This window comes from Candidatus Zixiibacteriota bacterium, assembly GCA_016933955.1.
Lineage (GTDB): Bacteria > Zixibacteria > MSB-5A5 > GN15 > PGXB01 > JAFGTT01.
Window position 1 is genome coordinate 1 of the sequence record JAFGTT010000012.1, and the last position, 57,671, is coordinate 57,671.

Consider the following 57,671-nt stretch of genomic DNA (forward strand, 5'->3'; position numbering starts at 1 on the left):
AGGATGTGGAAAATTAAAAGATGAAAATGAGGGCCCCAAAAACTGCCAAAAATTAAGACTTGCGGCATTATTGCATGACGTTGGACACTATCCATTGTCCCACCCGGGTGAACAGGTATTCCAATGGGTGGATTTTGATCAAAATGTCCCTGACGTAACCAAAAACCGCGGTAGTAATGATTTTAAAAAAAACCTTCTTTTAAATGCGGAAAAAAAGCATGAAAGTCCAACAGCAGAACATGAACGGCTGAGTAAACTTATAATAACCCATGAAAATTCCGAAATAAGAAAAATACTCGAACATGAAAAATATGATCCAGAGGAAATTGCCAGGATTTTTAATGCTGAAGATACTCAAAATCCATTTCATGTTCAGTTGATGAGCAGTACATTGGACTGTGATAGACTTGACTATATGCTTCGCGATGCCAAATCCACAGGCACATCATATGGTATCGTTGATTTAGATTACATTTTGCGCAATTTAAAGTGGGATAAAAAGAATGAATTAATTTGTTTCACACCTAAGGCCATAACCGCAATTGAGCATTTTATAACCAATCGTTATTTTTCATACAATATAATATATCACAAAACAACTGTAGGTTTTGAATTAATGGCGAAAGCACTGTTCTATTGCATGGTTATGGATAAAGATTTTAAAGATGGGGGTAAATATCCCGAAATAGTACATTCTTTTGCCGATATTGAGGAAAAAATTAAAAATGACTGTGATTTCCTCATGAATTTCAATGATGAATACTTTTGGTATTATTTGGATATTTACAAGAAAAGAAACGACAATAAATTAATTCAAAAACTCATTGAAAATTTATATAAAAGAAAACCATTAAGACCGATATATGAAATCAAAACGGTCGAGACAAAGACAGAGGGATACTATGATGAGAAATATACTATTTTAACGAAATGTCTGATTAATAACAGCGATTTTTTAAAAAAATTGGACGAATTGGGATTAGATTTAGGTTATATCTCAATAGCAGAAAGAAAGATTAAATTTGAGGAAATGAGCCATTCTATTGAATTGGAGGATACCCAAAAAACAGAATCCCCAGACTATTTGAAACTTGTCAAGATTCTGCAAAAGGATGAAATAAGGGAATTAGTCACTCTTAGCGGATCAATAGTGAAAACACTCAGTCAGTACAAACCTTGCATATCCCGATTATACGCTTTGGTAGATAAAAATTCAGATGAAGAAAAAGAATTAAAATCAATTGTTGGTGAAATACTTACTCAATAAAATACAAAAAATATCTGCCAAATTTCAGTAAATTTAATCAAATTCATAATTTGTATACTCAATTTAGACTCCAAATCACATAAATCGGGCTTCTTTTACAAAGGCCTTGATTTTCGGCGGGAATTTTGTTTATTACGTAGCCTGTATGAGGGCCGATTCGTATACCTAATCAGCCCGGCAAAATGACAACAATGGGCCAGTAGCTCAGCTGGGAGAGCACCACGTTCGCAACGTGGGGGTCGGCGGTTCGATCCCGCTCTGGTCCATTTAACTTTGCATAGAGGACAAAGGTGTGCTAGACGGGGAGTTAGCGGTGCCCTGTAACCCGGAATCCGCTACACCGGGGTTGAATTCCCACCGGAGGCTTTAACCGTTTATCGCGCGGAAACGGTAAGTGGTGTTGAGGGCCGGGTCCTGTACAATAGCAACACACTGAACCCCGCCAGGACCGGAAGGTAGCAACGGTAGGTGATCGTTGGTATGTGTTGCGGGGCAACCTGACCGGAGCCGGCTGCCGCGGAAGCCTTTAGGCGGCGGGTCAAGGGTGGGTGCACACCATAAATTAAAATCCGGCAAATAAAAAAATGTCGTACCAGGTTCTGGCCAGGAAATACCGGCCCAAGCAGTTCGACCAGGTGGTGGCTCAGCAACATGTCACCCGAACCCTGCAGAACGCCCTGAAAGCGGGGCGAATCAGTTCCGGTTACCTGTTCACCGGGCCGCGCGGAACCGGTAAAACGACCACCGCCAGAATTCTGGCCAAAGCCCTGAACTGTGTCAACGGCCCGACCCCGACGCCATGCGATAACTGCCCGGCCTGCAACGAAATAACGGCAGGATCGGCGCTCGATGTGTTGGAGATCGACGCCGCCTCGAATACCGGGGTGGATGATATCCGGACCCTGCGCGAGAATGTCCGCTATTTGCCCACTTCGGGGAAAAAGCGCATTTATATTATCGACGAGGTTCACCGGCTGTCCGGGTCGGCGTTCGACGCCCTTCTGAAAACTCTCGAGGAGCCGCCGCCGCATGTGGTGTTCATTTTCGCCACGACCGAGCCGCACAAAGTCCCCGAGACGATTCGGTCGCGGACCCAGCGGTATGATTTTCACCGGGTGGCGGTCGGCGATCTGATCTTGCATCTGCGGAAAATCGCCGATGCCGAGGGAATCAAAATCGATGATGAAGCGCTGTTCGTGATTGCGCGCAAGGCCGACGGTTCGGTGCGGGACGGGATGTCGCTTCTGGACCAGATGTCGGCTTTTACCGGGGAGGAGATCACCGGAGCGCAGGTCAATGAGGCCCTGGGGCTGATCGACCGCCAGTTTTATTTCGATTATGTCGAGGCGGTGGCTTCCAAAGATGCCGCGGCGGGGCTGGATCTGGTCAAAAAGCTGATCGACTCCGGGGTGGAGATTCCCGAATTCTGTTACGGGCTGGCGGATCATTTCCGAACCCTGCTGATCATGCAGAATGCCGCCGAGCCGGCGAAACTTCTGGAGCTGTCCGATTCGGAGATGGAGACCTTCAAAAAGCAGGGTGATTATTTTTCCTCGGGCGACCTGCTTCGTATGATCAAAACCATGACCGATATGGCCCTCGATATCAAGAGCGGAATCGACCCGCGGTTATTGATCGAAACCAATACCATCAAGCTGGTCAGTTTGGAAGCAACGGTGCGATTCGAGGATATTATCGCTCAATTGTCCGATGACAGCGCAGTCGAAACCATGGAACCAAACGGCGAGACAGATTTATTCGGAGCGGTAAGTCCAAAGAAACCGGTGATGGAAACCAGCCCGAAGGTGATCGAGGAACTGCCTCTCCCCTCACCCGAGCCGATCGGGACCGGGGTCACCCGGGCGGTCAACCGGCCGATGGTTCAGACCGGCTGGCCGAAATATATCGAGTATTTAAAGCAGTCCAACCCGATGCTTTCGGCCTTGTTGTCGATGGCGGAAATAAAGGAAGTCAAGGATAATGTGATTACGGCTGTGTTCCATAACGCCGGGGGAACATCGAAACAGGTGGTCGAGAAACCAACCTACCGGGAGACCATTGACAGAACCCTCCGCGATTTTTTCCAGGCCGGGTTGAAAATCAGGTTCGAGGCGGATCTCAACAATAAACCGCCCCAGGCGAAAAAACCGGGAGCGGTTCCGGAGGCGATCGATACTGAAAAATTATTGCAGGAAGATGAAAATTTGAAAAACATCGTCGAACGTTTCGACGGTGATATTATCGGTAAAAAAAAAGTCGATGATTGAGCGGAAGGAGAAATAATATGAGCAAGGGCGGTTTGGGAAATATGATGAAGCAGTTCCAGAAGATGCAACAGAAGATGGAAGAAATGCAGGCCGAGCTGGAAGAAGCCAGGGTCGAGGGAACCTCAGGCGGCGGGATGGTGAAAGTGGTGGCCAACGGCAAACAGGAAATTCTTGAAGTTATCATTGATAAGGAAGTGGTCGATCCCGATGATGTCGAGATGCTGCAGGATTTAATCGTGGCGGCGGTCAACCAGGCCCGCCAGAAAGCCCAGGATCTCCAGACCGAGCAGATGTCGTCCCTGACGGGCGGCATGAATATTCCGGGACTCAATTTACCGTTTTAAGAGATTATGTTTAAATCCGCAGAATCTGTCGAACGATTGATCAATCTTCTCTCCCGCTTGCCGGGTATCGGCCGGAAATCGGCCGGTCGGCTGGCCTTTCATATTTTGAAAATGTCACGGGAGGAGGCCATCGAGCTGTCCGATTCTATCCGCGAGGTCAAGGATAAGGTCGGGTTCTGCACGACCTGTTTCAATATTTCCGAACACAGCCCGTGCCATATCTGTTCCGATCCCGGCCGCAGACAGGATATGATCTGCGTTGTCGAAGAAGTTTCCGATCTCTCGGCGCTGGAGAAGGCGGAGGGGTATGACGGACAGTATCATGTTTTGGGCGGGCGGATTTCGCCGCTCGACGGGATCGGTCCCGACGATCTGAAAATAAAAGAGCTGCTGGCGCGGATTAACGATTCGACCCGGGAGATAATCATCGCCACCAATCCCAATGTCGAGGGTGAAGCGACCGCGCTGTACCTGGCGAAGCTGATCAAACCGCTGAATATCAAAATCACCCGGATTGCCCGCGGTTTGCCGGTCGGCAGTGATCTGGAGTATGCCGACGGAATAACGATTTCAAGGGCGCTTGAAGGGCGTCAAGAGATTTAGGGCGGACCGGTCATGAATAAATTTCTGTCATACAATTCCGAGGCGCTGGGATCATGGCCCAATATTATCACCCTGGTTCTGGCGGTCCTGATTCTGGCCATGCCGGTTATCGCGCACCATTACCTGGTGGTCAACTGGGGATTCGACAATGCCTCTTTCCTGCTGACGGGATTGTACTATCTATGGATCGGTTTCGGGTTGATACTGATCGCTTTCTTATTTATTTCGCCCAGCCGGCACTTTATTTCGGTGATGCTGACCAGGTATCTCTGGGGTGATCGTAAAATCGCGGGCCGCCTGATTATTTTGGTCATCGCGCTAATAATTTTCTTCATTTTCCGATTCGAGGCCCATCTGTACGGCAACGGATATATCCGAATTGCCAATTTCGCCCAGAGAACCAAGCCGATCGTGCAGTGGTACGAGGCCGGCGCAACCTATCTGGCCGGACTGCTTTACTGGATAATTTCACTGTTCGAGGTGAATCAGGTGACGGCGGCGGCCTGGGCGTACCGCCTGATCTCATTTTTATCCGGGCTTGGTTTTATTTATCTTACTTTCCGGATCGCCAATCTGGCCGGGGATAATATCGATGAGATGACGGCGTACCTTTTCCTTGTTAATTTCACCGGATTCAGTTTGTTCTTTTTCGGTTTTGTCGAAAACAACCCAATCCTCCTGCCGCTGGCGGCCGCCTTTGTTTTGCTGGTTATTATGTTCAGCCAGCGGAAAAGCAGTAAATATCTGGGTTACCTGTGGCTGATCCAGATGATCGGTTTGTTTTTCAGTTTTCAGTTTATCACCACTATTCCGGCCATCATCTATCTCAGTTTCCGGTATCTGATCGGAAACCGGCAGATCGGCCGTTTCCTGGGGACTTTAACGGCTTTTATTATTATTCTCTGCGGGCCGATTATTCTCTATTTGAAAGCTGTCGGCAATATCGGGCTGGAGAACCTGCTCCTGTTCTGGAATGGCAAACCACCGGAAACGATCTATACCATATTCGGATTTCGGCATCTGATGGACCTGTTGAATCTGTTCTACCTTCTGATACCCGCTTTTATTATTTTCCTCGGCGCGATTGCGGCTGGTTTGTTGATTATCAGGAAGGACCGGATATTCGTGGCGCTGAGCTTTGTATTTCTGGCCCAGGTTATTTATATATTCGTTATCGATCCCAAAAACGGCATGGCCCGGGACATCCATCTGTATGGTTTTCTCCTGACCGGTCTGCTTTTTCTGGGAGTTTACGCCCTGATAAAAGTGCGCCCGGTAATCGGCCTTTCTAAAGATATCTTGATGATGCTTTGCCCGATATCGCTATTGGCGGTTATGCCGATCTATTATGTTCATCTGGATCCGGAGACAGCGGTGGCCCGCCTGGATAAATACCTGGCCTATAACGACACCAAATATGAGGCGGCTCTTCTGGCGATGCGGGATTATTACGCAGTCAGCACTCAACCGGCTCTGGCCATTCAGCGAGAGCAGGCGATCAAGGCCAAGGCGCCGGGCGCCCTGGAATCACAGATAATCAACGATCTCTATGCTCACGAACGTTATGATGATGCCTTCGAATATGCCCTGCAACTGGTCGAAAGAAATCCCTACAACGCCATTTACCGGATGCAGAAGGGCAATATCCTGAAATTTTATAAACGCTTCGGCGATGCCGAGAAAGAATACCTGACCGGCCTGAAGCTTGACCCCTACAATCTCGATCTGTACCATTTTCTGTCAGAATTGTACCGGGAAACCCGGCAACATGAAAAATCCTATGCGGTCTTGAAAAAGGCGCTGTCGATCGATCCGCGTAATCCCGTCATCCTGGTTGATATGGCCGGGTATTATTACAACACTAAACAGCCGGCCGGGGTGGACAGCCTGACCGGGCTTATCTTCAAAATCGACTCCACTGAACCGTACGCCTATATGTACCGGGGATTATCGCTGGAACGAGCCGGTCGCAAGGAGGCGGCGCTTAAATATCTCGAGAAATTCGTGGCCCTCAATGACAGACTGCCGGAAGTTCCGGTTATCCGTAAGAAAATAAACGATATCTTTCTTGAGCTGAACGACACCACCAAAACTACTCCGCAACCCTGATCCTATTTTATGATCTGATAATTATCTTTCTGCGGCAGGGCACCGTCCAGCAAATCCAATCCAAAATAGGCCGTGACCCGGTTTTTATCGGGATCATAATATATACCCGATGATTCCGGATCGGCGATATATTTGGCCTTGATCTGGTTGGCGGCATAGTCATAGAGACCGATTTCGTTTCGGTCCAGACGAATACCATAACGGAATCCGGGAAATTTCCGGCTCCCCCGGAATTGCTCCTCAAACAGCATCGATTTCAGGCTGTCCAGTTCCGGGCAGCGGTCGAAAAGAAAGGTGATATCGCCGACAGTACTGTCGGCATCCTGATAAACCACCTGAAGCCATTTGTCGGACGTCGAAATCCGCAACCCGCTGTTTTCCAGGACAGGCTGATCGGCCTCGATTTGCCCGGGGATTATCAGGCCGGCCCGGCGGCCGCGTTCTTCGAGGAAAGACTGAAACCCGGCATTAAACTGCTCCCAATCCATATTCACGGCGTCGGTGATAATGCTTCTCACCGTATCGGCCGTCATGGTCATAATCGTTTCTCGGTCGCCCGCGAGACGGCCATAGAGAGCCAGGAAGTTTTCAAGTCCGAGTTGCTCATAGAGGTATTCAACCAGGCAACTGCTGACCGGATAAGAAACATCGCCGCCCTCAAGATTATGGAAATCATTGAAGGTCAGGATCGAGTCGATATCGATAATTTTGTATTTGAGAATGTACTCCCCGAAATCGAAGACTACCGCCGGGGAACGCTGCCAGCGTCCCCCCAGATAAGTGGCAAAACCATATTGAATAAAGGGTTGAGTCGCGGGCGGAAGATGCTGTAATCGAAAATTCACCAGGAGCAGGGCGATTTCATGAAAATGCGGGAGGAAGGTGGTAACGACGGCATCATAGGCCGGATCGTACACTCCCCGATCACGGATTCCCGTAATTTTTTCGACCTCAAGATCGGTATTGCACAGATAGTAATCGATTTTCGTTTCTTCGAGAAGTTTCCTCCGCTCCGGTACGATTCCCAGGGTCGCGGCGGTTCGCGTGACGAACTCATCAAGGGAATTGAGGGCAATTGAGTTCAATTCCGATTCGCGTTTGGGATCGGCATAAATACGAAAATAACGGGTGGTCGTAAGAGACCAGCCGGCGGTATAATAATCGGCCGGTGCAATAATCCAGGGATAGCCGTCTTTAACGACGGTAAAATAGAAATGATCGCGGGTGAAGGTACTATCTTCGGCGCGAAATTTCCAGCGAACGACATTGCTGTCGAAAATCGCCTTGGAAATGACACCATCCGGCAGATACGATTTGACCAGCTTGAACTCCTGCATGACCGGCGAGTTGAAATCCGGCTTGATCGGGATATTATTGTACTGGATACCGAGTCGGATCGACCGGGCATACGAAGCCGGTTCCCAGAGTCCGCAGGCCGATTCGTAGTTGCCGGATTTGACCAGATCAAGATAATAGGTCAGCAGTTCGCGCGAGGCTCTGGTATCATCGGCCCGGACCGGACCATTCCAGACCGGGAGAATTACCAAAAGAGCCGCCAGCGATCGATAAAGAAAATTAAAAAGAGGCATCATTTATCTCCGTGAGCTTATTTGCGATATTATGATAATATACACCGTGAAAGGCCGAAAGTCCATTGGTTAAAGCGGTATAAAAAAGGCCCCCGCACCGGCGGGGGCCCAAGCAGGTCAGAACAATAATCACTAAAACGAAAGGCTCGCAGAGAATCTGTGAACGGATTCCAGGCGTCCGACATCGACCCAGGCATAATCAAGAGCCAGGGTGGTGTACTGGGAAAGGCCGGTTCGGAAACCGGCTCCCAATCCAAGCCCTTCCTCCTCGTAATTCAACTTGTACCCGGCTCTCAGGAAATATTTCCCCTGCCAGTCATATTCGGCCCCGATGGCACCCTGCTGTTCATTATCATTGGGGTGTTTAGTCTCGATCGCGACCATCAGACGGCTGTCCTCGGTATCGACAAAATCATAGGCCAGACCGACCCGGAAAGTCAGGGGCAAATCATACGGGTCCACTTTAAGGCGGCTGGAGAAAGGTTCCTGGTTCGGATTACCTTCATCGGCATCATACTCGACATCCAGATCGGGGCCATCGAACTTCATTTCCGGCCCCATATTGGAAATATTCATCCCCATCCGGAGCGACTTGAAGCCGGTGTAAAGCATGGTTCCGAAATCGACCGCAAAGCCGGCGGCTTTTTCACGGTAGATTTCCTCGCCGATATATTTGAAACTCGCCCCGAACGAAAACTGGGCGGTCAGTTGACGGGAATAGCTGAGCTGGAAAGCAAATGAGGAGGCTGAGTACGACTGGCCGGTCCCTTCCGGTTCCTCGATGGTGGTAATTTCCTTATCGCCCATCGAGAGGATGGTGGCCGACAGGCCGAAAACACCGAGTCCTTCGAAACGCCTGGCATAGGCGATATAGTCGAGATTGATATCGGTGATATAGTCGACATGGGTGAAAGCCAGCTCACTGGTTTCGATTGAAGTCAGCCCGGCGGGATTCCAGTACATGGCATAGATATCCTCGGCCACGGCCACGGCGGCTTCACCCATTCCATGGTACCTGGCGCCCACCCCTATTTTGAGAAACTGGGCCCCGGCCGTACCGGTTTTGGAGAATTCGCCGGCCAGAGCGGTGGTGGCTATCAGGGCCGCAATCACTACTGTTATTAATTTTTTAATCATGGCGCATTCTCCTACTTTACCACGGCAAACCGGCCGATATGGTCGCCATATTCCGATTCGACGTGATATAAATAGATTCCTGAGGCGATGGATAACCCGTCCTCCGAACGCATATTCCAGACCGCGGTTCCGGTCCCGTTATGGGCGACGGTTTTGACCAGGTCTCCGGCCAGAGTATATATTCTAATCGTACAGATTTCCGGCAGTCTGGTAAATTCCAGACGGTTTTCGTACTTGCCTGTTTCCCAGGTGCCGCGGCCGATATAGGGATCGGGGACCACTCTGATGGCTCCCAGAGCGACCCGCGCGGCGGCATCATTGACGCCGTCGGTCTTGAAGGCGAAAACATCTTCGGCCCCGTTCATCGGCGCTCCCTCGATCATGAAAACATCGCCCGTCTGGTATGCCAGGTCTTCGGTACCGAACCGGAAAAACCAGGCATGGTTGTACGGGAAGCCCTCCGGATGAGGATTACCGTCGTAGGGAATATCGACAATCGAAAGATAATCACGATCATCGGGATCCCAGACCTGATCGAAATCCTGATCGAGAATCTCGGCGACAACCTGGTATCCCAGAGTTACATTCCAGATCTCGAACGGAAGAGACATCGGGGTTACGTCATCGTAAAGCCAGTATCCCTCGGACCCGGTTTCGGTGAAACGGATTTCGTAGGTCGAGCGGAAATGTCTGCCGGAACCGATGGGGAAACCGTAAACTTCACCCATGGCTCCATAAAAATAACCCAGGTGGAGGGTGGTATCGCCGGAAACGGCGAATTCGGTCTGGCCGATCGAGCGCGGGATTCGATCGCCGTCACGAACCACCATCCGGATTCCCTCGCCGATCTCATAAAGACCCGGATCGCCGTCCTGAAGGGTTTGATCCTCAAGAATCCAGGTGGTATCATTGGTGACGGCATCGACCCGGATCAGGTGCCAGTAGGTATAATAATCGTCTTCCGTAAAAATAACGCTGTAATCCTCACCGATCACGGCCGTTTCATCGAAAATAATCGGGTAGATCACCCCGTCGGATATGAGGCTGTTATCAAGGGTGGTGTGCTCGATGGTGGAATAGGCATCATAGAAACCGGCCGGATCCGACCGGGGGATAACCCGGACGACATTGGGATCGCTGTCGGGATTTCCGAATCCGTTTTGCAGCGGCCCGATGGGAACCGAGGTATCTCCGCCGTCGTACGCCACCAGGCAGTACCAGTATTCCATGCCATTGACCAGATTAGTATCGATATAGGTATGGGCGATCGGATCGGCTATTTCATCCTTTTGATATGCCGCAATCGGGATATAATCGATATCCAGACAGGAACTGGTGTTAGTGCGATCCTCGAATCCCCAGGTGTAACCCTGGTTGGAGGAACGGTACAGCTTATAACCGCTGAAATCCTGCTCCCCGGTGAGAGGGTCGAGATCGACTTCGGAGGTATCGCCCCAGCTCAGATAGACTTTCTTGTCACCCAGCCGGGCTTTCAATTGGGGTACCGCCGGCGGTTTGGGGCCGACGAAATAATTATCATATAACGTCTGGGCGGTCGCGGCATTATCGTAAAATTCGCTTTCGTTCTGACCGGCGATAATGGCATAAACCACCCGGATTGTCTTCCCGGCATCGAGCTGAATCCCCCGGGTGCACTGCAGATAATACTGGTCGGCCGGCGGGAGCGAGGTATCGTATTGCTCGGAATTGATCATCTCGAATTTACCGGGGTCATCATCCGGCAGGTATTCCCACTGACCGGTCCGGAAAGCGGTCATCCCGATATTATCCGGCGTTTCCAGGTATTTGGTTCCCATGATGCCGGTTTGAACCAGAGCTCCCCAGCCCGGATCGTAACCATCCTCATCATAGGTCCAGGCCAGGTTTTCGGTGCTGTCACTGGCGACCAGATCGCCGAGACGTCCGTTTTCACCGGTTCCGTCCGGTCCGCCAACGTCAAAATCGCTGTAAATAGCAAAAGCAAAATCGGTGTAATCTACCGCGGAGACATTGGTAATTTCCAGGATAACGAACAGCATATCCTCGTTATAGCAGTAATTCCACTGGCAGATAGTCTGTGAAATTTGCAAACCCAGAGTCTGGGTCCCGTTACCGTCCTCAAAGCGGCAGAAAGATTGCTGCAGACCGGTCGGCCCGCCGGGCAGGAATGAATCCACCAGCGGCGAATAGACCTGATTGTAGGTCCATTCGAGGCTGTCGGTGTTATACACCCGCCATCCGAGGGCCGGATTGCCGAGACCGTTACCGATCGTATCGGTCGGATCGTAGTCGTAGGTGGTGGTATCGGTGGAGAGTCGGATACTGTAGGTTTCGGCACCCGATACCAGCGACGGCAGAGGTCTGAAATCTTCATCGGAATCAGCCACAATGGCGTCGCCGCCGGGTGTCACCGCTCCCATCCAGAATTTCATTTCGCCGATATAATCATGGCCCGAATTGCGGGGCCATTCGCCCGACGGCAGATCGTAAGGATAGCTGTAACCGCCGATATACCCCCAGTTGTCCACGGTGGTAACAATATTCCCCTTGTCGTGAGTGATCTGATCGGACACTTCCAGCGGAGGAGCCGACACCTGGGTAACTTTGCCGAGAACCGGGCCGGACAGAATCAGAAGTGGCAAGACTGCGAGAATACCGGCTATTTTAAGTTTTGAAAAAATCATGTTCATATACCTGCCTTATCAGAAGTTGAATTCAAGTCCGACTCTGACCCGACGCGGAGATGAATAATTCTGGGGGTCATTAGCCAGCAATTTATAATAATGATTTACATCTTCAGCGGTGTATGGTCCGGTACCGTCCGGATCGGCGGTTTCATCGTAATGCCGCCCATCATCATTCGGCCGGCCGGTATTGGTGTAAACATTGATGATATTGCGCTTGTCAAAGAGGTTTTCGACTTCGACAAAGAAGGAGAAGAAGTTCCCTCCGCTCACGAAAACGTCCTTATTAAAGCGGAAATCGACCGTGTAGGTGCTGGGCATCCGGCCCTCGTTGGTACTGCCATAGCGATTTCCGGAGTTATCGGTAATGGTGTAGGGCAGGCCGGAGCCGTAGTGGGCAACGGCATTGATTCCCCAGGCGCCGGGGACATTGATTCCCATGAACTTGCCTTTCCATTCGCGTGGAACCCGGTAATCGAGGGACAGGGTGGCGGTATGCCTCTGATCGAAGGACAAGGGATATTCCTTGGTCGGCAGAACGGTGTCGGTCGTATTGGCGATATAACTGTAATAGGCCTCGGTCGCCGACGAGGAATTGCCTTTGGCGATCATGTAGCTGTAAACCAGCGAACCGGAGAAATAGCCCCGGGCGATTTTTTCGATAGTCAGGTCCATCCCCTTGACAGAACCGTAGTCTTCGTTAACATACAGCGTGATCGGGTTGGGATTGCCCTTTTTATAAAGCGGCCGGGTGGCGATCAGGTCTTTGATATCCTTATAATAAACCGTGATATCAAGGCGGATTTCGGGACTGAGCATCTGGTTCAGACCCAGCTCATAGGCGATCGTCTTCTCGGCCTCGAGATCCGGATTCCCCACCAGCGGCAAACCCGAATTCAGATCGACATCCTGGTTGGTATACATGTACCGGTAATTCGGGACCTGGAAGAAATAGCCGTAGTTGAAACGGATGACCGAATTCTCCGAAATCGGATGGGACACGCCCAAACGGGGTGAAATCTGCGATTTGGATTTCGATTTAACCTTGTCAACCGTGTCTTTGTTAAGAATATCGGGCCAGTATTCGACTTCGGAATTCAGATAATCCCAGCGGATACCGGCGTTGATGATAAATTCGCGCAGTTCCAGTTTATCCTGGGCATACACCGTGGCATAAGTCGGTGAATGCTTGTACTTCTCGCCGTACGGCGAGGAATTGAAGAACTGCTTTTCATCCCAGAAGATGGTATAATCACGATATTCCGAGCCGATCCGCACCTGATGGTACTTATTGATCTGGCTGGTGAAATTCAGGGCCACGGCGTTATACGAGGTATAGCGCCGGTGATAAATCGGCATGAAATCGTCGCCGGTCGTATAACCGGTGTTGAAATACTCCTCGGCGAACCGGTAATTATCTTCATGGATGGTGCCGTTATAGGCCCCGGTCGAATCTTCCGAATAGCCCGGCCATTCATTCCAGTAGGTGTCAAAAAGATCTTCCGGCGCCCGTTTGGTTTCGGTATAAAAATGATTGACCGAGAGCCCCACGATGGATCGTTCGTTGACATTATAATTGCCTTTCAGACCGTAAAGATAAGCCCAGGATTTGGTGATCCCGAGGCCGTCCAGGTTGAAATCGTACGATAGGCCATTGACATCGAGATGTTCGTACACCTGGCGGTCACCCTGAAAATAACTGCCGGTAGCGGTCACTTTCATATTCGGGGTCGGCTGGAAGGTCAGTTTCCCCGACTGGGTGTACTGGTTGAGAATATTGTGGGGGAGATAGCCGCCGTCGTGGCGGTACTCACCGGCCATGAAAAACGAGGAGCGGTTGCCGAGTAAATCGGGCAGTGGCCCGGAAAGATTATAGCTGGCGGCATTGTCTTTGATCCGTTCCAGGCTGCCGAATTCACCGGTACCGATATCGTACTTGTTGGAGGCGCCGTCGTAGACTTTCAGCATACCGTGGAATTCGCGGGTTCCTTCTCTGGTCACAGCGTTGACGATACCTGACAGGGCCTCGCCGTACTCGGCCGGAAATCCTCCCGAAGTCAGAGAGATTTCCTCGATGGCGTCGGGAATGATTCTGATACCGGATTCACCGGCAAAGGGATCCTGAATTGAGAAACCATCATAGAAATAAGAGACAGTTCCCGAACGCCCGCCGCGGACATGGAGATCCTGGTTGCGGTCGACGATGGTCCCGGCCATATTGGCCAGGATGTTCTGGATGGACCTGGCGCCCGGAATATACATCAGGCGATCCGAAGTCATAATCAAGCGCGATTCGGTCAGATCTTTCTGAATCGGATTTCTTTCGGCATAGACTTTTACCTGGCGTTTAAGCGGTATCTCGACCTGTTCGAGAGTGAAATCGACCGGGGTGGTTAAATCGAGGAGAACCCGGACATTTTCTTTTTCAATTGTCTGAAAACCAATTACCGAAACGGCGAGGGTATAGGTTCCTGCGGGAAGATTCAGAATGAAGTAATCTCCATCGTTATCGGATTCGGTGACGATGTCCGAACCGATAACGCGAATGGTGGCACCGGGTATGGGGGTCCCGGTTTTTTCATCTTCGACTACCCCGGCGATTTTTCCGGTTGTCCCGGCCGCGGCCAGCACCGGAAGGATCAAGAGCAAAATCAAAATCGCATATATAGGTAGTAACCGGTTATTAGTATACAAAGCAGATCCTCCCTGCAAGAGTTCTATTACAACTCGAATACTTTTAACAGATGTTTATTGGCATATTTGCAATCGGATAACCCTGTTTAGCCTAAAAAGACTGTTCTGGTTTCTCCTCATTTTTATCGTCTTCTGCAAAATAATCTTTAATTGATTTTCGGTTTCAATTCAGACCGGGTCAGTGGACGGCGGCGAACAGCAAAAATCGCTTTATAAATGCGGGCCGGATAAAATCAATTCAGAGGGCTTAAGTTTCCGGCGGTTGACCCGATAAAAGAAAGGAAATATACACCGCTGAAGGGGAAATGGCGGAAACAGTAACGGCTGATGGACTTAAAAAAACCTCTTGGTGTGAGGACATAGGAATTTGAAATCTCCTGCCAAATATAGATTATTCCTACCATTATATCTTTTTCTGATAATAATATTATTTATAAATGGTATCCGGGCCGAGTCCATCAACCTGGCCATTGTCTATTCCGACAGCCTCAGCACCACCCTGAGAACAATCAAGGGGATTCATTCCGCGATCAGCCGGCAATATGAAACTTCCGTTTTCTACGAACTGTACCTGGCCGAAAACGGCGCCAACATGGAGCAACTGGTCCTCAAAATTAAAGAGCTTGATCCCCGGCTGATACTCACGGTGGGATCGTACGCCACCAAAGCCATATCGGAGCGAATACCCGATAAACCGATTATCTTCTCAGCCGTTTTGAACCCGGAGACATCCGGTTTTGTTAAATCCCTCAGCAATCCCGGAGGCAATATCACCGGGGCCTCGCTGGATATACCGCCCGATATTCAGTTCAAGTATTTCAAGCAGGTTATCAGTAATCTCAAGAGCATCGGGGTCCTGTATACCGATGAAACGGAGAACCTGATTCCGCCGGCCAAGGCTCTGGCCAGTGCGGCCAATCTGACCCTTTACGCCATCAAGATTCAATCGGAAAAAGATATCCCCAACGCCCTGGATTCGCTCAATTCCATTGTCGATGGTTACTGGTCGGTCGCCGACGGGCGTATTTATTCGCCCCGGGCCACCCGGTTTATTCTCTTGAATACCCTGCGCAGCGCCAAACCCTTTATGGGATTTTCCAAAAATATGGTCGAATCCGGCGCCCTTTTCGGCCTTGATTATGATTATAAAGATATCGGGAGGCAGACCGGTAAAATCGCCATCGAGGTTCTCTCGGGTAAATCCCCGGCCTCGATTCCGGTGGCTGTTCCCGGTATCATCTGGTTCCATTATAATGAAAAAACGGCCAAGCATATTGATGTAAAAATCCCCGATGAACTGGTCGCAGTGGCCAAGGAGGTGTATCGATGAGCCTCTTTGGATCCTTCAATCATATCGGGCTTCGTGAGCGGTTCGTGGTGGTGGTTTCACTGGTAATTGTCGCCAGTATGCTGATAATCGGCGGTTATCTGATTAATCGCCAGAGTGATATTTATCTTACGGAACTGGAAAAACGGGGTCAGGCTCTGGCTTCTAACCTGGCTTACAACGCCGAGTACGGGGTTATTCTGGAATCCCAGACCGAACTGGATAATCTTATTAAGGGTGTGGCGCGGGCCAATGATATAATCTATGTCGTCATTACCACCGCCGATGGCCGGATTCTGGCCGAGATCGGAAGTAATCTGGGAACCATTGCCAGAGCCAAGGGCGAACCGGAAGAAATTCATAACGACTGGGGTGATTTCACCCGGACCCATTTCGAAGCGGCCAATGGAACCGAATTTATCGAGTTGTCCCAGCCGGTCCTGACGGTCCGGCAGTCAATCTCGCGGGAGAACCTCGGAACCGTTTATGGGTACGGGAGTACCAGTGAACAGATGATGGATGTTATCGGCGAGGTGAAAATCGGGCTGACCTTCAAAAATATCAACAAGGAGATCACCAAGTCACAGACCGCCGCCATTCTGCTGAGCCTGATGGTGGTCATGTCGGCGATCATAATCATCTCGGCCTTTGTCAGAATCATTACCCGTCCGATCGAATCGCTGGTGGAAGTAACTTACCAGATCTCCAAAGGTGATTTGAGCAAAACCGTTGATGTCGTTCGGTCCGACGAAATCGGTCTCCTGGCGGAATCTTTCAACCGCATGATTGAATCTTTGAAGCAATCACAGAAAGAGATCGAGGATTATAACCGGACGCTGGAGGAAAAAATTATCGATCGCACCAGGGAACTCGAGGATGCTCAGGCCCAGTTGATTCAATCGGAGAAAATGGTGGCCATCGGCCAGCTGGCCGCCGGCGTGGCTCATGAATTGAATAACCCGCTGGGCGGGATTTTGGGATATGCTCAGTTTACCCTTGAAAAAATACAGAAAAAAACGGCCGGCGAGATTTCACAAAAAGATATCGATTCCTATGTCCGATATCTGACCGATATCGAGGCGCAGTCGCGGCGATGCAAGGCTATTGTCCAGAATCTGCTGAAATTCTCACGGACCTCCCAGACAGTCGAGTTCAACGATGTCGATATAAATGCGGTGGTCGAGGATACATTGACTTTCGTGGAACATCAACTGATGATGAACCAGGTCAAACTGGTCAAGGATTTCGATCCCAACCTGCCCATCATCCAGGGCAACCCCAGCCAGCTGCAACAGGTTTTCACCAATATCATTATCAACGCCATGCACGCCTCTGATCCCGGCACCCAGATCCGGCTGACCACCCGGTTTGCGCCGCCTCTGGGCGAATTCCAGGGGGCGGTCGAAATTACCATTACCGACCAGGGCCGCGGAATCAGTCAGGAAAATATGAAGAAAATTTTCGAGCCTTTCTTTACTACCAAGGAGGTCGGCAAGGGTACCGGTCTGGGTCTATCGGTCAGTTACGGAATAGTCAAGGAACACGGCGGGGAAATCCGGGTGAAATCCCAAGTTAGTCAGGGAACCACCTTTACGATAATAATCCCACTGGAGAAGAAGACCTGTTCAGCCGACAAAATATAATATAAATCTTTCTGCGAGGTATAATAAATCAGATGGCGCACAGGGACGACACTGAAGTCAAAAGCATTCTGGTAGTCGATGACGAACAGGTGATGCGGGAATTTCTCTCGGATGTCCTGGAGGATTTCCGAGTGGATAAGGCCGCCGACGGTGATGAAGCCATCAATAAATTAAAAAAAGTGAAATACGATCTAATAATAACCGATATGAAAATGCCCCGGGTCTCGGGTGAAGAGGTGGTTCGGTTTGCCAAGGAAATTTACCCGGATGCCAAAATAATCGTGATTTCGGGGTATTCCTCACTCTCATCGGTCAGCAGTACACTCGGCTACGGGGTCTGTGCCTTTCTTTCCAAGCCCTTCACAATTAAGCAGATCCGGACCGAAGTAGAAAAATCATTAGGCCCCGAAAACAAGGGCAGTATTCAGGATTGGGGCTGAAAATGTCAAAAAACAAAGTCCTCATAATTGACGATACTCCGGTCATACGGGAATTGCTTCATGAAGTGATGACCGATGCCGGTTTTGAGGTCGATATCGCGACCGATGGTCAGGAAGGTTATAAAATCGCCATTCAGGGTGACTATGCCCTGATCTTCTGCGATGTGCATATGCCGATTATGAATGGCTTTGAGGCGGTCCGCAAGATCAAGAAGGAAAAACCTGATGTTCCGATCGTGATGACGGATTCCTTTCCCGACAAACTGGCCGAAGCGGCCACCGCCGCCGGAGCCCTCTGCTGTCTCGCCAAGCCTTTTGCCCTTGACGAGTTACGCGATACTATCGAGCGTATTATGCAAGCCAAGAACCTTACGGTAAAATGAGCGAAATACCGAAAATAAACGGTCGTCCGGTGAAAATTCTCATTGTCGATGATGAGGATATTGTCCTTTCATTTGCCCGGGATGCTCTGGAGGATCTTGGATGTGATATTCATCTGGCCAACGATGCCCTGGAAGCGATAAAAATAATCGAAAAAGAGTTTTTTGATTTTATTCTGACCGATATCCGCATGCCGGGTATGGATGGGTTGGAACTGGCCCGCCGGGCAAGGGAGATTATCCCCTCGATCGGGATAATTTTCATGACGGGTTATGCCAATCTCAATACTGCCAAAGATGCTATCAAGGAAGGGGCCTTCGATTATATAATGAAGCCCTTCGAACTCAACGAGATTCGCCAGGCGGTCAAGAGCGCCGTTAAAAAAAGCCAGAAAGAAACCGAAAAAACACTCTCCAATGAATTGAACCGGCTCTCGGATCTCAACCAGTTAATGTACACCGTAAGTGACCGGCGATCCCTGATGCGGCTATCGCTGGGATTCGCCATGATGCAGGGAAAGACCGACCTGGGTTGCGTGGTTTTCAAAAACAACAACGATAATGAAATCGGGATCATCTCGACGGATACTGCATCGGGTAACGGTTTCGAGGAAACCTTTACCCGGTGCAGTCAGAATATTTTCGAGCAGGATTATAAGGAATTCAATAAGCCGTTTATCATCAGAACCGTGCAGGAACATCCCCTGACCCGGACTATTGATCCCGCCAAACTGGAAAGTATATTGATTCCCACCTGGCACCGGGAAGGGTATCACCTGGTCAATATTGCCCTGAAACGCGCTTCCAAATTGCATGGTTTCCTTATTCTGGGTTATACCGATGAAGCGGAAGCCCTGAAGGAAAGCGAACTGAAACTTCTGGGTATAACCACCAGCCAGATTGCCATATCGCTGGAGAATATTATTCTCCTGGAGGAAAGCCGGAATGCTTATCGACGTCTTAAAGACCTCCAGGAACAGACCATCCAGCTGGAAAAAATGGCCACCAAAGGCCAGATGTCGGCTGAAATTGGTCATGAATTGAACAATTTTCTGGGAGTGGTGGTCGGCAACCTGTCCCTGATGCAGGCGCAACTACATAAAAAGAATTATACTGAACTGGAACGATACCTTCAGGCGGTTATGACCAATCTGGATAATATCAAAAAGTTCACCAATGGTCTAATGGATTTCTCCCGTATCAAATCCAGCCAGGAAGAATGCGATATCAATGCCCTGATTGCCGATGTCATCGAATACCTCAGAGTCCAGCGGCATTTTATGGATGTCAAAATCATCTTCGAAAAATCAAATCTGCCCATCATCACCATGGCCGACACCGGTCAATTGCAGCAATTGCTGTACAACCTGCTCAATAATGCCGCCGACGCCATGCAGGAGAATTCGGACGGGAATGAGCGGCAGATACGTATCTGTACTGTTCTTGAGGAATGCCAGGAGGAGTTTTCTCTTTCCGTGCAGGATAACGGTGGGGGAATCGATCCGGAAAATCTCGAAAGAATGTTCAATACCCGTTTTACCACGAAAAAAACCGGGCACGGTTTCGGATTGCTGGTTTGTCGAAGAATCATCGATAATCACAAGGGCCGTCTCAGGGTCGAATCCAACGCCGGACAGGGAACCACCATCACCATCAACCTGCCGGTCAGAAAATCCTCGCCAGCCGCCGTCACAGCCAGCTGAAGCGGTCATTTTAATCGTAACAATAAAAAAACGACGGAAGGACTGGCAAAACACTTCCGCCGTTAGTGTAGAGAGAACAGTGGAAAATCATTCCTGGCTGATGGTTATTCCCCACATATGAGGTCGATCGGGACGCGAGGTGTTGAAGTCGGGGAAAGAATGCGAACCATCGGTAACATAGTAAGCATTATAGGTCCCGGCATCGAGATTGATGTATGTATCGACCATCCGGTTTTTGCTTCCGCCGCCGGCATGTCTGGTTTTACGATAGGTCATTTCCCAGATGATTTCACCGGTCCGGGCATTTTCAATCCAGCCGTAATCGTACATCCGGTTGTCTTTACCCTCGCCCAGGGCAAAGATATGCACTTTACCGGGTTTTTTAAGTTCAAAAGTCTGGCGGACATCTTCATCATCACCGAGACCGACCAGGTTAACCAGCCGTTTCGAACTGGTTGACAGTTCATCGAAAACCGTGACCGCCTTCTCATCGAAATCGCGGCCGGCCCCATAAATGGTGACGCCCCACATTTCCTGATCATAGGGAGCGGTGGAATTCCAGTCGCGATAGGCATGGGAGTCGTCGGAAATATAGTAGACCATGTAATTACCCGGCTCAAGGGTGATAATCCCGTCGAACCGCCGATTTTTTGAGGCCCCCCCGGCATGTTCGGTATTATCTCCGGTCATTTTCCAGACAACTTCATTATCATCGACATTCTCGATCCAGCCATAATCGACAAACTCTTCGAGGCTGCCGTACTCACCCAGAGCCACGATATGCAGCCGGGATTCCTTCTTGAGAGTAAAGCCTTTATATGCATATTCATCATTCCGGACGCGGGCAATCTGGACGATTATCGGTTCGGAATAATTATCAACATAATCGGCGGCGCTTTTAAGGTCGCCTTCGTTAGCGGGATAAATCACCATCCCATAATGGAGAGGATCATACGGCGGCATGACATTCCACTTCCCGAAAGAATGGCTGTCATCGGTTACAAAGGAGGCGACATAATTGCCCTCGGGCAAGTCGATCTGGCCGATAAAAGCACGGTTTTTACGTCCGCCCCCGGCCCAGGAGGTATTCCATTTATCCATCTGCCAGATCTTCTCGCGGGTATCAGCATTGATAATCCAGCCGTAATCGACAAAAACCCGGTCGCTCGAGAAATATTCCCCGATGGCAATGATCTTGACCGGCATGTCCTTTTTCAAGCTGAAGCCTTTATTTTCAAAATAATCATCGCCCGGGCGGGAAAACTCAACAATAGCCTTCCTGCCGAGATCCTCAACCGGATTGAATTTACTGAATGAACCGGTCGGGGCTTTAATCTGCATCATGAAATCACCGATATCCTCGGAATAGTATTTTTCCTTGTCCCTGGAATCGTCGAAAAGATTTTGAAGCAGGTCGATCGCCTCGCTCAGATTATCTATTTTGATTTCGAGATTGTCATAGTAATAGGGTTGACCGGCATAATAATATACTTCGTAACGACCCGCGGGCAGGGTTACCTCGCCGCTGAATTGCCGGACTTCCTTATTTTTCCCGAATCTCTGGGTATCCTGTTCCTTGAGAACCCAAACCGGCTCCCGGCTGGCGGCATCGAGAATCCAGCCGTAGGCATAAAGGTCATCGGAATGTTTTAATTCGGCCCCGACAATATCAATCGTCAGCCGCGTTTTCCCGTTAAGCTCAAAGCCATCGACCGCCAGATCACCCTCATAGAATTCCCGGAAATCCACCACCACATCATCGGCGTACACCGACACGGCACCGACCCAAAACATCGAACCGATAATTGCCATAGCCAGGGCTCCGGCCAGGATAGCTTTTCTGCACATTACTTGTCCTCCTAAATATCCGGCCCATAAGTTCTCTGGTCATATTTACGAAAAATAGAGAGTCGGGGTTTCGCCGCCAAGCCTTTTTTTGACAAATAGCCGGAATAGAGTCGGTTCCGTCCTTGCCGGCAGGTCTTAAGCTCCATCGGGGAGTCTTGTTTATGGAATCGTGCTGTTTGCCTAAGTTCCTGTCCGGCCGTATATTACCAACCAAGACACAATTAGGACTTTGCGCAAGACGGCATTTCCATACCCGATTAGAGAATCCAGTTGTATCGGCGTAATATCAGCAATATAAAAACCCCGCCGGGGTCGGCGGGGTCATGATTCCGATATTCTCTCAAACCGTATTAGAAATCGGTCGTGCCGGTGAATTTGAATGATCCAAGATGAAAAGCCGGGACACACAGGCATCCGATGGCGTCCCACCAGGAAGGCAACAGGGTCCGATCTTTGGATATTCCCTTGACGGTCGAGAAGGTCCGCAGCATGGAATCGGTAAAACGCAGGTTTTTGATACCATGTTTGATCCGGCCGTCCTCGATCAGGAAAGTACCATCGCGGGTCATCCCGGTCAGAACCGCTTTGGGCGTATCGATAAACCCGTTGATATAATGGAACCGGGTTACCAGGATACCCCGTTTAACAGAGGCGATCATCTCCTCGCGGGTTTTATCGCCGGGCTGGATGAAAATATTCAGGGCATAGGCGCCCTGCCCGCCGGCATCGGGCGTTATGGCATGACCGGTCGACGGGACGCCCTCTTTTTTGCCCGAAGTCCGATCCCAGACGACTCCCTGACCGACTCCGTTTTTGACAAAGTAGATTTTCTGTTTGGGGACTCCCTCGAAATCGAACGGCACTGCGATTCCGGCCGTATCATTGCCGTCATCGTAAATCGTCACCGAATCATGCATCACCTTCTTGCCGATATTCCCGGCCAGAAAAGATGATTTCTCGGTGAAAGTTTTCGATCCGAAGGCGATATAATTGGTCCATTCGAAAGCCTCGGCCACGGCCGCCGGTTCCAGAATAACCTCGTACTCCCCCGCCTTGAGCGGTTTGGGTCGTTTGGCCAGCCGGGCTTTTTCGACCGCAATATCGGCCAGAGCGACGGTATCAATATCCTCCACCCGGCGGGAAAGATTACTGGCGTAGCCCGATGAGGTCGGCGACATGGCGACGATATTGAGACTGGCGCTGGAGAGAGGCTGGTAGCATCGAACGCCCCTGGTATTGAAAACAGCCAGTTCACCCTCGCCGGTGCTGAAGGCTCCTGCGGTGGTAAATTTACGGCGGTTGGCCCGAATAAATATCTTCTTCACCAGCCGGGCCCGATCTTTGGGAGCAAAGGCGGCCGTGCTTTCAAAATGTGTCTCGAGTGATTTATATGCCTGCGGTCCGGGCAAACCATCGAAATATTCATTGTCTTTTTGAAACCGGGCGATCTCGATGGAATTCTTCAGGGTTGCTTTGAGATCATTGAGAACCAGCGAATTGGTTGCGGCTACCCCGATTTTTCGGCCCTTCACCGTCCGAATATAAACCTTGGCATCCGATTCATTGACATTCTGGTGGATGATCGAATTGGCGAACCGGGTCAAGCCGTAGTTGGAGCCAACATAGACGATTTCGGTCTCATCGGCCTTGCTCGATTTAACGATCTTTTCGAAAGTCGTAAACAGTTTGTCTTTTCCGATCATTTGCTCACCCCCACTTTCACTTTACGGAACCTGGCCGGAGCGGTGCCATGGGCTACCCGGGCGGTCTGCATCGGCTCACCCTTGCCGCAATTGGGAACCCCCCAGACATGCCAGTGTTTCTTATTGCAGACAGCATCACAGGAACCCCAGAATTTGGGGGTCATGGATGTGTAGAGCGGGTTTTTGAACATCCGACCCAGTTTCCCGTTTTTGATTTCCCAGGCACATTCCACTCCGAATTGGAAATTGAGCCGCCGATCGTCAATCGACCAGGATTTGTTCATATCGAAGAAGATGCCGTCTCTGGTATCGGCGATAAGATCTTGGAGTTCCCATTCGCCCGGCTCCAGGTTGATATTGGTCATCCGGATCAGGGGCAGGCGGTTCCAGCCATCGGCTCTCATCGTTCCGTTGGATTTCTGATTGATCACCGGTGCCGTCTCGCGGCTGGTCAGGTAACCGACATGAATTCCTTCCCTGACAATCGGTGAGCGCTGGGCTTTGACGCCTTCATCGTCATACCCGAACGAGCCGAGGGCGCCGGGGATAGTGGCATCGGCGAAGATATTGACGATTTCCGAACCGTATTTGAGTTTGTTGAGACCGTCGATTTGCATGAACGATCCCCCGGCCAGAGAAATCTCGGTTCCCAGAACCCGGTCCAGTTCGGTGGGATGGCCGCAGGATTCATGCACCTGGAGAGCCATCTGCGAACCGCAGATAATAATATCCTTTTCGGCGTCGGGGCATTCCTCGGCAGTCAGCAGGGCGACCGCCTCCTCGCGGGTGCGATCAACATGGTCGAGGAGATTCATCTCCTCGACGAATTCATAACCCCGGGTGGCAAAATCACCGCCGTGAGAATTGGGATAGGAGCGTTTCTGAACATCATTGCCATCGAAAGAAACAGCATGGTACCCGGCTCCCGATTCGATAATGTCCTGTTCTATTTCGGCGCCTTCGGTCGAGCTGAAAATTTTGTTGGTGCGGAAAAAGGCCATCGAAGCCTCGGCGGCCTTGATTTTCTCATCGCTTTTCAACTTCCCGGATATCTCCAGAAGCAGATTCACCTTGTCGTTAAGCGGAACATCAAAAGGATCCTTCCGGCAGGGTGTCCGGTAATGGTCTTTGAAAGTCTCCTGATCGGCCAGCCTGACCGGTTCCTTGATGGTGGTGGCGGAAGCCCGCGCCGTCTGAAGAGCCTTGTTGGCGGCTTTTTTCAGATCGGCCTCCCGGGTCGAGGCTACAGCGGCGAATCCCCAGGCGCCTTTATGAAGCACCCTGACGCCGACACCGACATTAACATCGCGGGCGAGAGTATCGACAATATTATCCGTCACCCGAATTGATTCAGATTCTCGCCTGACATACCGGCAATCGGCATAATCGACTCCCTTGCCCTTCAGCCAGTCGAGAACGTTTCCAAGTTTATTTCTCATTCTTCCTCCAGGAAAAAAGTCCGTTCCATGTGAATAGAGTTTTTAATCTATTGAATCTTTTACGGGAAATCAAGCCGGAGTGACTCATAAGTCTCTAACAGGTTGGGAGACAAGCAGTAAATATATAGAATACTTTGAAAGAAATCGATCGACGTGAAAGAGAGGCAGTCGGGACGATGTCCCGAATATAAAAAGGCCCCGCTGTTGCAGGGCCTTTTGAATAGATAAACAATAAGATTACTTCCGGAGCGGCGGACCGCAGTTGATCAGCCATTGCTCGCAGGTGCACGGAGGCGTCCCGGATTTGTAAAGATAACTTATCAGATAAGTTGCATCCAGGATATTGACCGCACAGTTGCAGTTGGCGTCTCCGGAGCAGATCGGGTACGGCGTCGGCGCCGGACCGGACTTATACAGGTAATTGATCAGATAGGTGACATCGAGAATATTATAAGTGCCGCTTCCGTTGGCATCGCCCGGCCGGCAATCACAGACGAAATCGGGTTCGCCGGTGATGACGAACGACAGATCCAGCGACTGGAAGAAATCGGGCGGTTCATACATCTCGATCCAGAAATTAACCGCGGCCCCCTGGAACATCCTGATGGTGGCGGTGGTCGATCCGGCATAACCATCAAGCATTGACCCGGGTGCGCCGATAAAGTCGATGCGATAAGTAATATCGAAGAAGCTCTCGACCCAATAGGTGCCATCGCCCTTATTCTCGGTCAGCTTGACCTCGCCCGGACATGGTAATCCGTTGGCCGTTCCGGCGGTTATCTGCAGGAGATCGAAATCGGGATCGCCGACAATCGAACCGGTCATCGACATGAGTTCCCACGGGAAAATCTGGATGGGATCACCCGGGACCCGCGGACCGGTATGGATTTCGATTTCGACCGGCATGGTAATACTGCGGGTGTAGCCGGCCAGTGTTCCGGTTCCTGCCATTTCAAGATGCAAATTGGCATCGAACTGCAGAATTTCGCCGCCCAGTGTTCCGCCCGGGGTAACAACAATATTGAAGAAATCCCTGATTTCCGGATCGCACTCGATGGTTGTTCCCGGAGGGAGACCGTCGATAATATGCATCTTCTCATGAAGCGGCAGGAACGGACAGAGTGCGGGCAGATCGATGGTGCCGAAACCATTATCGGGAGCGGTGCAGAACTGGCCTTGATGCAGACCCCAGACAGCGTCGTCATTCCAATGATCAAGGGTCGATTTCCAGCCCCAGCCCGAGGGTTCGACACCGGCGCTCATGACCGCCGAAATATTCAACCAGTAAATGGTCCCGGAATCCTGGTGGAACCAATCCAGCGAATCCAGATAGAAGTTGTACTGGTAGAGATTAAAATGATCCTCGAACACGAATAATTGCAGGTACGGGTCATACCAACCCTCCGGCACTATTACATCACTATACGGGATAACACTGAACTGATCGCTTTCGATCTGCCAGAGGAGTTCACCGGGATGACTGTATGGCTGATCGATTCCGGCCGGAACATCGGCATGGATGCTCAGGATAAACCGCTCAACGGTACCGTACTGAGGGGCGCCCCAGGCATTCTGATAGGAGCCCCAGAAATGGATATCCTTGACCCAGCCGGTCTCGGAACACATCCAGTCATCGGCCAGAACCTGCGGATAGGTGGCGTCGACCGCCCAGCCAACAGGATTGGGCAACTGCGGATAGTGCATCTTATGGCCCTGTTCCGGATTCCATCCTTCGCAGGCATCATTAACGCCGTTGTTATTGTTGTCACCCAGGCAGTGAGTCCCGACGCCCATGAAGGTTCCTCCGGCAGAAAGACAATCGACCTCGATCAAGTCGGCGCAGGAACCATCACTGAAGCAACAGGCGCTCATAACATCCTCGCAGGCGTCATCGATCTGGTTACCGTTGGCGTCGCCGAGACAGATCGTTCCGTCACCACGGTAATCGCCTCCGCGGGCAAAACAATCGGCCTGGCTGTAAACGATACAGGATCCATCGGTGAAACAGCAGGCCCCGAAAGGTCCGGTTTCGCAGGCATCGTCAATGCCATTGGCCGGGCTATAATCACCCAGACATGCCGAACCATCGCCCTGATAGGCGCCGCCCTGGTTGACGCAATCGATTTCGATTAAATCAGCACAGAGGCCATCCGGGAAACAACAGGCGCCTGTTTCGGGCGGGCCGCCGGTGACCACAAACGACAGGTCGAGCGACTGGAGACGTTTGGGCTGACAGATATGGGTGATTAGGCCAAAGGGTATATTAAAATTATAACCCCGGACATCGACCGAAACCCACTCGGGATTGTAGGCATCGATAACATATTCAAAGATATAATGCCCTTCATACAATTCCCCCGCGAACACCGTGGCCCGGCCAATATAGAGTTCTTCCGGCAGAACCCCGGGTAACGGCGGGGCGCTGTCGCCCGGAAGTTGTTCGATTGACCAGGCATCGGTCGACCAGTTGACGGCTATTTCGAAATAACCGGGCTGTCCCGGATCCATCGGAAAGACATCGAACTCGAGTCGGACGGTTTTGTACCTTGACGTATCGAAGGGGTGGTCGTAGAACCAGATGTTATACCACTCATACTGCGGGTAAAAATACCAGCCGGTCCCGTTAATCGAGGTTCCGTCATCATAAGCCCCGGCTCCGCCACCGCCCATGAAATTGCCCAAGGGATCAATAGCGATCATGAAATCGTTTACCAGAGTATCAACCAATTCCGGTTCATATATTTCCTGCCAGTTGAGGGCGCCCCAGAAAGCCCAGACAGCATCATCATTCCAGTGATCGAGGGATGATTTCCAGCCCCATTGAGTTGTCTGGCCATCCGCGAGAACGGCGGAAATATTGAACCAGTAGATAGTCCCTTCCTCCTGCCAGAACCAATACTGCTCATCAAAACAGATATCATACTGGAAATAATTCTGGTGATCATCGGGAAGAATTTCACCGGTCGAGGGATCATACCAGCCTTCCATAGTCGGCGGGTCGATCGGGGTAATGTTAAACTCGGTGGCTTCCATCTCCCACAGGGTAAGGCCCGGCATACTGTAACCGGTCGGGCTCTGATCGGCCGGAATGTCGGAGTGAATACTCAGAACGAAAGAAAGAATATTACCGGTGACTCCATGCTTCCATGAGCCCCAGAAATGGAAATCCTTAACCCATCCCGTTTCCGAGCACATCCAATCATCGGCCAGAATGACCGGTTGAGTGGCGTTGACATCCCACCCGGCCTCATCGGGTAATTGAGGATCATGCATCTTATGGGGATCACCAGGAGCCCACGTGCAGTCCTCTTTACCGCTATTAAGTGATTGAGGAACATTACCTTGATCATCCACTGACGGCAATGTTCCGGCGGTGTTTCCCCAGGCCGGTAACGCCAGACACATAACCAGCGTCAGGCCGAGTACAAGCATTGGCACTCTCATAGTCATAGCTCATCCTCCCTTTCTGCAAGGATCAGGTTTTAAAATTGAATTTGTCCCAAATAAAGCACTGGAAATGTTTCTCAACTCAAAGATGTCTGCTATTTAGCTGTATTAATGACTTTTAATCGGGATAATAGAAATTCATATTGTCCCGATTGGCTCGACTATTACATGAAAAATATATACAATATAAACAATTCTGTCAACATTTTTTAGGGAATAAGGGAGTCCCCGGAAGATTTCCGGATTAGATTATTCATTCCGTGTCTTTTATCTCGATTTCAGACAGGTGTAGATATTTTCCGAATTGCTGATTCTTTGGGCCGCCGTCCGATGGCCCATCCGGGCCGCCCGGGCAAGATTTTTTCCGGTTACCAGTCCGGCGATAAATCCGGCGCTGAAGCAGTCGCCGCAACCGGTCGTATTACCCCCATATATTATTCTTTTTGTTTTGATATGTTTTACCGGCATCCGTAAGCCGGTGCCCGATGATATATAACAGCCATTGGCTCCGTCGGTTATGATAATGACCGGACGACGGGCGGTGCTCATTTCTTTTCGAAAACAGGATAATAGCCGTTGTATCTGCACATCGGATTCGGGACCATTACTCTCAAGGTTATTGTCTCCCGCCAGAGTAATCAATTCCCGGCGATTCATCTGGATATAGTCGCCGCATTGCATCACATTGATCCATGACGCCGGGCGGCGCAGGTAACGGGTGCCGTCCCGCTTTCGGCCCAGGGTCAGGGAATGGATATCAATATAAATCGGCCCCTTAAAATGACGACGGAATTTCTTCAACGAACGAATATGAACATCTCTCCCCGAAATATAATTGACCAGAACCAGATCGCATTCCAGAAGCGGTTCGAGATCGGAGAATTTCAGGGGCGGAACACCACCTTTCAAAATTTCGGTTTTGTTTTCCGGGTCGGTATATGATAGAAAACAATGGTTGTTTTTTTCGGGAACTCGTTTGATCCGATTGGTTTCCACGCCCGGATACTTCTTAAAGATATTCATGACCCGGCGATAGCAGTCCCGGCCGACCAGGCAAGCCGGAATGATTTCGGCCCTGTTTTTTAAAAGATTGGAGAGGGCGGCCAGATTGTAGAGAATTCCTCCCCATCCCTCGCGTGATATACCATCAGCCAGCCGGATGCTGTCGCGGTTGATGGTTCCAATTACGCCGATTTTCATGGATCACCATTCAATCAGGCCTTTTCCATCAGCCGAAAGGAGTCCAGAAACCGTTCCATATCCGGTGAAGAAGTGTTTTTCATCACGGTTCCGGCGGTAACCTGGAACAAACGGCGTCCGACCAGATAGATACGCATCTTCATCACTCCCCGCCCGCCGGCAATTTCGATTTCGAATTCCCGGCCGGGGTGATCGCCGATATGAATGGGCCGGTCATCCAATAATCGGCCTTTGATATTGGCTACGGCTCCGTCACGGGCACCGGACAAGATATTTTCGGCCGGGGTGCTGTCGATAAAAATCTGCGGGTAATCGGACCAGGCCACGCCATAGAAATAATCATCTATCCGGATCATATTGGTTGTCATTTCGATCGGTCCCACGGCGGTGCCGACCAGGATGGTGGTATCGGCCAGGGGACCGGGAGAGGTCACGGCAAAACCTCCAGGGGAGGAATGAAATTCCGTCCAGCCGGATTTTGTGCAGGCCCCCAGAGCCAGCATCAGGACTATTAATATCAAGCCTTTTATTCTCACAATTATTTACCCCCATCATTCATTTGGCCAAAGTTTCCGTACTGCCTGAAAGACTTCATCGACTGTGATATCTTCCATACAACGCATATAAGCCTTACCGTTAAGCGGGCAGTTGTTTTTTACACATGAAATGCACTCCAGATTGTCTTTGATAATAACGATTTTTTTGTCGGCCAGGGGCGAGGTTTCGGCGGGGCGGTCGGCCCCGGAGAGGACTACCAATGGAAGCCCGACCGCGGCGGCAAGATGGGCCAGCCCCGAATCATTGCCGACAAACAACCGGGCCAGAGACAACACGGCCGTGGCCGTGGCGATATCGGTTTCGCCGCAGAGATTGACCATGTCGGGGTTGTCCCGGGCGATTTCATCCCCGGCCGCCTTTTCATGGATGGTTCCGATCAGGACTACACCGACTCCAATCTCGCTAATGATACTCCGGGTCAGTTGTCCATAGCGATCACTGCCCCACCGCCGGGAGGGGGCTATGGCCTGGGGAGCCAGGGCCACAAAGGCATCCCCCTTCCTGATTCCATGGGCGGCCAAAAGACCGACCGCCGCCCCGATGGCATGGTCGGTCGGTTTTATTTCCGGGCGCTCGGATTTAAGATGAAGGCTTAAATTCGATTCCAGTATATGCCGGTACTGCCGGGAGCGATGCCAGACGCCATCTCCCGGCGGCCGCAGGCCGCCGTTAAGCAGTGGTCCGCGATGGTCGGTAATATAACCGCATCGGCGCCTTACTCCCGCGAGAAAAAAGGACAGGGCCGAGGAAAAGGACGGGGTTAAAAGATAACCCAGGTCGTATTTCATACCCGAAAGCAATTTTCTCTGGGCCATTATCGCCCGGAATCCGTGAAGATCGCGCCCCTGCAGACCGATCAAGGCAACCCGGTCAGCGAAGTCATAGATCGGGGCGGTATAATCGGGCAGCATCAGGCTGATCCGATCTTCGGGACAATGCCGGACAAAGGCGGTCACAGCCGGTTGGGCCATGATGGCATCGCCCAGATGATTGGGAATTCTGATAACGATATTTTTCATTCTTTGCTCGGGTCCAAGTGCCCGCGACTGTATTTCAATCGAGCTTCCAGCGCCGATGGGTCCACATCCACTGTTCCGGGTACTGCCGGATAACTGACTCCAGCAGCGAAGTGTACTGCTGGGTGATATCTTTAATATCTTTTTCTTTGTCGCCGCTGTTTGGCGGGTATATCGGCGGCATGGCAATAATCCGAAAAAGATTATACCTGATTCGGATCATTAGCCCCAGAACCAGCGGGGATCCCACCTGGACGACAAACGAGGCGGCTCCTTTGGGGGTCGAGGCGGGCCGGTCGAAAAGCCGGACAACGACTCCACCCGAGGCCGAATGATGGTCCGAGACGAAAGCTACCCGGTGATTATTTTTCAGGGCTTTGATAACATGGCGAGCGGCCACCCCGACCGGAATGATTCCGACCTCGGCCGCGCGCCGTAAATTGTTGATCATCTTATCGACATAAGGGTTATGCTGCTGTCCGACGAGTAAATCGGCAGGCTGACCCAATGAGGCCAACCAGCCCCCGAGATATTCCCAGTTTCCGATGTGGCCGGTGATAAACACTACCCCTTTATCCTGTTTCAGACAGCTCTCCATTATATCTTCCCCCTCGGTACCGGGGATAACTTTTCGGAATCCCTTACGAGCGACAACCGGGAGACGCATGAATTCAATCGTGGTCCGGGCGAAATTAACAAAGGCCAGGCGGGCAATTCGGCGGCATTCATCCTCGGACTTTTCTTTCTTAAAAGCCCGGTGAAGATTATTGAGGGCAATCCGCCGCCGGGAGGCCAGGACATAAAAGGCCAAACCACCCAGTCCGACGGCTACCTTGTCAGCCAGCCAGCCGGGCATCAACTGCACAGTTCGGGCCAGGATCCAGAAAGCGGCATATTCAAAGCCATGGCTTATCTTCATCGTCTATCTTCTCCGGGTTATCGGGGTCGCCGTAATCGAAATCGGTGGAATGAAGCTCTTCCTCCCGGTCCCATTTATCGTAATATTTCTGTTTTTTGCGGAATTTCAAATAAGCGCCGACCAGTACCACCAGGGCCAGGAATAACCACAGCAGGGAGAGGTCGCCGAACAACGTCATGAAATTGTACCTCGTTTTCAGATGCTCGAAAAATTCTTTCTCAAACTCGTCACAGGTGGCGCCGATGGCGGCATATATCGCCTCATCGGCCGACCGCCTGGCCCTCAGGCTGTCGAGGAGAATATTAAACGACTCAATCTCGTAAACATCAACTAAATATTTCACGGCCAGATATGATTCGGTATAAGCGGTCCGGGCACGGCCCTCCGGAAAAAGATTGAGTTTCTCGATATCTTTCAAAGGTACCAGGCTGTTGAAAACCACTGCCTTCGACATATCGAAATTGTCTGACCATCCCCATTCGGCCGAAATATACATCGCTACCCCCTCATCCAGCCAGCGGGGCGGATCGACATGAAACAAACGGTGATGCAAGGCCAGATGGCCGTACTCGTGACGGATCAGCATATTTAACGATTTACCAAGCCTGAAATGGGCCGGGGATTTGACGGCTACCATCTCCCGGTACGGAAGGGCTACGGCCGCTCCCCAATCGGGGAAGGCAGAGCCGATCAACTTCCTGAAATCCTCAAGATTGTCGCGGATATAGACAGTCGGTTTATAATCCAGGGAATCGCGGAGGAGATTAATCAGGCGGGTGCGGGCGATGGTAATGGCGGTATCGGTGGTTTCCAAAAAGATTTCGCTTGAAGCGCTGTAAGTAAAATACGGCCTCTCGACGACCTTGATTTCGCCGTCGGCAACAGCCATGAATGACAGAGAAAAGAAACAAATGGCTGTCAATATTATTGATCGACCTGAATTCATAATGCGATCAAGATAATAAGATCGATCCGACTTGGCAAACCTGATCGGCTTTATTTACGGTCCGGGCCGATTTGACACGGATTTACATATAATTAATTAGTTGACAAGGGCGAGCGTTATTTTAATCTTATAAGATTATGGCGGGTTTGCGACCCGCGCGAAAGGTGAGGAAATGAGCATTCTTAACCAAAATGTGCTGGTTTTGAATCAAAACTACGAGCCGCTTTCGGTTTGTTCCGCGCGGCGGGCTTTTCTACTTCTTTATATGGGCAAGGCGGAGATGATCGAAACCTATAACGGCGTGAAAATCAGATCGGTTTTAACATCCTATCCCCTGCCCTCGGTCGTCCGGCTGGAACGGTATATCAAATCCCCCCGGAAGAAAATCCTGTTGACCCGGAAAAATATCATTATTCGTGACGGTTCCACCTGCTGCTATTGTGGAACCACTCGCGGGCCGATGACGGTGGATCATATTATCCCGAAGAATCTGGGCGGTTCCGATTCCTGGGAAAATCTGGTCTGCGCCTGCGAATCATGCAATAATAAAAAGGGCCATCGAACCCCGTCCCAGGCCGGAATGAAACTGCTCAAAAAACCGAAACGGCCCAACCATATCACTTATATCCAGCGTTTTATCGGGGTGACCGATGACCGCTGGAAACCCTATCTGTTCATGGAGTGATCCGCCTTTGAGTATTAAAGAAACGATCTTGTCGGGCATGCAGCCAACCGGAAAACTGCATCTGGGGAATCTTGAGGGAAGCCTGAAAAACTGGGTGCGTCTCCAGAACGATTATGAGATGTATTGCTGTATTGTGGACTGGCACACCCTGACCGCCGATTTCGAGCACACCGCGGAATTTAAAGATCGGATTTTCGAGGTTGCCGTCGATTATATGGCCGGCGGCCTGGATCCGGAGAAATGCGCCATCTTCATCCAGTCCGAGGTCAAGGAGCATGCCGAATTGCACCTGCTTTTCTCCATGCTGATTACCGTGCCGACTCTTACCCGTCTGCCCACCTACATGGAGAAGAAAGAAGAGAAGGGCATGGACAGCTATGGTTTTCTTGGTTATCCGGTATTGCAGGCGGCCGATATCTGCGTTTACAACGCCCACAAAGTGCCGGTCGGCAAAGACCAGGAGAAACATATCTGGCTGGCCGCCGATCTGGCCAAACGGTTCAACAACATTTACGGCCCGACCTTAAACGAGCCGCAGGTGCTTTTAACCGAGATTCCGGTTATACTGGGCAGCGATGGGCGCAAAATGTCGAAATCGTACAATAACCATATCACTATCGCTGAGACACCCGAGGAAACGGCCGATAAGCTGAAGAAATTTTTCACCGACCCGGAAAAACTTCGCAAAGGTGATCCAGGGCGTCCGGAAATATGCCCGGTCTATCTGCTCCATCGTATCTATACTCCTGAGGCCGAGCGGGAAATCGCCCCGCCCTGCCGGAGCGGTGAATTGGGCTGTGTGGATTGCAAGAAACGGCTGGCCGCCAATTTGAACGAGTCGCTGGCTCCCATCCGCGAACGACGGGCGGTCATCATGCAGAATAAAGATTATGTCTGGGATGTTTTGAAAAGCGGCGCAGTCCGGGCCCGAACGAGAGCGGCCGAGGTCATGGCCAAGATCCGCCACGCCATGAGAATGGAATACTATTGATGAATAACGGACAGAATGAAAATTACGCGGTCAACCTGGAAGTATTCCACGGCCCGCTGGATCTGCTGTTGTACCTGATCAAAAAAGATGAAATCGACATTTACGATATTCCTATCGCCCGGGTCACCGAGCAATACATGCAGTACCTGGAACTGATGAAAACGCTGAACCTGGAACTGGCCGGGGAATATATCCTGATGGCCTCGACCCTGATCCGGATCAAAGCCCGGTTGCTTTTGCCTCGTGATGACGAAGACGGCGAGGAACCCGATCCCCGCGAGGAACTGGTCGCGGCTCTTCTGGAATACAAGAAATACAAAGAAGCCGGCGAAATCCTGCGGGAAAAACGACTGATGGAGGAGAGGGTCTATGTTCCCCCTCCGGTGGGCGGGGGCAACGGGAAAAAAGAAAAAGTGGTGTTGCTGGAATCGACTACCCTGTTCGACCTGCTGACGGCGTTCAAGGCGGTTCTGGAACGGGTCAAGGAAGAACGGCTGTACGAAATCAATCCCGAACTGATCAGTATCGAGGACCGGATCGACCGGATCCTGGATTTGATGGCCGAAAAAGAGTCGATGCTTTTTCAGGATTTATTTTCGGATATACCGAGAAAATTGATCGCTATTCTTACCTTCATGGCCCTGCTGGAATTAATGAAATTAAGGCGGGTGACGGTCAGGCAGTCATTGCCGTTTTCTGAAATCAGGGTTTATCGGGGAGATCTCTTCAACGATCCGCACCCGGCCCTGGAATTCGTAACCAATATGAAAAATTAGTCTGCCGGGAGAATAATAATGCTTGAAATGGATATCAAATTGCCACTGGTCGAATCACTCATTTTGGCCTCACCGGAGCCGCTCCCGGCCCGGAAGATAGCCGATATTGTCGAAGATATCTCCAGCAGCGATATCGAGGAAATAATCGATCTGCTAAACCGGCGTTACCATGAAAATAATATGTCATTTCGGATTCGCCGGATTGCCGGCGGTTACCAGATATATATTGTCGAGAGTTTTGCCCGGCACGTTGAGGAACTTCTCACCCGGCGCCGGAGTATTCGTATGACCCGCGCCGCCCTGGAAACCCTGGCCATTATAGCCTATCGCCAGCCGGTCACCAAGATGGATATCGAAATGATCCGCGGCGTGGCCTCCGATTCGGTCATCCATACCCTTCTCGAACGGAAGCTGGTCACGATGGCCGGACGGTCCGAGGCGGTCGGCCGCCCCCTGCTTTATAAAACGACCGATGAATTTTTGAAATTCTTCAACCTCAACGCCATCGATGATTTACCCAAGATGCAGGAAATCGAGGAACTCCTGGCCTCCCGCGATTCCGATTATCAGCCCAGCCTGCCGCTTGATGAACCGGCCGCGGAATCGGACGATGAGATTCCGTATCAAAAGACTGATGATGACAATGATGACGGTATCGAGGATATGACCAGTGAAGATGAAACTGCCGAACCGGAAATCTCGCTGAGGGACGAATTCGAGGAAGACGATGATTTACTGGAGACCGCCAAAATAAAGATTGTATCCCCGGTAGCCGAGGCCGGCGAGGATGATGTCATGGAAGACGATCTGGAAGAGATGGAGTCGATAGAAAATAGCGGCCAGTGAGCGGCGGGATGTTACCAGTTGTCATCATTGAGGATCGCCGTGTCCGGTTTTCAGGGGAGGCTATGCATTGATCAGGATAAATAAGTTTTTATCGGTTTGCGGAATAACCTCGCGAAGAGGCGCGGAAAAACTTATTGATGAAGGCCGGGTCACGGTCAACGATGAAAAAGTCGACAAACAGGGGGCAGTCATAGATGAAAAGAAGGATATTGTCAAAGTCGACGGCAACATTATCCGTCCAGCCGGTGAAAAGTATTATATTCTTCTCAATAAACCCAAAAATGTTCTGACCTCTCTTTCCGATCCTTTCCAGCGCCGGACGGTAGCCTATTTCACCAAAAAAGTCCCATCCCGTGTCTACCCGGTGGGACGGCTTGATTTTGATACCCAGGGCGCTTTATTATTGACCAATGACGGCGATCTGGCCTACCGCCTGGCTCACCCCAGTTATGAAATAAACAGAATTTACCGGGCGGTGGTGATGGGTGCTTTCACCGAAGCCGACTGTCGGCGGGTGGAACAGGGAATCGAGCTTGAGGATGGGCATATCGGCCGGGCCCGGGTAAAAATCTTGCGGGCCTCACTTAAAACTTCGTTGGTCGAGCTGACCCTTCATGAAGGACACAAGCGCGAAGTAAAGCAACTTCTCAAAGGCGTGGGCCACCAGGTCCGGGACCTTGCCCGAACCGAATTCGCCGGGTTGACGGTAACCAACTTGAAAGCGGGACGATGGCGCCACCTCAATAAAAAAGAGGTGCGGATGCTCAAGGCTATGGTCGGTCTTGCCGGAGAAACGAGAGAAACATGAATTTAAAAAGCCGCCCGGAGAGAGCGGCTTTTTTATATGAAGAGTGAGGATGAGAGAAAGCTATATCTGACTGGTATCTATTTCGTATTTCTTCAGTTTATCGAAAAGGGTGGTGTAATCGATTTTTAAAATTTCCGAACATTTCCGTTTATTGCCGCGGACCTGGCGGAGAATTCGAATGATGGCCGACCGTTCCGCCTGCATTTGGGCATGAGCCCCGATCTCTTTTAACCCGGCCCCCTCACGCAGTCTGATTTCCGAAGTCGAAGGCAACCTGATGGCCATGTGTTCCGGGGAAATCTTTTTGCCCTCGGCCAGAATAATCGACCTTTCAATCGTATTTTCCAGCTCCCGGACGTTCCCCGGCCAGTGATACCGGCTCAGCAGGATCAGAGCTTCTTTGGAAAGCGTCTTTTCCGTTTTTTTCATCTCTCGGCAATACTTGTTGATAAAGTAGTCGGCCAGCGGTTTGATATCATCGGGGCGCTCGCGAAGCGGCGGAATGGTGATCGGGAAAACCGACAGCCGGTAATAAAGGTCCTCGCGAAACATTTTTTTCTTGATCATTTCATTGAGGTCCATATTGGTCGCGGCAATCACCCGAACATCGACTGAAACGGTCTTGTTGCCGCCCAGCCGTTCGAAACTTTTCTGCTGGAGGACCCGGAGCAGTTTGGCCTGAAGAGCGATATCCATATCCCCGATTTCATCGAGGAACAGGGTTCCGCCGTCGGCGATTTCGAATTTGCCCATTTTCCTGGCGACCGAACTGGTGTAGGCGCCTTTTTCCGATCCGAACAATTCGTTTTCAAGCAATTCCCGGGGAATGGCGGCGCAGTTGATCGCCACATAGGGTTTATCGCGGCGCGGCGAAAGATTGTGAATGGCCCGCGCGAAAAGCTCTTTGCCGGTCCCCGATTCACCCTGGAGAAGAACCGAGGTATCGGAGGCCGCCACTTTCTGGATCAGCCGCGAGACCTCTTTCATCTTCTCGTTCTGGCCGATGATTTCGCTGAACCCCAGGTTTTGCGCCAGTTCCTCGCGGAGCAGGCTGTTCTCGGCAATCAACCGCCGGTTTTCCAAAGCCCGTTCGATAATAACCGTCAGGTGATCGGGGTCGAATGGTTTAGTGATAAAATCATAAGCCCCGTTTTTCATAGCCGCCACCGCCGTCTCCACCGTCCCATAGGCGGTCATGATAATAACCGACATATCATTGTCTATATTTTTAAGGCCGCTCAAAACCTGCAGGCCGTCGACATCCGGCATTTTCAAATCGGTAACGGCCAGATCGAAATTTTTCAACCGGGCCAGATCCAGTCCCTTTTGCCCGTCCTCAACCGTGTCAACGCTGTAACCCTCCTCGGTCAAAGCGTTGGAAAGCATCGTCCGCATCGATTCCTTATCATCAATAACAAGTATGCTGGGCATATGGTCTCCTCATGTTTCCCTTCTCACCTCGTACCCCCTGCCGGGGTATTCTCCCTTACATTATCGGCCCGGGCCCATATTCATGCATATCAAAATTTGCACAATTTTCTCCCCAACCTACTTAATTGCAAGGCTTTGCATTATCGTCAAAACCATTTCCCGGCGGGCATCACCTTGCACTCGGGAAAACGTAATATCAATATTGATTTACAAAAACGGAGATTTATTCCCAGTGACGACGATAGTCCAGGCTTTGGGTGTATGAACTATCGCAGATATAATAATGGTAGTAATAGAGGCCTTGCGGAAGCCGCCCCCCGGCGGAATCTTTCTTGTCCCAGCTGATAGCGTATTTTCCTGGGGCAAAAACCGAATCGACAATCACCCGGATAATCTGACGGGGAGTTTTATGGAGGTTGACTTTGACCGGGCATGGCTTGTTACCCGGAACCGTAAACTCAACGGTCAGCGATTCCGGTAAATAACTCAGGTGATAGGAATCGGAGCCGGCCGTATCCAGCGGTGCGGTTCGCGGCGGCGGTCCGGTATGGGTGGCGGTATTTGAGGACCACAGGCAACCGGTGAAGACCAGTCCGAGAACGATAATCAGGGCTACGGGCAGGAATCGGTTCAAAGTCATCATTATACATTATAATAATTAATCATCCGACGGTGGCAAGAGAAAATTGTATTAATGCTGTCGCCTGTAATATCACGGCCGGCAATTACGGCAGGGCGAATAACCCTGGCGGAGGGCTTCCAGACGGGTCTCAAACCGGAGCTGTTGACCGGGATCGAGATCGCGGACACTTCGGCAGGTCGGCCGATGAAAACGAAGCGATCCTTTTTTTGCCACATAATATGGTTCCTCATGATGCGGCAGTGACCATATCCCCCGGCGCTGATCGATGGCCACGTTCTGAGCGGCCAGCAATTCCCCGATCCGGCCCCGGTCGGCCAGATTATCATCGAACAGGTAAACGCAGGCCAGTCCCTGACGCAGAACGGCGGCATTGACGAAAAGGGTATCGAGATACAGGTATCCCAACTGGCGGCCATAACCGTCCCGGCGGCGGCTCGAATAAACCACTTCCGGAATTTGATCCAGGAGCAGGCCCGACATGAAGGCCGAGGCGGAATCGTAAAAGGGATCGCCGCGCTCGGGGCAATCGATTCCGATCAGCCGCAACCGGTCCCCGCCCGGTAACTCGACCGTATCTCCGTCGATAATTCCGGTGACCCTGAAACGGTTATCGGGGGCCTTATCCTGACCGATTTCGACCACAAAGCGGATAAGTATGAGAAACAGGATAAATATCAGTACGAGTATAATTCGGGTCGTTTTTTTCATGGTTTTTCAATCGCCTATTTCATTGAAAATAGGCTTGTTAATGAAAAGGGCAAGGGCAAAATAGTCACATTTGGGGCCAATCCGAGGTCTCGGATCGGCCCCGGATTGGCCCAAATGGCGGCTCCGAGACACTAAAAGGCTAATTTATGGCGATTTAAGGCAATATTTATCTTGACAAATATGCGATTAGTATTATATTTTCATTCGAGTGCGTTGTCTAATTTGCTGTTGGAATGAGAGCCACAATTAAAAATTCCTGCGGCAAGAAAGAACTTTTTACTTCTCTTTGGTTACGATCCAGTTGTTAAGGACTAAAATCCCTTTTTAGGGTTTTGTTGTATCTTAGTCATACCCTATTTTGATTTACTAACCGGTCGTTATTCAAGTCTCGAGAAAGGTCGGTTAAGATATGACCCCACTTTTAGTCACTGGATTGACAAAAATCACCTCATTTCAATTATGTTAACCCCAAACCGTAACATACATTCGAGATATTCCTCAGGAGGTGACACTCTAACACGAGTAAATTATAATTTTATAGGTTTATCAGATTTGAGCTCAGAAGCATTTACTTCCTTTACACAACATTTGGGAGTTATTTGCTCAAGATTTGAGAATAGCTTAACTCCTTTCTCCAAATAGGAATTATAATGAATTTGTTGACCAAAGCAGAATCTCACATTCCCTGGACAAGAAGTGAGATATTGAGGATTGGCCAAAAAACCATCATAAATAGATTTAGCGGGCAAAGATTTCACGATTTTTGCCGAAAAAATCTATATCCGATAGGTTTGGTTAATCATAATGTTTTGGCCGGCGATTCAATGTTTCCTAATTTTAAGGAGGAAATAAATGTCTTATAAACTGATAATCGCGGTGCTTACTTTAGGGTTATTGCTTGCCTTTAGTAGTGCGGTTCTTGGTTCCGATGTTGGTACGAAGCATGGATTGAATCCGTATGAAAGATTCAACCAGGATGCGCCCAGAACACACGACATGACTGCGATCGAGCGTGAGGCACCCGCATTCCAGAAACCTGCGACCGGTATTATGGAGCTGGCAACGCCGGCCACCGTTCTGCCGCCGCAGTATTTCTGCGAATTTATCGACTACTCCGGCGGCGCGGCGTCATACTACTGGAGAATTCCGGATTCATACAACGATTCGGAAATGGGTATGCGCTTTACGCCGAGTGAAGGGTACACCTGTACACTCTTAACCGCCTACATCGGCGTTTACGGGTCATATCTTGGCGGCAGTGCCGGCACTCCCGACATGAAGGTGACCGTTTATACCGACGACGGTTTTGGTTATCCCGGCACAGCGCTGGGTTCGGTGGTGGTACCTTTTGCCAACCTGCCGACAAGTGGTATGGCCTACGTTCCGGCGGATTTGTCGTCTCTGGGACCGCTCGTTTTCACCGATGGCGAAGAATTTCACGTCGGTGTCTCCGTTGACAACTTCGTCGATGGTGATACGCTTGCGATCCTGTCCGACGATGGTTCAGCGGGCTTGCTTCGCAGCTGGGAAAACTGGAACGGCCTTTACGGCTTGATGAACGACGACTGGGGAATTGATATCAACTTCCTCATCGGTGTCGATCTTTGCTGTGGCCTGATTCCGTATACTGACTGCTACACCCAGGATTACACCTGTGGAACTGCCTATTATTGGACCAATCCTGACGCTTACGGCGATGATTATTTCAACATGAGGTTTTCGGTCGATGGACCGGAAACACTGATGGAAGTCGGCGTGGCTCTTTATGCCGCTCCTACTGTCGGAACTCCCGACCTTGACGTTTATGTCTGGGGCGGCGACGGCAGTGGCTTCCCGGATCTTACCAATGAGATCGCCAAGGTTACCATTCCTTATGCTAGCCTTGTCTTCTATCCGAGCTATAACGTGGTTGATCTCTCCGCCCTGAATCTGATCATGACCGAAGACTTCTTTGTCGGCTGGTCGGTCGACGATGTCAGCGGCGGAACCCTGGCGGGTCTTTCAGATGACGGCTCTTGCGGCGTCGGCCGCAGTTCCGAATACTGGGGATCCTGGGGCACCATGCTTGACGATTGGGGAGCTGATGTCAACTTCCTGATCTATGCCGACCTCTGCCGGGATGAGTTCTCGCAGTGCAAGTGGCTTTATGATTATTGCAATCTGGCCTATTTCTGGAGACTCCCCGATGCTTATGGCGATGTCGGTAACTATCAGAAATTCAACCCGTCCGGTCTCGGATGCCGTCTCGAATATTTCGACATGGCCCTGTACTGGCCGGGCAGTGAAGCGGCCCTTCCGCTTTACACCTACAATTCCGATATCCAGATCTGGTCAACCGATGCGGTGACCGGTCTTCCGGATGTCTTACTGGAATCCTTTACCCTGACCCCGGCGGACTATGTCCTGTATCCGGGAGTCCAGGCCATTGATTTCAGCACGGCTCTTCCGGATCCGTTCCTCTTTGATCAACCGATCTGGATCGGTATCGAATCCTATGCGCCGACAGCAGATGAAGGCATCAGGACCCTGTCTGACGACGGTTCCTGCGCCGGGTTGAACTCGGCTGAGATGTGGTATAGCGGCACTGATCGCGTCTTCAGCTTCATGGGCAACGACTGGAGCGTAGACCCCAACTTTATTATGGAAGCCTACGTTTGCTGCGTTCCGCTTCCGGAACGTGTTTGCGTGCCCGGTGAAGACTGGCCGACCATGGCCAAGAGCTTTGCCCATACCAACGCCTCACTCAGTTCCCTCGGCACTGATGTTCAGGGCAATCTGACCAAGGCCTGGGAATACCAAGCCTCTCAGGTTTCCAACCTGAACAGCCCGGTTATTTACAACGATACCATCGTTTGCTACTTCCTGAACAATCTGGCCGCTATTGATCTCAATACCGGCACCCAGATCTGGCAGTACAACGCGGATGGTTTCGTCATCGGCGGCGGCTGCTATGCCAGCCCGACCATTTATAACTTCGACGCTTATGGCGACGCCAGAACCCTGGTCTTCACACCGGGCGGCGATGCCAAGGCGTTTTCGGCCATCAATCTGGCTACCGGTGCTGTGGTGTGGACCAAGAACTTCATGCAGCACAACAGCCACTTCATGACCTGGGGTGTTTCCGTGATAGTCGATATCGGCGGTGTCCCGGTCGTTATTTATAACGACGACGACGGCGATATCTATGCTCGGGAAGCTCTCACCGGTAATGACTTCACCGGCTGGGTCACCAGTGGTGCCGGCAACCCGATTAATGTCGGCGGAGGTATTTACAAAGGTTTGACCACCGATGGTGAATACCTGTACATCGGCACGGCCGACAATATTTCCAACGGTGATATTTATTGCGTTGACGCGACTACCGGCCTTTTGGTCTGGCAGTTCGCCGATCAGCAGCTCTGCAACCTCGACGCGGGCAACTGCGGCACCGAGGCTTTCACCGGCGGAATCGCTTATGATTTGTTTGATGGTGTTCCGACCCTGTTTGCCGCTTCCTCGTACGACCAGTATACCACCTACCCGCCTTATATGTCGGGTGGTATCATTTACAGGATTAATGCGGCGGACGGTTCGCTGGTTTGGGCCCATACCTGTAACGCCCAGGATTACAACGGCCCGGCTCTCGATGGCGGTCACGTCATTCAGACCGGCTGGAACGGCTGGGTAAGTTCGGGTGAATTCCGCGGACCGGTTGCTTTCAATAAGAACAACGGGACCGTGAAGTGGTCCATGACCACGACCAATCCGAGCCTCGGTTCTCAGTGGATGGCGGACGGTATCCTCAGCTGCGAGACCGAGAAATTCGATTGGTACATGGTTGGTAACAACAGCGACTTCTTTGACTTCTACAATTCCGACAATGGCGAACACATGTTCCACCGTCGGTATGCCAGAGGCATTGAATACGCTCACCATTATTCACCGGCCATGACGGACGGCCATTTACTGGTTTGCCACTACAATGAGCTGTACTGTCTGACCGAACAGGCTCCTCGCCCGCGTCTCGATATCCCGATTTACGGGTATGATGTGCCTGTGGAATTCGGCTTACCGGATGGATACACGGTTGTCTGGGAAAATGCCCTGGGTAACACCGGCGGCGCGCCCCTGACGATCGACTCTGTCAAACTGATTGACACCGATAACGGCACGACTCCGGCCAACGCCTCCATCTCCGTGGTCAATTTTGACCTCATCGAGAATTCCGAGAGACTGGCCGAGAAGTTCGCCGGTAGCGCCGACATGTTCCGCGCCAGCATCACCGAAGATATGGCTCGGACGGTTGACGTTAACGATGTCACCCGGAATGCCAAGAACAACGCGGCTTATGTGGTCCCGACCTGGGTCTACCAGAGCACGCTGACCCCGATACCCGGAACGGTCATTCCGCCTCAGGCGAGTTATAATGACTCCTCCGCCTATATCAATATCACCGTGCAGGTCAATGCCCCGTTGATTCCGAGAGGCTTCCATTCGTTCTACGCCCGCGTTTACACTGACGATCCGGATTACTTCCTCGACAGCGCTCTGATCGACGGCGGCGCCTACGCCATCCCGCAGGTCAGGTTGGGCATCATCGGCGGCTGTCTCTACAGCAGCGTCGAGGTGGCCTTTGGTGTCGGCGAAGCCAACTACACCACGGTTTGGAACTCCACCAAGCTGGGTGAAGAGGGAACTACCGAGATCGACGGTGATGATGTTGCCTTCTTCCAGGGCGCTCTGGTTTGGGCTGCTCAGCAGATCGGTACCAGGCCTCCAGGAAAGGGTACTCAGTTCTCCGCGCGCGTGGCTTTACACTGCGCCAACTGGCACAGTGATGATAACAATTGGCAGTCCATCCTGGGCGAAGTCAACTGCTATGACGGCACCTGTCCGCCGGCTCACCTGTCTGACATCCTGGTCGGTTCCATTTCCAACGATTTCGGCGCCAACTATGAAGATGTTTACGGTGAAATGGCCGCTTTTGCGTTCGTTGACTCCGTTGCGGATATGTGCGATTACGATACACTCGGCAACTGCCTGAGCTGGGATTGGCTCTATATGATTGCTTCTCATTATGGTGTCCAGCCTCCGCTTTCAGACACTCTGACCATAGGCTTCCATGGCTGCGCGACAGTCATCAGCGCTTATGATCAGGCGGCTCTCAACAACTTCGTCGTTTACAAGTTCGATATGCAAGGCCGTTATGCGGCGCTCAACAATATCTATGTTGGCGCGATGATGGACTATGATATCAACTACCCGTCGGATTCGAAGAACCAGTATTGCGGTTATGACGCCGCTCATTCGCTGGGCTTCTCGTATACCGCCAACCTGAATGATATCGGTTGGGGTGTTGTCCGGATTCCGTTCGGCTGTGGTTACGATCAGCTGCGCGGCGCCAAGACAATCTCCGCGGGTCAGGCCAACTGGAACGATACCGATATCTGGCTGGATTCGGTTTATTACTGGATGGCCAACCACACCGGTCTTACTCACCAGCAGGGTGCTGATCCTGCCCAGGGTCAGACCGATCCCGACGATCGCGGTGCTTTCTATAACATCGCGCAGTTGAATATGCCGGCCGATCCGGCCGTCGTCACCTTCGGCTTTGCTCTCTTCGGTTTGGAAGGCCTTGCCGATGCCAGTGACCCGGCTAGCTACTTCGAACTGGCCAACACCGCCAACAAGTGGTGCGGCTTTGGTCGGGGTGATGTCAATAACGACGGCGCTATCAACCTGGTTGATATTGCTTACCTTATTGACTATGTTTACTATGGCGGCAACGGTCCGTTCCCGTTCGAGCATCTCGGCGACGTTAATGCCGACGGTGCCATTGACGGGGCCGATGTCACCTTCATGATCGATTACTACTTCAACTTCGGCCCGTGCATCATGGGCGAATGGATGTTCTAATCCATTAGTTGAAGTTTAAGTTAAAGAAGCAAGGTCTGGTTGACCTTGCTTCTTTTTTTTATCCCTGTTTCTCCTGCTATCCCCGATCCGATTAATACCGATTGACAAGAGCGAACATTTTGCCGTTAATGCTGTTTAATACTGGAGACGATCGATGGATGACCGGCCATGAGGTGACAATTGAAAAATCCCGACCTGATGTCGAAGACTATTTATTATCAGTTGGCCGGGCTGTTTGATATTACAGCCATTTATACCCACAATAACCGCTTGATTTTCCGCGCCCGGCCGCGAATTGAAACATCCGAGGCGATCCGAACCATGAAAAAAAAACTGGCCGCCTCAGGATTTTCCGCCGTCGTTCGCGAGGATATCGACGGGATACTGATTACGATTGATGAAGACAGCCGAAAAATCCCCTGGCTGAACATTGTCCTTCTTGGGGCCACCCTGGCGACCATGTTTTTTGCACCGTTGATCTGGGGATTCGATTTCGATTTTATCACGCATCCCGGGAAAATCGTCGAGTTTCTGAACGAACCGGGAGTGATCAGGGAGCGGATTGAATTCACCGCGGCCCTGATCAGTATTCTGCTCTTCCACGAATTCGGACACTACCTGGCCGGGCGGCGACGGGGAGTCCTGATGTCCCTGCCATATTTCCTGCCCGCCCCCAATATCGCCGGGACCTTCGGGGCCGTGATAAAATCGCGCTCGCCGATTACCAACCGAAGGGATTTGATTGAGGTCGGCGCCACCGGACCGATTGCAGGATTCGTAGTTTCCGTTCTCGTTCTGGCGATCGGGTTTTATAACTCCGGATTGATATATGTTCCTTCTCCGGAAGGATTGGGTATCGGGGATTCTCTTTTGACCCGGTTTCTGGCCTGGGCGATTTACGGTCCCATCCCCGAGAATTATTATATCCAGCTGACTCCAGCCATCTTTGCCGGATGGGTCGGTCTGCTGGTAACGATGCTGAATCTTCTGCCGCTTGGACAGCTTGACGGGGGACATATTATTTACGGCCTGTTTGGCCGGCGGCAACATCAATTCAGCAAATTATTCTTTGCGGCTCTGATTCTTATGGGAATATGGTGGCCGGGCTGGTGGTTTTTCGGAGTGCTTGTTTTTCTTTTCGGTATTAAACATCCGCCGACTATCAATGATGAAATGGTCCTTCCGCGACATGCCCGGATTATGGGTTATGCGGCCATTTTCATTTTTATTATCAGTTTCATACCCGTTCCATTTTCATTTTCGTGAAGGGAGCCGATTTACTGCTGCTGCAGCCGCGGTAGATAGTACTGAATTTACACTGATTTTCATGGTACGCTTCAAGAAAGGCTTCGACCACCAGGGGATCGAACTGAATGGCCTTGTATTTTTTCAACTCACTGATAGCCGTCTCGGAATCGGCGCAGGGCCGATAGGGCCGGTCGGACATGATGGCGTCATAGGTATCGACCACGGCCAGCAGGCGCCCCTCGATGGGAATATCTTCACCTGCCAGGCCATACGGATAACCCGTTCCGTCATAACGTTCGTGGTGGGAAAGGGTATATGGAATGACGGTGGACAGGAAGGGAATACCCTTTAAGATTCTCGCGCCCATTTCCGGGTGTTTTCTCATGATGGCCATTTCATTGTCGGTCAGGCGCCCCGGTTTATTGAGGATGGCGTCGGGAACCCCTATTTTGCCGATATCATGGAGAATACACCCGTTACGCAGTTCGACCAGCTTATCACTACTCCAGCCCAGTTTTCGGGCGGTTATTTTGGCCAGGCGGTAGACCCGGTCGGTGTGCCCGGCGGTGTAATAATCGCGGGCTTCAACGGCGTTGGCCAGAGCCTTGATGGTCATCAGGTACGATTTCTGGAGATTTTTATCCATGTAGTTGCTTTCAACGGCCGAGGCGGCCGATGAGGCCAGAAGCGAGACAAGGTGTTTCTGACCGGGCGAAATATAGCTGAAACGGTCGACACAAACCAGATTCAGGAAACCAATATTGCGGCCTTTGGCAATCAAGGGGTAGATGACAAATGACCGTTTCAGAGTCTTCCCATCCCGTTCGATCTCGTCGTTGAAAATATGCGAGATATCGCGATCATAAGCCAGGGCGCTGTAGGGACCCCGGCCGTACAGAAAATCGTTAAGATCCGCATCACTACTGTCCCCGGAGAGGTAGCGGAGGCGATACTGCCCGGACTTGCGATCCAGGAGAACCAGCGAGGCCGCATCGGCGTTGAGTTCTCCGACGATGGAATCGGCGATCTGGTGAAGCAGCAGGTGCAGTTTTTCACCCCGCGTGAAAGCCTCGTTGATTTTCATCAACTCCAGCTGACTTCGCAGGGCCACGTTTTCCCGTTTGACCCGCTGGTGTTCCAGACCCCGTTTAATGGTCGATTTGAGGTCCTCCAGCTTGAACGGTTTGATAAGATAATCATAGGCGCCTTTTTTGAGCACGGAAATAGCGGTCTTCACCGTGGGATAGCCGGTCATCAAAATAACCACGGCATCGGGATGATTTGTCTGAGTGGCATCAAGAATCTGAACCCCGGAGTAATCGCCCATGACCAGATCGGTCAAGACCAGATCGATCCCGTGGTTGTCGATAAATTCCAAAGCCCGGTCGGGATCGGTAAATTTATGAATATGGAAATCCTCGAACTCAGCCAGGGCTTCCATAATAATATTACAGACATATTTCTCGTCATCGATGACGACGATGTTTTTTTCCTGTTTCAGCAATCTTTCTCCACCTCACATGGCTCGTCCAAGATGTCATTCAGGGGCTTTCATATAAACGGGTATCGGAAGAAAAAGGCCGGGGAAAAGCGGCCGGAGCGCGATTGTATCAAAAATATTCTATCTATGGGGCAGGGCCTATTTAGCCCGGAATTGCTCACGGGCATGGTATGAAGAGCGAACCAGCGGGCCGGAAAATACGTGATCGATACCGGCCTTACGAGCATCTAAAGCCAGTCTGTCGAATTCCGCAGGATGATAATACCTGATAACGGGATGATGGCTTTTTGAGGGAGCCAGATACTGCCCGATAGTCAGAAATTGAACACCGGCCTTTTTGAGATCATTGAAGACTTCCTGAAGTTCCTCGGTCGTCTCCCCCAGACCAACCATAAGACCGGATTTCACCGATATCCGCCGATAATCCGAGGCAAAGCGTAAGACCTCCAGCGAGCGTTCGTAGTCGGCTTCGGGGCGGACTTCATCATACAGCCGGGGCACGGTTTCCACATTGTGATTGAAGACATCGGGGCCGGCCTCGAAAACCGTCATAAGATCGTTTTTTCGGCCCTCGAAATCGGGTGTCAGGACTTCTATTTCAACCGGGCGGGCGAGGCGCCGAATAGCCCCGATAACGGCAGCAAACTGGCCGGCTCCGCCATCGGGCAGGTCATCCCGCGTCACCGAGGTCACCACAGCATAATTAAGATTAAGAATCTCCACGGTGCGGGCAACATGCCCGGGCTCGTCGGCATCGATCCCGGAGACCGGGCCGTGAATAACATTACAAAACGTGCAGTTTCTGGTGCAATTGGGTCCCAGAATCAGAAAGGTGGCGGTACCGGAAGAGAAACATTCCCCTCGGTTGGGGCAATTGGCTTCCTGGCAAACGGTATGCAGGTGATGCTTCTGGAGGAGGGATTGAACCTCAAGGTATCTGGAATTACCGCAGGCTTTGACTTTCAGCCACGGCGGTTTCGGGAGTCCGGTTTTCGATCTGGATTCTGTCATACCAAAATGTTTAAATATTATACACCCTTACAGCGCCCCGAAAATTTTGTCGGGGTCGCCGCCTCAGGATAATTAAGTTATTGAAAATACGCTCGATATCAAGGGTAGTATTAATATTTTTCTGCTGAAAAAGGAGATTCTATGTCCCGAAAAGGATTTGCTGTCCTGTTGCTGTGCCTGCTGATATCGATCTCGGCATCCGCGCAGGGATTTAAAAAGGCCGCTATCGCTACCCTTCTGGAACGGCAGACGGCCAAGAATTATTCTGTCACTCCTCATTTTGCCTCGGCGGAAATTTGTACTGTCCGTCATGATGTCGACGGCGATTTGTGGGGCGTGGATCACTGGTTGATCGGTGATGAATTATATAAATCATATCAAAACCCCGGGTTATCCTGTGACGGGCCTTATCCTTTTTCGGTTGAATATATTTACATGGTGCTGTTTTTTGAAGGCGCCACCGATTTTTTGGTTTCGGTCGATGTCGAGGATGCCGATCTGACCGACCCGACCTGCCCGTTACCCGGTGACCTTTTGTCCATATCGACCACCTACACCGTCACCATTCCCTCGGCGGGTCTCTACCAGATCGAGGTTCCGCTGGATTCTTCGGCGGTGGTCGAAGGACCTTATTTTGCCGGTTTTTATTTTGCCGATTATATCGATACTCTCAGCGGTGCAACCATTGTCACCGATGATGTTCCGGTTCCCTGCGTCAGTTACAATATCTGGGATACCACCCTGGGCTTTGTTGATCTGACCAATACCGGCTTTGCATCCTTTCCCAGTTTTCCGGGCCGTCTGCTCCTTTATTCGGCCGGGACTCCGGGCGGAAGCGGCGGAGAAGAACCGGAGCCGGCGGTAACCATCCTGACTCCCGCCTCCAATGAAATCATCGTTGATGATATTGTTATCTGGGCGGCGGAAACGGCCGGAAGCGGCATTATCGATTACATGCAATTCGAATACAAAGAAAGTGGTGACTGGATTGAAATCGGATATGACTACGATGGAATCAAAGCTATTCGGGACGGTCTCAATCCCTCGGGGACCGGGGATGGTTACAGCCTTGTCTGGGATTACTCCGGTTTGAGCGAAGGAGTGTACTGGCTGAGGACCACCGTTTATGATACTCTCGGGCGGTCCGATGCCGATTCCATCCAGGTCAACATCGACCCCACTCCGCCCATGGTAACCCTGGTCAATCCGGCGGAGACCGATACCATCTGCCACCCGCTGGTGCTTGAGGCTGTCTCACCGGATGAGGATGTTTCGGTGGTCAAGTTCGAGAAACTGCACGCGGCTATGGATTACAACCTGCCGGTCATTACCCTCAATCAGTCCGGGCATGGCGACGATTACTGCGGCCCGGTTTGCGGTGCCATCGCCGTTAAATACTGGTTCGACCAGGGCTTCATCCTGAGTATGCGGGAAGGCAACCAGTATCTCTCGGCCGATACCGTGGTGGAACGTATGGCCGATGCCATGTTAACCGGGCAAAATGATGGCACCCCCGATGACCTTTTCTACAGCGGTTTCCTGCAGTATGTCGCCACCCACGGCAACGAATTGCTGTTGCGGCCTTATCGCAATCCCGATTATACTTCGATGCGCGCGATCATTCAGGATAAACAGCTTCTGGCCGTAATGGCCTTATCCGGTACACCCGGTCTGTATCTCGTGGCGGCCGGGGTTTCCGGTCTGGATGACGTCCAGGGGCAGTACACTTTGCGCGTTTCGGATCCCCTGACCGGTTCGATAGTGACCACCGCCATACGAAACGATGGCGCCGGAGGGGCCGAAGTCCTTTATAACGGTAACTGGCTGCACCTGGATATGATTATCACGGTCAAAGGTTATTCGCAGACGGTCACGCGCGACTATATCGGGGCCGATATCAGTTCCGGGGATGGCTGGAAACTGACCTGGAACTCCTCCAACATGGCCGAGGATTCCCTGTATTTTATAACCATTACGGCTACCGATGCCTCGGGACGGGTCGGTTCGGCCACTTCGATGTCGCTGTACAACTGCTCATCGGGATATGCCAAGGGAGATTACAACGGCGACGGTACGGTCAATATCGGGGATATTCTATATTTGATCGATTATATCTATGAAGACGGACCGGAACCGCTTGACGGCGGCGGCCGGGCCGATGCCAACTGCGATGGCAGTATCGACATCGGCGATGTAATTTACTTCATCAAGCATGTTCTGGCCGCAGGTCCCGAACCCTGTTACTGAGAGTAATTTGAATGAATAAAAGAAAGAGCCGCCCCATCAGGCGGCTTTTTTAATTATTTGCGGGCCAGAGCGGCCGACACTGCCCGGCGGGCGACCTCGATATCGATGGCACAGATATCGATAATCTTGTCGACCGCCTCATCGAAATACTTGATCCATTCTTCTCCAGGGTATTTCCGGACCAGGTCATCGGTGATTTCGTCGGCAATAGCGGCGATATAACCGGCGTAACGTCTACGGCTTTCGATTTCCAGAAAAGGAACCAGGTATTTTTTGGCAAACCAGACGATCACGGTCATAATGACCGTCCCCAGACCGCCCATCAGACCAATGATATTATTCGTGATAAATTCAAGGATTGACCCGAGCACGGGGATGACAGCTATCATAATAATCCTCCTTTGGATGTTAGCAATTAATTACCAGGTAAACAGCCAGCTGGACTGATCCGGGACAACCACCCGTTCCCGAAGGATAATCCCGTCGGGTCGGGCAACAGTTATTTCATAACGGGTGGTGTCGGGAGTCAGTTCGGTATTGGGAATCAGATCGAGATAGAAATAACCATTCCCGTCGCTGGTAGTTTCAACCATAAGCGGGGAAATAAGAGCCGCCCCGGCCCGGGTTACTCCGGCCGGAAGCCGGGCTGTTATGGCAGCATCGCTTTCGGGATTCCCGCTGATATTATAGACAAAACCATATAGACGACACATTCCCGGATCGGTCGGTTCGCCGGGATCAAACCGATAGCCGAACAGGGTATCCAAGCCGGGCCCGGTTACAACGATGGTGTCGTAGGGATGAAAGATATATCCCGGCGCGAAGGCGGCTACCATAAAGGTATCGGGATTGAGGCTGAACCCGGCCGACCCGCTATTATCCGATTGCCCCACAGCGATCAGGGCTGTCTGCGGCAAATTACGGACATTTAGACCGACTCCCGGAATCGGCTGATCCAGAGCCGTATCGAGAACCATGATTTCAATACTATAAGCTCCGCCCCCGACACTGATTCCGGAAATTTCGGCATCAAGATATTTCCCGAAAGTCCCCGATTGAGTATGATTACTCTGCGGGGTATTCCAGATACATCCCGCCAGCGTGGATGAATCGACCGCCTCGCTGAGATGCTCCAGACTGTCGATTATTTTAGCCAGGGAATCGAATACCAGGTTGATACTGTCGACGGCCTTACGGGCAAAGGCGGCGGAATCGAGTGAATATTCCAGCGGTGTATTGACCACCTGGAAAAAGCCGCGGGTACTCGTCATCAGGTCGGCCCCGGTATTATCATCGACCGTGATAACATAGGCATAGACTCCGTTGGAGGGTGCATCGCCATCAAGAACACTGACCTTTTCGGTCAGGACATATGATTTCGCCCCGTCAAAATCCTCCCATTCGTAACTTTTAATCCGGTCATCGTTATAGGCCATCGAATCGCGATAGGCCAGTCCGCCGCCGGGGTAAAAAACGACCAGATAGGCCGAATCGCCCGCGGCCAGGTCAACCGGATTGCCGAGTGAATCCAAAACCAGAAACGGCATTGACAGGGTGTCCCGATCGATTCCATTGCTGACAATGCCGAATCCCTGACACAAATCGAAAAGAAATAATATTTCAAAAAGACAGAGAATTATTCTTTTCATAATTTTTCCTCCCTTGTTCTGCCACGAATGGTAAAGCTATCGTATTGGGAAGGAAAATTGCCGTTTCCGTACAAACCTGTCCATTCGGATTGAATTATCCGGCGGCGTCTTCCGGGCGGCATATCCGCGGTTGCGGCAGTAAATTCGACATAAGCACTATACCCGTCGTTTTTATTGGAATAACCGGTCAGGCTGTCGGGAGCCGTCCAATCCCCGAGATCGGAGTACTTGATATCGCCCCACGAGGTAACATCGGCTTTAATACAGAGTTTTCCATTGATCGAATTATATCCCTGCATCGAAACCATATAGGTCACTCCGGAGTCAAGAGCCCCACTCATGGGGCATTCCACCCAGATAGCGGCGGTATCGGTAACATCGGTAACGGATGACGAGGCATGATATTTCGATTCATCAAGATCATCACCTCTGGTGTATGAATGGACCCGGACCTGGAGGGTTCCTTCCAGCTCGCCGCTTACATCGCAACCGACATACCCGCCGGTGATTTCACCTTCGCCGGTTTCCAGGCAACCGATATTCCAGAGGACAATATGCCGATAATCAACGATGGTCAGATCCCAGACCCCCATGCTGGACTTACCGAAGGTGGGATCGATGGTTACCGGATAGACCGCCGCGGCCATGAAATCGGAAGGCAGGGCGATATCAAAACGGTTGTTGATGGTATCGACAGCCAGATCGCACCAGGCCGAATCACCATGGGCATCGAAGGCCAGGGGGCGGCGGATATGAAAAGCCTTGCCGGTTTCATAATATCTGGTATGATTTTCATCATCATCGGTCACGGTGATATTGTTCCGGCCGGACCGATGATAAACGGCATATGAACCCTGGACCCAATCGGGTCCTCGGCACATGATATCATCGCTGAATTGAGTGCTGTCCTGATAGAAGAAACATAGTCCGGACGAGATCATATCGAATGACAGCACTTCGGTATCCGGCGGCGTCTTCAGTTTGATTAACCATTCCAGATCGCCATTGGGAGAGAGAAAAACGGAATGCACCGTGCTGTCGGACATTCGACAATCGATTACGGGAGCATCGTTGGCAGTATCCCGGTCGATTGACTGGATGGTTATTCCCGGATCGCGTTTCAGGTCGAGACAAAAAGCCCCTTCGCCATTCCAGACCTCCAGTTTAAGGTTCGGCATGGTTTCACCCGTGGCGCTGTCGCCGAAAAGGGCGGTCAGATGACGGCGACCATCCCGATCATTTGCACCTGTGTTGTCCAGATCAAAACGGGCATAGATGCCCTCGGACAGAGCCGGCAGAGCCGTCAACCAGATTAAAAACATAAAACTTACAAATACATTCTTCAAATCGAGCCTCCGTTGTTAATGCTTTTTGCTATCAGCCGCCGGTTTCGGGGCGGTTTTTCTTGGTCGGAACCGGTTTCTTTTTCCCGGGTAATTCTTCATCGCGGATACGATTAATCATCTCCCAGAATTTTTTCTCGGCTTTACCCGAGACCGATAGTTTGTTTTTCATTTCCATCACCTTCAACAGGTCGCCCAATTTCGGGCTACCCGGGTTTTCACATATAGCTTCATAAATTCTTCTTTTCAGATTCTCGAGGATTTCGATATCCGAGGGTATTTGAACCTCCTTATTTTTGGCGGAATTATCCATTTAGAGGCCTGTTTCATAAATAAAGAAATCGACCCGGATCGGTCCCGGAGCGTCGGGATCACGGACAATCCGAAATCCGGCGTTTGATTCCTCGCCGGCCAGGTAGGCCTGATGGCGCGAGCGGGGACGAATAATCACCCTCGGGGCATTGATCACGGCCGGAAGATTGTTGCCGTGGTGATCGACCAGATCGGCATACAGAATATCCTGGGCCGTGTCGCCGACGGAAAGAATCCCCAGCATCAGGCGGCTGTCGGTATCAACCGTTTCAATACCCAGGTAGTGAAATTCGGCATCGGCCTCCAGCCCCCAGACCATGATATCACGGACAACCCACATACGGCGGCTTTTAAGATAAGCCAGAGTGTTCATCATTATTTTCCTCCTCGGGATAAAGTCGGACGGCTCATCCGGGCGGCACCGGGACGAAAATTCATTATCAGGACCTGGTAATCCTCGCGGTAGCTATCCGCCAGCGCTATCCATGAAGAAGCAGTCGAAGATGCTTCGGGATTGAATTTCAGATCCCCCGCGGCCGCCATTCGGCAAAGAAGAGAAACAGCCAGATAGGTGGCGGCGGCCTGCAAGACCGGATCGGCCCCGAACCGCTGATCCGGATCGACCTGTTTCTCGACGATGGCATTGGCCTCGGATACCGCTCCGGAGATTATCTCGTCATTAAACCAGTTGCCGGAGAGTTCATAATCGACCATCAGAGTCTGGCCCACCTGGATAGCACCATCCGGCAGGCGGCAAATCATGCCGTCGCTGCAGTTGATGGCGTAATCGACCCCGGCCTTATAGGCCGTGTAGAAATAGTACCACACCGCCACCTGACTGCCGGAGATAATATCCCCCGCGATAAGACGTTTGATTGTCCCCTGATCGCAATCGACACTGAAATCGACATTCTCGCGGTAAATTGCTCCGAGAGAATTATCGGAGGCGATGGTAACCGAACCGGGAACCAGCCGCTGGTGAGACACGGAAATTTCCCCATCATTGAGAATTGGTGTCTCGTAAGTCGGGGCGAATTCCCTGACGGCTTTGACCATCACCGAACCCTCGACCACCCCCCGTCCCGGCAGGTTGACCCATTCCGTCCCGCCGAAAACAACCGGGTAATCCCTTCGCAGACCGATCGGGCTATCATCCAGGCTGATATGCCTGTTGACCATTTCTGGATTGGTAAATGACATCACGGCTCCATGAGTATCAAAGATTCAGTATTGGTAACGGTTGTTAGTTGGGACCCGACCGGGCCGGGATCGAAATCAGATTGGACCACCGCCCGAACCCAGAACAGATTATTTCCCTGGACAGTATATTTTTGCCAGTCGGCCGGAATATTCAGGCTGTCATCCCATAGAAGTAATTCCCGGTCGAGATCGTTGAAATGGCAGGCTCCTCCCGAGGGTACGAAACCGTACCATTCCCGGCCATTGTAATACTGCCAGCCGATTTCGCCACCGGAACCAACCGATGACAATATAATTTTCAGGTAATTAAATCGGGCCGACATCCCGAGGTAGAGAACATCACCCGAATTCTTCAGGATTGCCTGTGAATCGGGGTGCAGAATATCTCCGGGAGTACTGTCGGCGGCGGCCGAGGTCAGATCGGCATAAGAGGCGCTCGTGGCATTATAACACAGAACCTTTTCAAACTCGGACCGGGCCGGATCGAGCGGGGCCGGATCGGAGAAGGTTGTTCCCTGCCGGCGGCTGAACAGGATTTTGTTTTGATTCGATCCCGAAACAGCCAAGTAGATTATAAAAGGCTGATTATCGCGGTACTGCAACCGGGGAAAGACACCGCCGTCATCATCAACTGTGATAATACCGCCCCATTTGTCGCCGTCGAATTCTCTGAATTTCAACCAGGTATCGTCGAAAACGATACCCAGGCGGTTATCATCGGATACAGCCGCCCTGAAGTTTTCATCAAAACCGGTCCCGGTGGCAACATCGGCTTCATCCTCCCAGGTCGATACATTGATATGCTTGCGGCAGTACGACAGCTTCAGATCATCCTGGGTGAAGAAAAGATAAACATACGATCCGAAGACAATTATCTGGGAGTAGCCCGATGACAGCTCAGCCGAAATGGCATATCCGTAGCTATCCGGACCGGTGCCCCAGGTTTCGCCCTGGTCATCGGATGACTTGGCGTTGATATAACAACTTCCCGATGCCTGCCGGCTCCAGGCAACCCAGAGCCTTCCGGAGGGTTGAATGGTAATGGATGGGTAGTGATTTTCATCGGCGTTGTAAACTGTATTGGCCGCTCCGGCCAGCCACAGGCCGCCCGTGA

At 51.2% G+C, this 57,671-nt stretch carries 43 protein-coding genes, 1 tRNA gene and 1 other RNA gene (1 of these 45 running past the window's edge); 20 read left to right on the plus strand and 25 right to left on the minus strand.

What is annotated here, in order from left to right; translation table 11 throughout:
- The 7 genes from JXQ28_03595 to JXQ28_03625 form a co-directional block, all read left to right on the plus strand.
- Positions 1-1,267 (plus strand): HD domain-containing protein (locus tag JXQ28_03595; GenBank protein MBN2276814.1); only part of this gene is annotated, 1,267 nt, incomplete at its 5' end.
- A 193-nt stretch (positions 1,268-1,460) separates the two neighbouring features.
- Positions 1,461-1,533: transfer RNA gene (locus JXQ28_03600), tRNA-Ala, on the plus strand.
- 24 nt (positions 1,534-1,557) lie between these two features.
- Positions 1,558-1,823, plus strand: an RNA gene (gene ffs, locus JXQ28_03605) — signal recognition particle sRNA large type.
- Between the two features lie 28 nt (positions 1,824-1,851).
- Positions 1,852-3,534, plus strand: coding sequence for a DNA polymerase III subunit gamma/tau (dnaX, locus tag JXQ28_03610; protein ID MBN2276815.1), 1,683 nt, complete (start codon positions 1,852-1,854; stop codon positions 3,532-3,534).
- A gap of 17 nt (positions 3,535-3,551) precedes the next feature.
- The gene (locus tag JXQ28_03615; protein ID MBN2276816.1) at positions 3,552-3,878 is read left to right on the plus strand and encodes a YbaB/EbfC family nucleoid-associated protein; all 327 of its coding nucleotides are present in this window, start codon (positions 3,552-3,554) and stop codon (positions 3,876-3,878) included.
- Between the two features lie 6 nt (positions 3,879-3,884).
- Positions 3,885-4,481: a recombination protein RecR gene (recR, locus tag JXQ28_03620; GenBank protein MBN2276817.1), complete on the plus strand. Its 597-nt coding sequence runs from the start codon at positions 3,885-3,887 to the stop codon at positions 4,479-4,481.
- 12 nt (positions 4,482-4,493) lie between these two features.
- Positions 4,494-6,590, plus strand: a complete 2,097-nt coding sequence (locus JXQ28_03625) for a hypothetical protein (protein ID MBN2276818.1) — start codon at positions 4,494-4,496, stop codon at positions 6,588-6,590.
- Between the two features lie 2 nt (positions 6,591-6,592).
- On the opposite strand, the gene JXQ28_03630 is transcribed toward JXQ28_03625, so the two are convergent.
- The 4 genes from JXQ28_03630 to JXQ28_03645 form a co-directional block, all read right to left on the minus strand.
- Positions 6,593-8,182 (minus strand): hypothetical protein, encoded by a 1,590-nt coding sequence (locus tag JXQ28_03630; protein ID MBN2276819.1) that lies wholly within the window; start codon positions 8,180-8,182, stop codon positions 6,593-6,595.
- A 129-nt stretch (positions 8,183-8,311) separates the two neighbouring features.
- Positions 8,312-9,316, minus strand: coding sequence for a PorV/PorQ family protein (locus tag JXQ28_03635; protein MBN2276820.1), 1,005 nt, complete (start codon positions 9,314-9,316; stop codon positions 8,312-8,314).
- Positions 9,317-9,327: 11 nt separating this feature from the next.
- Positions 9,328-12,000, minus strand: a complete 2,673-nt coding sequence (locus JXQ28_03640) for a hypothetical protein (protein ID MBN2276821.1) — start codon at positions 11,998-12,000, stop codon at positions 9,328-9,330.
- 18 nt (positions 12,001-12,018) lie between these two features.
- Positions 12,019-14,694, minus strand: coding sequence for a TonB-dependent receptor (locus JXQ28_03645; protein ID MBN2276822.1), 2,676 nt, complete (start codon positions 14,692-14,694; stop codon positions 12,019-12,021).
- A 367-nt stretch (positions 14,695-15,061) separates the two neighbouring features.
- On the opposite strand from JXQ28_03645, the gene JXQ28_03650 reads away from it, so the two are divergent.
- Genes JXQ28_03650 through JXQ28_03670 form a run of 5 tightly spaced genes read left to right on the plus strand, consistent with a single transcriptional unit; the run spans position 15,062 to position 20,187 of the window.
- Positions 15,062-16,024 carry an ABC transporter substrate-binding protein gene (locus JXQ28_03650; GenBank protein ID MBN2276823.1) on the plus strand — a complete coding sequence of 321 codons (963 nt, stop codon included), beginning with the start codon at positions 15,062-15,064 and terminating at the stop codon, positions 16,022-16,024.
- On the plus strand, positions 16,021-17,664 hold the full coding sequence (locus JXQ28_03655) for a HAMP domain-containing protein (protein MBN2276824.1): 1,644 nt from the start codon (positions 16,021-16,023) through the stop codon (positions 17,662-17,664). Before JXQ28_03650 ends, JXQ28_03655 begins: the two co-directional genes overlap by 4 nt.
- A gap of 32 nt (positions 17,665-17,696) precedes the next feature.
- Positions 17,697-18,104 carry a response regulator gene (locus JXQ28_03660; protein MBN2276825.1) on the plus strand — a complete coding sequence of 136 codons (408 nt, stop codon included), beginning with the start codon at positions 17,697-17,699 and terminating at the stop codon, positions 18,102-18,104.
- Between the two features lie 2 nt (positions 18,105-18,106).
- Entirely contained in the window at positions 18,107-18,487 is a 381-nt protein-coding gene (locus tag JXQ28_03665; GenBank protein MBN2276826.1) for a response regulator, read from the plus strand.
- Positions 18,484-20,187: a response regulator gene (locus JXQ28_03670; protein ID MBN2276827.1), complete on the plus strand. Its 1,704-nt coding sequence runs from the start codon at positions 18,484-18,486 to the stop codon at positions 20,185-20,187. Before JXQ28_03665 ends, JXQ28_03670 begins: the two co-directional genes overlap by 4 nt.
- Positions 20,188-20,274: 87 nt before the next feature.
- Here the strand turns inward: JXQ28_03670 and JXQ28_03675 are convergent, their stop codons facing one another.
- The 9 genes from JXQ28_03675 to JXQ28_03715 all read right to left on the minus strand — a co-directional run bounded on the left by JXQ28_03675 (position 20,275) and on the right by JXQ28_03715 (position 33,263).
- Positions 20,275-22,035: a hypothetical protein gene (locus JXQ28_03675; protein ID MBN2276828.1), complete on the minus strand. Its 1,761-nt coding sequence runs from the start codon at positions 22,033-22,035 to the stop codon at positions 20,275-20,277.
- 350 nt (positions 22,036-22,385) lie between these two features.
- Positions 22,386-23,738, minus strand: coding sequence for a TldD/PmbA family protein (locus JXQ28_03680; protein ID MBN2276829.1), 1,353 nt, complete (start codon positions 23,736-23,738; stop codon positions 22,386-22,388).
- Positions 23,735-25,177, minus strand: a complete 1,443-nt coding sequence (locus JXQ28_03685) for a TldD/PmbA family protein (protein ID MBN2276830.1) — start codon at positions 25,175-25,177, stop codon at positions 23,735-23,737. The genes JXQ28_03680 and JXQ28_03685 overlap by 4 nt, the downstream gene beginning before the upstream one ends.
- A 237-nt stretch (positions 25,178-25,414) precedes the next feature.
- Positions 25,415-28,627: a dockerin type I repeat-containing protein gene (locus tag JXQ28_03690; GenBank protein MBN2276831.1), complete on the minus strand. Its 3,213-nt coding sequence runs from the start codon at positions 28,625-28,627 to the stop codon at positions 25,415-25,417.
- A 264-nt stretch (positions 28,628-28,891) separates the two neighbouring features.
- Entirely contained in the window at positions 28,892-29,824 is a 933-nt protein-coding gene (locus JXQ28_03695) for a carbohydrate kinase family protein (GenBank protein MBN2276832.1), read from the minus strand.
- A gap of 14 nt (positions 29,825-29,838) precedes the next feature.
- Positions 29,839-30,360: a hypothetical protein gene (locus JXQ28_03700; protein MBN2276833.1), complete on the minus strand. Its 522-nt coding sequence runs from the start codon at positions 30,358-30,360 to the stop codon at positions 29,839-29,841.
- Between the two features lie 15 nt (positions 30,361-30,375).
- The gene (waaF, locus tag JXQ28_03705; protein MBN2276834.1) at positions 30,376-31,401 is read right to left on the minus strand and encodes a lipopolysaccharide heptosyltransferase II; all 1,026 of its coding nucleotides are present in this window, start codon (positions 31,399-31,401) and stop codon (positions 30,376-30,378) included.
- A 34-nt stretch (positions 31,402-31,435) separates the two neighbouring features.
- Complete coding sequence (locus JXQ28_03710) at positions 31,436-32,317, minus strand: hypothetical protein (protein MBN2276835.1); 882 nt, start codon at positions 32,315-32,317, stop codon at positions 31,436-31,438.
- Positions 32,295-33,263 carry a hypothetical protein gene (locus JXQ28_03715; GenBank protein ID MBN2276836.1) on the minus strand — a complete coding sequence of 323 codons (969 nt, stop codon included), beginning with the start codon at positions 33,261-33,263 and terminating at the stop codon, positions 32,295-32,297. Before JXQ28_03715 ends, JXQ28_03710 begins: the two co-directional genes overlap by 23 nt.
- A gap of 172 nt (positions 33,264-33,435) precedes the next feature.
- On the opposite strand from JXQ28_03715, the gene JXQ28_03720 reads away from it, so the two are divergent.
- The 5 genes from JXQ28_03720 to JXQ28_03740 all read left to right on the plus strand — a co-directional run bounded on the left by JXQ28_03720 (position 33,436) and on the right by JXQ28_03740 (position 37,369).
- On the plus strand, positions 33,436-33,948 hold the full coding sequence (locus tag JXQ28_03720; GenBank protein MBN2276837.1) for an HNH endonuclease: 513 nt from the start codon (positions 33,436-33,438) through the stop codon (positions 33,946-33,948).
- 7 nt (positions 33,949-33,955) lie between these two features.
- Positions 33,956-34,939, plus strand: a complete 984-nt coding sequence (gene trpS, locus JXQ28_03725) for a tryptophan--tRNA ligase (protein MBN2276838.1) — start codon at positions 33,956-33,958, stop codon at positions 34,937-34,939.
- The gene (locus JXQ28_03730) at positions 34,939-35,715 is read left to right on the plus strand and encodes a segregation/condensation protein A (protein MBN2276839.1); all 777 of its coding nucleotides are present in this window, start codon (positions 34,939-34,941) and stop codon (positions 35,713-35,715) included. Before trpS ends, JXQ28_03730 begins: the two co-directional genes overlap by 1 nt.
- A gap of 18 nt (positions 35,716-35,733) precedes the next feature.
- A complete protein-coding gene (gene scpB, locus JXQ28_03735; protein ID MBN2276840.1) occupies positions 35,734-36,561 on the plus strand; it encodes an SMC-Scp complex subunit ScpB in 828 nt (275 codons plus the stop codon).
- A 67-nt stretch (positions 36,562-36,628) separates the two neighbouring features.
- Positions 36,629-37,369, plus strand: a complete 741-nt coding sequence (locus JXQ28_03740) for an rRNA pseudouridine synthase (GenBank protein MBN2276841.1) — start codon at positions 36,629-36,631, stop codon at positions 37,367-37,369.
- Positions 37,370-37,429: 60 nt separating this feature from the next.
- Here the strand turns inward: JXQ28_03740 and JXQ28_03745 are convergent, their stop codons facing one another.
- From JXQ28_03745 to JXQ28_03755, 3 genes are all read right to left on the minus strand, one after another.
- Positions 37,430-38,800 (minus strand): sigma-54-dependent Fis family transcriptional regulator, encoded by a 1,371-nt coding sequence (locus JXQ28_03745; GenBank protein MBN2276842.1) that lies wholly within the window; start codon positions 38,798-38,800, stop codon positions 37,430-37,432.
- A gap of 223 nt (positions 38,801-39,023) precedes the next feature.
- On the minus strand, positions 39,024-39,443 hold the full coding sequence (locus JXQ28_03750; GenBank protein ID MBN2276843.1) for a hypothetical protein: 420 nt from the start codon (positions 39,441-39,443) through the stop codon (positions 39,024-39,026).
- A gap of 69 nt (positions 39,444-39,512) precedes the next feature.
- The gene (locus JXQ28_03755; protein ID MBN2276844.1) at positions 39,513-40,151 is read right to left on the minus strand and encodes a thermonuclease family protein; all 639 of its coding nucleotides are present in this window, start codon (positions 40,149-40,151) and stop codon (positions 39,513-39,515) included.
- Positions 40,152-41,003: 852 nt separating this feature from the next.
- On the opposite strand from JXQ28_03755, the gene JXQ28_03760 reads away from it, so the two are divergent.
- Positions 41,004-46,046: a PQQ-binding-like beta-propeller repeat protein gene (locus JXQ28_03760; protein ID MBN2276845.1), complete on the plus strand. Its 5,043-nt coding sequence runs from the start codon at positions 41,004-41,006 to the stop codon at positions 46,044-46,046.
- A 180-nt stretch (positions 46,047-46,226) separates the two neighbouring features.
- Positions 46,227-47,312: a site-2 protease family protein gene (locus tag JXQ28_03765; GenBank protein MBN2276846.1), complete on the plus strand. Its 1,086-nt coding sequence runs from the start codon at positions 46,227-46,229 to the stop codon at positions 47,310-47,312.
- Here the strand turns inward: JXQ28_03765 and JXQ28_03770 are convergent.
- Together JXQ28_03770 and lipA are read right to left on the minus strand one after the other, a co-directional pair.
- Positions 47,284-48,798, minus strand: a complete 1,515-nt coding sequence (locus JXQ28_03770; GenBank protein MBN2276847.1) for a response regulator — start codon at positions 48,796-48,798, stop codon at positions 47,284-47,286. The two genes, JXQ28_03765 and JXQ28_03770, sit on opposite strands and share 29 nt — an antisense overlap.
- 135 nt (positions 48,799-48,933) lie before the next feature.
- On the minus strand, positions 48,934-49,806 hold the full coding sequence (lipA, locus tag JXQ28_03775) for a lipoyl synthase (protein ID MBN2276848.1): 873 nt from the start codon (positions 49,804-49,806) through the stop codon (positions 48,934-48,936).
- Positions 49,807-49,947: 141 nt separating this feature from the next.
- Here lipA and JXQ28_03780 point away from each other — a divergent pair, with 141 nt between their 5' ends.
- Positions 49,948-52,053, plus strand: coding sequence for a dockerin type I repeat-containing protein (locus tag JXQ28_03780; protein ID MBN2276849.1), 2,106 nt, complete (start codon positions 49,948-49,950; stop codon positions 52,051-52,053).
- Between the two features lie 53 nt (positions 52,054-52,106).
- Here JXQ28_03780 and JXQ28_03785 read toward each other — a convergent pair whose 3' ends face one another.
- The 7 genes in view from JXQ28_03785 to JXQ28_03815 are tightly spaced (at most 31 nt apart) and all read right to left on the minus strand, a layout consistent with a single transcriptional unit that may run on beyond the window.
- Positions 52,107-52,442 (minus strand): hypothetical protein, encoded by a 336-nt coding sequence (locus JXQ28_03785; protein ID MBN2276850.1) that lies wholly within the window; start codon positions 52,440-52,442, stop codon positions 52,107-52,109.
- Positions 52,443-52,472: 30 nt separating this feature from the next.
- Positions 52,473-53,702, minus strand: coding sequence for a hypothetical protein (locus JXQ28_03790; GenBank protein MBN2276851.1), 1,230 nt, complete (start codon positions 53,700-53,702; stop codon positions 52,473-52,475).
- On the minus strand, positions 53,699-55,048 hold the full coding sequence (locus JXQ28_03795; GenBank protein MBN2276852.1) for a hypothetical protein: 1,350 nt from the start codon (positions 55,046-55,048) through the stop codon (positions 53,699-53,701). Before JXQ28_03795 ends, JXQ28_03790 begins: the two co-directional genes overlap by 4 nt.
- Positions 55,049-55,079: 31 nt before the next feature.
- The gene (locus JXQ28_03800; GenBank protein MBN2276853.1) at positions 55,080-55,358 is read right to left on the minus strand and encodes a hypothetical protein; all 279 of its coding nucleotides are present in this window, start codon (positions 55,356-55,358) and stop codon (positions 55,080-55,082) included.
- A complete protein-coding gene (locus JXQ28_03805) occupies positions 55,359-55,733 on the minus strand; it encodes a hypothetical protein (GenBank protein ID MBN2276854.1) in 375 nt (124 codons plus the stop codon).
- Positions 55,733-56,557 (minus strand): hypothetical protein, encoded by an 825-nt coding sequence (locus JXQ28_03810; GenBank protein MBN2276855.1) that lies wholly within the window; start codon positions 56,555-56,557, stop codon positions 55,733-55,735. Before JXQ28_03810 ends, JXQ28_03805 begins: the two co-directional genes overlap by 1 nt.
- Positions 56,557-57,671, minus strand: partial view of a hypothetical protein gene (locus tag JXQ28_03815; protein ID MBN2276856.1) — the 3' portion only. The gene runs 301 nt beyond the window's last position; only the last 1,115 of its 1,416 coding nucleotides appear in the window; the start codon falls outside the window, past its right edge — the gene reads right to left on this strand; the stop codon is at positions 56,557-56,559. Before JXQ28_03815 ends, JXQ28_03810 begins: the two co-directional genes overlap by 1 nt.

Bases quoted from the DNA above. Each gene is read 5' to 3' on its own strand.
- dnaX (MBN2276815.1), top strand. From the start codon at position 1,852: ATGTCGTACCAGGTTCTGGCCAGGAAATACCGGCCCAAGCAGTTCGAC.
- JXQ28_03615 (MBN2276816.1), top strand. From the start codon at position 3,552: ATGAGCAAGGGCGGTTTGGGAAATATGATGAAGCAGTTCCAGAAGATG.
- recR (MBN2276817.1), top strand. From the start codon at position 3,885: ATGTTTAAATCCGCAGAATCTGTCGAACGATTGATCAATCTTCTCTCC.
- JXQ28_03625 (MBN2276818.1), top strand. From the start codon at position 4,494: ATGAATAAATTTCTGTCATACAATTCCGAGGCGCTGGGATCATGGCCC.
- JXQ28_03630 (MBN2276819.1), bottom strand. From the start codon at position 8,182: ATGATGCCTCTTTTTAATTTTCTTTATCGATCGCTGGCGGCTCTTTTG.
- JXQ28_03635 (MBN2276820.1), bottom strand. From the start codon at position 9,316: ATGATTAAAAAATTAATAACAGTAGTGATTGCGGCCCTGATAGCCACC.
- JXQ28_03640 (MBN2276821.1), bottom strand. From the start codon at position 12,000: ATGATTTTTTCAAAACTTAAAATAGCCGGTATTCTCGCAGTCTTGCCA.
- JXQ28_03655 (MBN2276824.1), top strand. From the start codon at position 16,021: ATGAGCCTCTTTGGATCCTTCAATCATATCGGGCTTCGTGAGCGGTTC.
- JXQ28_03660 (MBN2276825.1), top strand. From the start codon at position 17,697: ATGGCGCACAGGGACGACACTGAAGTCAAAAGCATTCTGGTAGTCGAT.
- JXQ28_03665 (MBN2276826.1), top strand. From the start codon at position 18,107: ATGTCAAAAAACAAAGTCCTCATAATTGACGATACTCCGGTCATACGG.
- JXQ28_03670 (MBN2276827.1), top strand. From the start codon at position 18,484: ATGAGCGAAATACCGAAAATAAACGGTCGTCCGGTGAAAATTCTCATT.
- JXQ28_03675 (MBN2276828.1), bottom strand. From the start codon at position 22,035: ATGTGCAGAAAAGCTATCCTGGCCGGAGCCCTGGCTATGGCAATTATC.
- JXQ28_03680 (MBN2276829.1), bottom strand. From the start codon at position 23,738: ATGATCGGAAAAGACAAACTGTTTACGACTTTCGAAAAGATCGTTAAA.
- JXQ28_03685 (MBN2276830.1), bottom strand. From the start codon at position 25,177: ATGAGAAATAAACTTGGAAACGTTCTCGACTGGCTGAAGGGCAAGGGA.
- JXQ28_03690 (MBN2276831.1), bottom strand. From the start codon at position 28,627: ATGACTATGAGAGTGCCAATGCTTGTACTCGGCCTGACGCTGGTTATG.
- JXQ28_03695 (MBN2276832.1), bottom strand. From the start codon at position 29,824: ATGAAAATCGGCGTAATTGGAACCATCAACCGCGACAGCATCCGGCTG.
- waaF (MBN2276834.1), bottom strand. From the start codon at position 31,401: ATGAAAAATATCGTTATCAGAATTCCCAATCATCTGGGCGATGCCATC.
- JXQ28_03710 (MBN2276835.1), bottom strand. From the start codon at position 32,317: ATGAAGATAAGCCATGGCTTTGAATATGCCGCTTTCTGGATCCTGGCC.
- JXQ28_03715 (MBN2276836.1), bottom strand. From the start codon at position 33,263: ATGAATTCAGGTCGATCAATAATATTGACAGCCATTTGTTTCTTTTCT.
- JXQ28_03720 (MBN2276837.1), top strand. From the start codon at position 33,436: ATGAGCATTCTTAACCAAAATGTGCTGGTTTTGAATCAAAACTACGAG.
- JXQ28_03730 (MBN2276839.1), top strand. From the start codon at position 34,939: ATGAATAACGGACAGAATGAAAATTACGCGGTCAACCTGGAAGTATTC.
- scpB (MBN2276840.1), top strand. From the start codon at position 35,734: ATGCTTGAAATGGATATCAAATTGCCACTGGTCGAATCACTCATTTTG.
- JXQ28_03745 (MBN2276842.1), bottom strand. From the start codon at position 38,800: ATGCCCAGCATACTTGTTATTGATGATAAGGAATCGATGCGGACGATG.
- JXQ28_03750 (MBN2276843.1), bottom strand. From the start codon at position 39,443: ATGATGACTTTGAACCGATTCCTGCCCGTAGCCCTGATTATCGTTCTC.
- JXQ28_03755 (MBN2276844.1), bottom strand. From the start codon at position 40,151: ATGAAAAAAACGACCCGAATTATACTCGTACTGATATTTATCCTGTTT.
- JXQ28_03760 (MBN2276845.1), top strand. From the start codon at position 41,004: ATGTCTTATAAACTGATAATCGCGGTGCTTACTTTAGGGTTATTGCTT.
- lipA (MBN2276848.1), bottom strand. From the start codon at position 49,806: ATGACAGAATCCAGATCGAAAACCGGACTCCCGAAACCGCCGTGGCTG.
- JXQ28_03780 (MBN2276849.1), top strand. From the start codon at position 49,948: ATGTCCCGAAAAGGATTTGCTGTCCTGTTGCTGTGCCTGCTGATATCG.
- JXQ28_03785 (MBN2276850.1), bottom strand. From the start codon at position 52,442: ATGATAGCTGTCATCCCCGTGCTCGGGTCAATCCTTGAATTTATCACG.
- JXQ28_03790 (MBN2276851.1), bottom strand. From the start codon at position 53,702: ATGAAAAGAATAATTCTCTGTCTTTTTGAAATATTATTTCTTTTCGAT.
- JXQ28_03800 (MBN2276853.1), bottom strand. From the start codon at position 55,358: ATGGATAATTCCGCCAAAAATAAGGAGGTTCAAATACCCTCGGATATC.
- JXQ28_03805 (MBN2276854.1), bottom strand. From the start codon at position 55,733: ATGATGAACACTCTGGCTTATCTTAAAAGCCGCCGTATGTGGGTTGTC.
- JXQ28_03810 (MBN2276855.1), bottom strand. From the start codon at position 56,557: ATGTCATTTACCAATCCAGAAATGGTCAACAGGCATATCAGCCTGGAT.